The 41,959-nt window shown below is 58.0% G+C and carries 45 protein-coding genes and 3 pseudogenes; 28 read left to right on the forward strand and 20 right to left on the reverse strand.

Features of this window, described 5'->3' with window-relative positions:
• The 3 genes and pseudogenes from NKI05_RS30360 to arsC form a co-directional block, all read right to left on the reverse strand.
• A pseudogene (locus NKI05_RS30360) lies at nt 1-343 on the reverse strand (replication initiator protein A); the annotation flags it as partial.
• Entirely contained in the window at nt 343-663 is a 321-nt protein-coding gene (locus NKI05_RS30365; protein WP_352794016.1) for an ArsR/SmtB family transcription factor, read from the reverse strand. The gene NKI05_RS30365 and the pseudogene NKI05_RS30360, both read right to left, overlap by 1 nt.
• Before the next feature lie 315 nt (nt 664-978).
• Nucleotides 979-1,396 (reverse strand): annotated as a pseudogene (arsC, locus tag NKI05_RS30370) (arsenate reductase (glutaredoxin)).
• Nucleotides 1,397-1,838: 442 nt separating this feature from the next.
• Here arsC and NKI05_RS30375 point away from each other — a divergent pair.
• Nucleotides 1,839-2,273, forward strand: coding sequence for a hypothetical protein (locus NKI05_RS30375; RefSeq protein ID WP_352793986.1), 435 nt, complete (start codon nt 1,839-1,841; stop codon nt 2,271-2,273).
• Between the two features lie 242 nt (nt 2,274-2,515).
• On the opposite strand, the gene NKI05_RS30380 is transcribed toward NKI05_RS30375, so the two are convergent.
• From NKI05_RS30380 to NKI05_RS30390, 3 genes are read right to left on the reverse strand one after another with little or no spacing between them, the layout of a single operon-like run.
• Nucleotides 2,516-3,838: an HlyD family type I secretion periplasmic adaptor subunit gene (locus NKI05_RS30380; RefSeq protein ID WP_023723907.1), complete on the reverse strand. Its 1,323-nt coding sequence runs from the start codon at nt 3,836-3,838 to the stop codon at nt 2,516-2,518.
• Nucleotides 3,835-5,523, reverse strand: coding sequence for an ATP-binding cassette domain-containing protein (locus tag NKI05_RS30385; protein ID WP_352794018.1), 1,689 nt, complete (start codon nt 5,521-5,523; stop codon nt 3,835-3,837). Before NKI05_RS30385 ends, NKI05_RS30380 begins: the two co-directional genes overlap by 4 nt.
• A 14-nt stretch (nt 5,524-5,537) precedes the next feature.
• Nucleotides 5,538-7,127, reverse strand: coding sequence for a hypothetical protein (locus NKI05_RS30390; protein WP_352793988.1), 1,590 nt, complete (start codon nt 7,125-7,127; stop codon nt 5,538-5,540).
• Between the two features lie 243 nt (nt 7,128-7,370).
• On the opposite strand from NKI05_RS30390, the gene NKI05_RS30395 reads away from it, so the two are divergent.
• From NKI05_RS30395 to NKI05_RS30430, 8 genes are all read left to right on the forward strand, one after another.
• Nucleotides 7,371-9,548: an ATP-grasp domain-containing protein gene (locus NKI05_RS30395; protein WP_352793990.1), complete on the forward strand. Its 2,178-nt coding sequence runs from the start codon at nt 7,371-7,373 to the stop codon at nt 9,546-9,548.
• A 16-nt stretch (nt 9,549-9,564) separates the two neighbouring features.
• Entirely contained in the window at nt 9,565-10,017 is a 453-nt protein-coding gene (locus tag NKI05_RS30400) for a hypothetical protein (protein ID WP_352793992.1), read from the forward strand.
• Between the two features lie 73 nt (nt 10,018-10,090).
• Complete coding sequence (locus tag NKI05_RS30405; protein ID WP_352793994.1) at nt 10,091-11,188, forward strand: cupin-like domain-containing protein; 1,098 nt, start codon at nt 10,091-10,093, stop codon at nt 11,186-11,188.
• Between the two features lie 496 nt (nt 11,189-11,684).
• Complete coding sequence (locus NKI05_RS30410) at nt 11,685-11,948, forward strand: hypothetical protein (protein WP_352793996.1); 264 nt, start codon at nt 11,685-11,687, stop codon at nt 11,946-11,948.
• Between the two features lie 79 nt (nt 11,949-12,027).
• Nucleotides 12,028-14,334 carry a CapA family protein gene (locus tag NKI05_RS30415; protein WP_352793998.1) on the forward strand — a complete coding sequence of 769 codons (2,307 nt, stop codon included), beginning with the start codon at nt 12,028-12,030 and terminating at the stop codon, nt 14,332-14,334.
• Between the two features lie 192 nt (nt 14,335-14,526).
• Nucleotides 14,527-15,408, forward strand: coding sequence for an alpha/beta hydrolase (locus NKI05_RS30420; RefSeq protein WP_352794000.1), 882 nt, complete (start codon nt 14,527-14,529; stop codon nt 15,406-15,408).
• Between the two features lie 182 nt (nt 15,409-15,590).
• Complete coding sequence (locus NKI05_RS30425; protein WP_023694800.1) at nt 15,591-16,796, forward strand: TadE/TadG family type IV pilus assembly protein; 1,206 nt, start codon at nt 15,591-15,593, stop codon at nt 16,794-16,796.
• A gap of 352 nt (nt 16,797-17,148) precedes the next feature.
• Entirely contained in the window at nt 17,149-18,267 is a 1,119-nt protein-coding gene (locus NKI05_RS30430; protein WP_155929856.1) for a phosphatase PAP2 family protein, read from the forward strand.
• A 172-nt stretch (nt 18,268-18,439) separates the two neighbouring features.
• Here the strand turns inward: NKI05_RS30430 and NKI05_RS30435 are convergent, their stop codons facing one another.
• The 6 genes from NKI05_RS30435 to NKI05_RS30460 are packed head-to-tail and all read right to left on the reverse strand — an operon-like array spanning nt 18,440 to nt 23,990.
• The gene (locus NKI05_RS30435; RefSeq protein ID WP_023694797.1) at nt 18,440-19,510 is read right to left on the reverse strand and encodes a phosphatase PAP2 family protein; all 1,071 of its coding nucleotides are present in this window, start codon (nt 19,508-19,510) and stop codon (nt 18,440-18,442) included.
• Nucleotides 19,511-19,535: 25 nt separating this feature from the next.
• Nucleotides 19,536-20,075, reverse strand: coding sequence for a prepilin peptidase (locus NKI05_RS30440; protein ID WP_023723918.1), 540 nt, complete (start codon nt 20,073-20,075; stop codon nt 19,536-19,538).
• A gap of 1 nt (nt 20,076) precedes the next feature.
• A complete protein-coding gene (locus NKI05_RS30445) occupies nt 20,077-20,616 on the reverse strand; it encodes a tetratricopeptide repeat protein (protein WP_031210771.1) in 540 nt (179 codons plus the stop codon).
• A gap of 51 nt (nt 20,617-20,667) precedes the next feature.
• A complete protein-coding gene (locus NKI05_RS30450; RefSeq protein WP_023701634.1) occupies nt 20,668-21,618 on the reverse strand; it encodes a type II secretion system F family protein in 951 nt (316 codons plus the stop codon).
• An 18-nt stretch (nt 21,619-21,636) separates the two neighbouring features.
• A complete protein-coding gene (locus NKI05_RS30455; RefSeq protein ID WP_023694794.1) occupies nt 21,637-22,608 on the reverse strand; it encodes a type II secretion system F family protein in 972 nt (323 codons plus the stop codon).
• A complete protein-coding gene (locus tag NKI05_RS30460) occupies nt 22,608-23,990 on the reverse strand; it encodes a TadA family conjugal transfer-associated ATPase (protein WP_023694793.1) in 1,383 nt (460 codons plus the stop codon). The genes NKI05_RS30455 and NKI05_RS30460 overlap by 1 nt, the downstream gene beginning before the upstream one ends.
• A 540-nt stretch (nt 23,991-24,530) precedes the next feature.
• On the opposite strand from NKI05_RS30460, the gene NKI05_RS30465 reads away from it, so the two are divergent.
• From NKI05_RS30465 to NKI05_RS30510, 10 genes are all read left to right on the forward strand, one after another.
• Nucleotides 24,531-24,743, forward strand: coding sequence for a Flp family type IVb pilin (locus tag NKI05_RS30465; RefSeq protein WP_023694792.1), 213 nt, complete (start codon nt 24,531-24,533; stop codon nt 24,741-24,743).
• Nucleotides 24,744-24,839: 96 nt separating this feature from the next.
• Nucleotides 24,840-25,874, forward strand: a complete 1,035-nt coding sequence (cpaB, locus tag NKI05_RS30470) for a Flp pilus assembly protein CpaB (protein WP_023694791.1) — start codon at nt 24,840-24,842, stop codon at nt 25,872-25,874.
• 49 nt (nt 25,875-25,923) lie between these two features.
• Nucleotides 25,924-27,369 (forward strand): type II and III secretion system protein family protein, encoded by a 1,446-nt coding sequence (locus NKI05_RS30475; RefSeq protein ID WP_023701635.1) that lies wholly within the window; start codon nt 25,924-25,926, stop codon nt 27,367-27,369.
• A 4-nt stretch (nt 27,370-27,373) separates the two neighbouring features.
• Nucleotides 27,374-27,655, forward strand: coding sequence for a hypothetical protein (locus NKI05_RS30480; RefSeq protein ID WP_023694789.1), 282 nt, complete (start codon nt 27,374-27,376; stop codon nt 27,653-27,655).
• A 70-nt stretch (nt 27,656-27,725) separates the two neighbouring features.
• Nucleotides 27,726-29,204: a TadE/TadG family type IV pilus assembly protein gene (locus NKI05_RS30485; protein ID WP_023701637.1), complete on the forward strand. Its 1,479-nt coding sequence runs from the start codon at nt 27,726-27,728 to the stop codon at nt 29,202-29,204.
• Between the two features lie 4 nt (nt 29,205-29,208).
• A complete protein-coding gene (locus tag NKI05_RS30490; protein ID WP_023694787.1) occupies nt 29,209-29,706 on the forward strand; it encodes a TadE/TadG family type IV pilus assembly protein in 498 nt (165 codons plus the stop codon).
• Nucleotides 29,700-30,335, forward strand: coding sequence for a TadE/TadG family type IV pilus assembly protein (locus NKI05_RS30495; RefSeq protein WP_023694786.1), 636 nt, complete (start codon nt 29,700-29,702; stop codon nt 30,333-30,335). The genes NKI05_RS30490 and NKI05_RS30495 overlap by 7 nt, the downstream gene beginning before the upstream one ends.
• Entirely contained in the window at nt 30,332-31,495 is a 1,164-nt protein-coding gene (locus tag NKI05_RS30500) for a CpaE/TadZ family protein (protein WP_023694785.1), read from the forward strand. Before NKI05_RS30495 ends, NKI05_RS30500 begins: the two co-directional genes overlap by 4 nt.
• Entirely contained in the window at nt 31,479-32,078 is a 600-nt protein-coding gene (locus NKI05_RS30505) for a L,D-transpeptidase (protein WP_023701639.1), read from the forward strand. Before NKI05_RS30500 ends, NKI05_RS30505 begins: the two co-directional genes overlap by 17 nt.
• Entirely contained in the window at nt 32,075-32,668 is a 594-nt protein-coding gene (locus NKI05_RS30510; RefSeq protein ID WP_023694783.1) for a hypothetical protein, read from the forward strand. Before NKI05_RS30505 ends, NKI05_RS30510 begins: the two co-directional genes overlap by 4 nt.
• Nucleotides 32,669-32,689: 21 nt before the next feature.
• Here NKI05_RS30510 and NKI05_RS30515 read toward each other — a convergent pair whose 3' ends face one another.
• Nucleotides 32,690-33,229: a hypothetical protein gene (locus tag NKI05_RS30515; RefSeq protein ID WP_023694782.1), complete on the reverse strand. Its 540-nt coding sequence runs from the start codon at nt 33,227-33,229 to the stop codon at nt 32,690-32,692.
• 229 nt (nt 33,230-33,458) lie between these two features.
• Here NKI05_RS30515 and NKI05_RS30520 point away from each other — a divergent pair.
• Nucleotides 33,459-34,404, forward strand: a protein-coding gene (locus tag NKI05_RS30520; protein WP_156939184.1) for an IS630 family transposase whose coding sequence is annotated in 2 segments (ribosomal slippage) — nt 33,459-33,794 and nt 33,796-34,404 — 945 coding nt in all. Because the reading frame shifts where the segments join, the coding sequence is not laid out codon by codon here.
• Between the two features lie 485 nt (nt 34,405-34,889).
• Here NKI05_RS30520 and NKI05_RS30525 read toward each other — a convergent pair.
• Nucleotides 34,890-35,101, reverse strand: a pseudogene (locus NKI05_RS30525) (transposase); the annotation flags it as partial.
• Between the two features lie 714 nt (nt 35,102-35,815).
• On the opposite strand from NKI05_RS30525, the gene NKI05_RS30530 reads away from it, so the two are divergent.
• Entirely contained in the window at nt 35,816-35,980 is a 165-nt protein-coding gene (locus NKI05_RS30530) for a hypothetical protein (RefSeq protein ID WP_023694778.1), read from the forward strand.
• Here the strand turns inward: NKI05_RS30530 and NKI05_RS30535 are convergent.
• Genes NKI05_RS30535 through NKI05_RS30545 form a run of 3 tightly spaced genes read right to left on the reverse strand, consistent with a single transcriptional unit; the run spans nt 35,972 to nt 36,507 of the window.
• The gene (locus NKI05_RS30535; protein WP_352794008.1) at nt 35,972-36,211 is read right to left on the reverse strand and encodes a hypothetical protein; all 240 of its coding nucleotides are present in this window, start codon (nt 36,209-36,211) and stop codon (nt 35,972-35,974) included. The genes NKI05_RS30530 and NKI05_RS30535 overlap by 9 nt on opposite strands.
• On the reverse strand, nt 36,187-36,348 hold the full coding sequence (locus NKI05_RS30540) for a hypothetical protein (protein WP_352794010.1): 162 nt from the start codon (nt 36,346-36,348) through the stop codon (nt 36,187-36,189). Before NKI05_RS30540 ends, NKI05_RS30535 begins: the two co-directional genes overlap by 25 nt.
• Nucleotides 36,349-36,363: 15 nt before the next feature.
• Nucleotides 36,364-36,507 (reverse strand): hypothetical protein, encoded by a 144-nt coding sequence (locus tag NKI05_RS30545; RefSeq protein ID WP_023694776.1) that lies wholly within the window; start codon nt 36,505-36,507, stop codon nt 36,364-36,366.
• A 50-nt stretch (nt 36,508-36,557) separates the two neighbouring features.
• Between NKI05_RS30545 and NKI05_RS32300 the strand changes: the two genes are divergently transcribed.
• The 6 genes from NKI05_RS32300 (at nt 36,558) to NKI05_RS30565 (ending at nt 39,165) form a co-directional block, all read left to right on the forward strand.
• Nucleotides 36,558-36,653: a DUF6894 family protein gene (locus tag NKI05_RS32300; protein ID WP_023673382.1), complete on the forward strand. Its 96-nt coding sequence runs from the start codon at nt 36,558-36,560 to the stop codon at nt 36,651-36,653.
• Nucleotides 36,654-37,329: 676 nt separating this feature from the next.
• Nucleotides 37,330-37,533, forward strand: coding sequence for a CsbD family protein (locus NKI05_RS30550; RefSeq protein ID WP_023673385.1), 204 nt, complete (start codon nt 37,330-37,332; stop codon nt 37,531-37,533).
• A gap of 389 nt (nt 37,534-37,922) precedes the next feature.
• Nucleotides 37,923-38,213 carry a helix-turn-helix domain-containing protein gene (locus tag NKI05_RS30555; protein ID WP_352794012.1) on the forward strand — a complete coding sequence of 97 codons (291 nt, stop codon included), beginning with the start codon at nt 37,923-37,925 and terminating at the stop codon, nt 38,211-38,213.
• Nucleotides 38,214-38,302: 89 nt separating this feature from the next.
• The gene (locus NKI05_RS32305) at nt 38,303-38,470 is read left to right on the forward strand and encodes a Y4oE-related protein (RefSeq protein WP_502898777.1); all 168 of its coding nucleotides are present in this window, start codon (nt 38,303-38,305) and stop codon (nt 38,468-38,470) included.
• 225 nt (nt 38,471-38,695) lie between these two features.
• On the forward strand, nt 38,696-38,890 hold the full coding sequence (locus tag NKI05_RS30560; RefSeq protein ID WP_023691307.1) for a hypothetical protein: 195 nt from the start codon (nt 38,696-38,698) through the stop codon (nt 38,888-38,890).
• Between the two features lie 47 nt (nt 38,891-38,937).
• On the forward strand, nt 38,938-39,165 hold the full coding sequence (locus tag NKI05_RS30565) for a KTSC domain-containing protein (protein ID WP_352581558.1): 228 nt from the start codon (nt 38,938-38,940) through the stop codon (nt 39,163-39,165).
• A gap of 121 nt (nt 39,166-39,286) precedes the next feature.
• On the opposite strand, the gene NKI05_RS30570 is transcribed toward NKI05_RS30565, so the two are convergent.
• The 3 genes from NKI05_RS30570 to NKI05_RS30580 all read right to left on the reverse strand — a co-directional run bounded on the left by NKI05_RS30570 (nt 39,287) and on the right by NKI05_RS30580 (nt 41,440).
• Complete coding sequence (locus NKI05_RS30570) at nt 39,287-39,655, reverse strand: hypothetical protein (protein ID WP_156951542.1); 369 nt, start codon at nt 39,653-39,655, stop codon at nt 39,287-39,289.
• A gap of 155 nt (nt 39,656-39,810) precedes the next feature.
• A complete protein-coding gene (locus tag NKI05_RS30575; protein ID WP_023691303.1) occupies nt 39,811-40,116 on the reverse strand; it encodes a hypothetical protein in 306 nt (101 codons plus the stop codon).
• Between the two features lie 457 nt (nt 40,117-40,573).
• Complete coding sequence (locus NKI05_RS30580) at nt 40,574-41,440, reverse strand: ATP-dependent DNA ligase (protein ID WP_023816917.1); 867 nt, start codon at nt 41,438-41,440, stop codon at nt 40,574-40,576.
• 125 nt (nt 41,441-41,565) lie between these two features.
• Between NKI05_RS30580 and NKI05_RS30585 the strand changes: the two genes are divergently transcribed.
• A complete protein-coding gene (locus NKI05_RS30585; protein ID WP_023691304.1) occupies nt 41,566-41,754 on the forward strand; it encodes a DUF3606 domain-containing protein in 189 nt (62 codons plus the stop codon).
• Nucleotides 41,755-41,959: the final 205 nt, after the last annotated feature.

Genomic DNA, 41,959 nt, shown 5'->3' on the forward strand with positions numbered 1-41,959 from the left:
CTTGCGCGCGCGCTTCAAAGTTAGAATCTGGGTTAGAGTCTAAGTTAAGGGCGCGATTTCGGCTTTGCTTTCCCAGGGTTAGGCGCCGTTTCGGTTCCTGATAGCACGAGCCTGCGGTTCCCGATGGCACGATAGGTCCGGTTCCCGATAGCACGAGGCCGTCCACAGGCCTTCCACAGGAGCCGATCCGCTCGAAGGCAAGCAGAACCCGGCCGCCAATCTCCACTTCCAGCGCAAGGGTGTAGCCGGGCAGCGGCTGGCGGCGGATGATGTCGCGCAGCTCGAAGGCAAAGCGCTTGTAGGGCGACAGGCTGCCGGATTTCTGGTGAAGGTGCAAAAAAATCAGGCGACAACTTTGGTGGTCGAGGGCGCACATTTTGCGTCGGCACAGCACTCGTCAGCCAAATAGCCGATCAACGCATTCATGCCGGGATAGTTGGCGCGGCAGATCAGCGTCGTCGCCTGACGCTCCTGGGTGACAAGTCCCGTATCGACCAGCCGTTTAAGGTGATGCGACAGCGTTGAAGACGGGATCTCGAGTCTCTCCTGGATACTGCCGACCGGCAGTGCTTCGTCCCCTGCCCTGACCAATATGCGATAGAGCTGGAGCCGCGTCGGATTTCCGAGACTTTCGAGCTGGGATGCAGCTTGTTCGAGTTTCATGGAAATAGGAATAACCGTGGCAGCTCGCAGATCCCGCAGTTCCTGGACCTTCGGATGATCGGCAGATGTCGAATCGGGGAGTGGCAGGCCCGAGGGATTGAAGATACGCACCTCGGCACCCAAACGGCGCAGGATATACGGGCAGCCTCCTCCGGAGCGAGCCGGGAATAGGACCGTTCGCGCAAAGATCCGTAGAGCATCAGCACGCGCGGTTTGTGAATGGAGCGGGGCGCGTCCAGCAGAGCCTGCATTTCGATCGGCCGAGACTGCTCGTCGTCGACGTTCGGCAACGTGTCATCGGCCGCGTGGTTCTTTTCAGCCAATGCGCTTACCCTTGTTGTCGACCACGACTTCGCCATCCTCTTTCACGAACGGCCCGATATCGGGATTAGGCAGGATGTCGAGAACCGCTTCCGAGGGCCGGCCTGGAACCACGCCAAGAGGTGTGACCACGATCGGCCGGTTGATCAGGATCGGATGCGCCAGCATGAAATCAAGGATTTCGTCGTCGGTCCGCTTGGGATTGACCAGATCAAGTTCGGCATAGGGCGTGCCTTTCTCGCGCAGCAAATCGCGTGGTTTCCGTGGCGGCGATCAACCCAATGAGCTTTTCTCGTGATGGCGGGGTTCTCAAATACTCGATGACTTCCGGTGTCTCGCCGGATTGCCGGATCATGGCGAGCGTGTTGCGCGAAGTGCCGCAATCGGGATTGTGATAGATGGTGACGGTCATTTTGCTGCTTTCATTGATGTGACTGGTTCGGGCTCGGCGAGCAGCCATCCGGCCAAGCCATGGCGACGCTTGCTCCGCAATTCGGCAACGATAAACCCCGGCACGCGACTCAGCCCGATCGGTGACGACCTCGACCGCGGCTGCTGGGTCAACGGGCCCAAATGGCTTGGCTAATCGGCAGAGGCGATAGCGGCATGGGTTTGCATGACGGGGTTCTTCTTGGAACCGCGGTCTACGGCCTCTGCATTTGGCCGACATTCTTGCGAGCCTGCCAGACGTTGCTCTTTTGAAGCGCTTGCGCGCAGCCGCCGATTGGCTCGGCGACATTGCCGGCGCCTTGCTCCAAAAGGCTTGCGCCAAAAGCGCCGCGCCGACGGGGCGCCGGCTGCGCGTCGATGGCAGTTCGATCTCGCGCCCTGGCAGTGCCGGCACGGACTGGCGGGTGCATGCCACCTACGAACCGGCGCTCGCACGCTTCACGCATCTGGAGATCAGCGACGTGCGCGGGGGTGAAAGCTTCTTGCGTGTTCCGCTACGCCAAGGCGACATTGTTGTTGGCGATCGCGCCTACGCCCGCGCTCCATCCCTTGAAAAGGTGGTGGCGGCGGGTGCCGACTTCATCGTGCGCACGGGCTGGACCAGTGTTCGGCTGACCACGCCCGACGGGCAACGGGTCGACTGGAACGCCATCTATGAGCCCATGCAGCCTGGTGAGGTTTGCGAGATCAACGTGCTCGTGGAGCATTCGGGTCGCAAGGGACGAGGCAAGCGCCCTTGCCGACAAGGCTCATCGTCAAGCGCAAGGATGAGAAGGCCACGCAAAAGGCCCACAGGCTGCATAGTCTCCTGCGTTCTGAAATCCTCAACGCCATGCTGATGGTGATGCGGCCGGGAAAAATCCTCACCCGCGTCACTGAAATCATTCGTCACGTCTGCGATCCACCAAGACGGCGCAAAAGCCAATCCGCCGCTGCAAGAAGCGCCGTCTTGGTGTAAAGTTAGCGCTTATGGGCTCTTCTCTCACCCCAGCAGGTGCACGCTATCTTTTGAGATGTGGAGGCGCTGAGCTTGCGCACCGCTCACAATCCACCCCAACGACGGCTGCCCCGATAGCCAATCCTATTGTTCGCGCAGAGCCCGACCCATGGCAGCGTAGACCGGAGCGCTAAGATATTCCCATGCTGACCTCGCTCCAGTCTCGATCATCACTTGTGTGTTCATTCCGGCTTGCAATGCCACGGGCGTTGCCTTCAGGGACTGAGGTGTCAGAACGATGCGAGCTGCATAAAATGCCTTGCCAGTGCGCGGATCGACCAGCCGGTCTGCTGAAAGGGTGCGGACATCACCGTTCATGGGCTGCTGATACCGCCTGCCCACCGCGCTGAGCCAGATGGTCGCGTGCAGCCCCACTTTCACCTGGTCGACGTCGAGCGGGTCCACGTTGGCAATCACGACGAAGTTGTCGTCGACGGGCACGATATCCATCAGAGGATCGCCTGCTGCTATCACCCCGCCAATGGTGTGAATCTTGAGCCCCACTATGGTGCCTCCGATGGGAGCGCGGATCTCGGTTCTTGTCATCACGTCATCGGCGGCGGCTATTCGTTGAGCGGATTCATATATCTTGGCACGCACCACCCCAAGCTCAGCGACAATGTCGGCCGCCGTGGATGCGTTAAGTTCAGCAACCTTGAACTTCGTCTCCTCCATTTTTTGCCTGGCAACGCCAATTGACGCGATATAGCCGCTCAGGTCGCCTCCCACATCCGCCTTTTCAGTCTCCAAATCTGTCAGGCGCGTCCTTACCACCAGCTTCTTTTGATAAAGGGCACGAACATCGCCTAGTTGCTCCTCGATCAACTCCAGTTTCCGTGTGGCCGCAGCCACCTGCCCTTCATAGCCCTCTATCTCCTTATGCAGGCTTCCGGTCGTTTGCTGCAGCAAGGAAAGTCTCTCACGAAGCAAGGTCTGACGTGTTCGAAAGATACTCTCCTGGCCGGAAACAGCCTCGGCCGCCATTTTACCGGGCTCCTTTAACTCTGGCGGAATCTCGATTGAGTCCTTGCCGTCTCTCTCGGCGATCAACCGTGCCTCGGTAGCTTTCGCCTCGTACCATTGCGCCTTGATCTCGTTCGCAGCGGCCGTAGAAGCAGTGCTCTGCAGTCGTACCAGGACCTGACTTGCCGATACGCGATCGCCCTCCTGAACCAATATCTCGGATACAATCCCACCTTCGAGATGCTGCACTGTCTTTACGTTTGAGGCTACCTCCACCAACCCGTTGGCCACAATGGCGCCCTGGATTGGAGCCGCAACAAGCCACATGCCGGTCAGGGTCGAAAAAATTGCGATTATCGCGAAACCGAGAACAATGAAGTTCTTACCAAAGGGCGCAGGATCGTCTCCGGGTTGTTTGGCGCCAACGGCGAGCGGGACTGTCACTTTACACTCCGCAACTCAGTTTTCACGGAACGAACCGCGCGCTCCGTGGGATCGGAGAGCTCAGGCGTTCGGCCGCCCAGGATCAGCGTCCGGTCGATCAATCCGACAAGACGGTTGGTTTGTCCCGACATGGTAATGACTACCGAGCATCCCGATCCCTTCATGACTTTCACCGCTGCTTCAAGCGCCCTTCTCGACGAACTGTCAAAATTGGCGAATGGCTCGTCCAGAACGATAAGTCTCGGAGCGCGAAACAGCGCCCTTGCAAGCGCAATCCGTTTCCGTTCGCTGCCAGACAGCCCGATCGTGTCGTCAAGCACTGTGTCATAGCCTTGGTCCAGGCGAATAATAACATGGTGGATTCCTGCTATTTTTGCAGCAGAAACCACATCATCGATGGAGCTTTGTTGAAACCGGGCAATATTCTGGGCGACGGTTCCCTCGAACAGTTCGACCTGCTGTGGCAAATAGCCAATGGCCTCGGCTCTAACATGATCCGGAAGCCGAGTGACGTTCATGTCTCCCAGGCGAACCTGTCCGGTTCGTGGCTTGAGCAAGCCTATCAGGAGGCGGGAGAGCGTTGTCTTGCCGGTAGCTGCGCGCCCGATGACCAATAGCAACTCGCCTGGCGCCAGCGACAGCGACAGTTTCCTGAATACGTCTTCTCGCGATCCCGCGTGCCTGAACGCTACTTCATCAAGAATTAGTGTGCCGCGCGAAGTTCCAGGCAGCAAGGACGGGTCCCCGTCCGACGGCCTGGCCAGGTCCGCCTTGATTTTGGCGTATCCTTCGCGCGCCTCGCGGAGGCCTCTGAGTTCCCCAACCGCCTTGCCAACCATCCTGTAAGCGAAGTTGACTATGAGTCGGGCTGCAAATATCCCCCCTAGCGACGCCTGGTCGTTCAGGAACAGCCATATGCCGGAGGCCAGCAGAATAATGTAGAGGCTACGATTTAGCACCCGGATCGCGGCATCCAGGCTGGATCCCCAAGCATTAAGCCGGTCTCTTTGCAGGAAGCCGTCCGCCCGGCTCCTACCCCAGCGCCCGGCGATTGCGTCCGCCATTGCAAAGGCACTAACAACGTCCTTGTGCCGCTCCGCCGAAACCAACACCTCTTTTGCCTGCTTGGCGGCATCGCGTTCCGCTTGACGGGGTTCGCGTGTGAACTTTTCCTTCAACAGGCTCATACCAACCAGCAAAACGGTAGCTGCCAGCGCGATCAGCCAGAGAACCGGATGGATGAAGTACACACACAACAGGAAAATCGGTGCCCAAACGACATCCAGCCAGGCAGATAGCCCGCGTTCAACAAAGCTGGAGACCTTTTCGATGCTGGCCAGAAGCGGCGGATTGGCTACGCCTGACGTCAATCCGGCTTTCACGGAATGGCTGGTCAACTGATGCTCGATCCAGACACTCCAGCGCGAGAGCATGCGACGGCGAATGGTTTCCAGTGCGACGCCGGCTACCAGGGCGAGCAAGGCAGCCAGGGTCAGGATGACAAGGGTTTCAACGCTGCGGCTCGAGATGACCCGGTCGAATATCTGTATGAGATAGAGCGGGCCGGCAAAGCGCAAAACATTGATAAACACGCTGAATACCACCAGAGCCGCAAGGCCGGGTATCGACTTTCTCCACATTTCGCTGAGGGGGCCGCTATACCGACGCCTGCCTCGTGTGTTCATCGGGACACCGTCTTTCACGCGCGTCCAAGGGGAGCGTGCTGATCAGAATGCTCATTGAAGAGGCCAGAGAAATTCATGATCACCGCATCAATGTCATCATGAGCATCCAACGGCGGCGCCTCAAGTGCGTTTTGCAGAGGTCTATCGTGATGATCGGCCGCCTCAAACATTGACCAGGTTTCGTTCAGCAGGTAGGACATCCGAGCAGCCGGGAGCGGAGCGCAGCCGAGGGCCTGCACGATGCCGCCGAGCGACGACTTGAGGGCACCGCGGCTTTTTGCCAGCACTGCTGCCTCTACTATTTCCGCGGGCGCCTGCACCGACATGAATGTGGGGATAGAACCCTGGGAACCCTGGGAAGGCCGCTCAGGCAGAGTGACCAAGATGCTTCCGAATGGACTGGGCCACGTCGCCAGGCTGCCATTGGCATTTACTTCTCCCAGTTCGGCTACAATCAACTCGCGCGCGACCTTTGCCAAGAAATCAATCCGGAGTTGGTGAGAATGGGCTCGATCCACGCCGAGCGGCATGGCTGCCTCCGACGATGCCGCAATGCGCCGCAGGTACGGGTTGTTGCTCTGTCCGTTGGACAGTTTTTCCGCAGCGCGGGCCCTAAACACAGGACCGAGCGCGCCATCCTGGAGATCCCACGGGGAATAGCAATGCAGCCCGGTAGCTTCCTCAGCCTCTCTCACCCCAAGCGGTGATCGGCCAAGTCTGCCGCTGATGGCCAGCACCTTGTGGCCGGCAGCGCGCAACGTATCCACTCCACACTTTGCACCCATCGCGTCGTAGGACGCGAATATTGTGCCAAGAGCCATGCTGCGAAATGATTCCGCCAGAATTAACTCGGACGTTTCCTTCTGCTGCAGCCCGTCGGCAATCTCGATGACAGCAACGTCGCATCCATTTTCGGCTGCATGGTTCAGCAGGCGGAAAGCGCCCTTTTCGATCATTTCCACTGAGGCAAGATAAGTGGTTGCAAACCCGGCGTCGGTGAAATCAAGAACGATGTCAGCGCCCGCATCGCGCACAATCCAGGTGTCGCCACCGGACCCAGTTCCGGTAATCTTCAGCGCGGCAACCTTAAGCCCTGCTCTTTTGAAACCTCTTACCAACGACGTCGCCGTCAATGTCTTTCCCGCGTTCATGGATGTTCCCAGCGACAGGACAATCGGCAGAGAGGGGCGAAGGTCGTCGGAGCTGACCTTGTAATCCCAAACATTCAATCGGCGACCGAACTTGTCCCCGATCAGTCCGAGAGGGGTGATCTTCGTTGGCGCGATCATGCGATCATGTCTGGAAAGCTCACACGCGGCGATGCCCCCCCCCGCCACTAGGTCACATGGTCCGAGATCAGGGCCAATAACAGCTTCGAACTGGTCCGGTGCGTATCTGTTTCCATAGCAAATGATTATCTCATCGCCCGGAAACATGATCGCCTTTCTCCCGTTGATCAGCTCCAATCTGCTGTGATTGCCGAGTTTGTCCACACGAGCCAGGACAAGATCGCCTGCGACCGGCTGCAAGGAACCTGTGATCAACGTGCGCATATGCGAGGCCGCGACCCGGCGAGTCGCGAACGAACGCTTGGCTTTCTTCATGCGCCCGCGCTGAATTCTACAAACAGACATGATACCCACCCCAACACTACTTCAATTACGCAGTTCCAGTCTTTTTATTTAAAACTTAATTTGAGATTTATTTTCCTCTGGCTTCAACCTCCCTTTATTTTTTTGTTGCCTTAACCATTAGCTAACCATAATATAACTGAGGGTTGCGCGCAAGCGATGGAGGCAGGAACCTTTCGTAGAGCAGACGGAAGGTTAATTCGGGGGGCAAAATGTATGGCTATAGTATGCCCAGTTGGGGAATTAGAGCCGTTTGAGATCACCGGGTTCAAGACGCTATCCGGCCTCAACGTGTATAACGCGAATACAGTCGTTAAATTGACGCTGAATTTAGGGCAACTGGCTACTGCCCGCGTGTCCGGTTTTTCTTCCGGGGCTTGCTCAGTGCTTGCCGGACTGTTTCCGGAGTGCGAGCAGGATGCTTTGGTGCCCTCGTATCTAGCTGATGCGATCCTGGTCGCCGACCTCGAGCTTCGCCGCGCGATGAATTTTTATACGTTTCCAACTGTGGCCACGTTGGTGAGCGATCCGTCCGAGATCAATTCAGTGATCGTCTGGGAGTCGGACGACCCGCAAATGTCGCGAGCGGCCGCGGCGGCTGTCGTTGATGCGGTCAGCGAGGCAACGCGAGATGGGAATGCCACATCGAAGTATTGCCTCGCACGGGAATTGAACCTGGAAAGAGCAAAGAAACGGCGACTTTCAAATTCGACCGCAGTGCTGGTTGCGGCCGCCAAGAGGAACCGCATCCCGTTCGAGTTTGTTGCGCGCAACCACCTTCGTCTCGGCCAAGGCAAGAACCAAAAGCAGCTCTTCTCAACGATATCCGGTTCGACATCGTTTGCGTCGGCGAAAGTGGCGCTGGACAAGAGGCTGGGCAACAGGCTTTTGGCGCAGGCCGGCTTGCCCGTACCGCGCCAGCTTACGGTTCGCAGCAAATCCGAGGCGGTCGCTGCCGCCAAGCAGCTGGGCAAATCTGTGGTGGTGAAACCCGCCCAAGGCAATCAGGGGCGCGGAGTTTCAGTCAAGCTGCGGGGACGCCGCGCTGTTGAAGCCGCGTTCGACATAGCGTGCCAGGTGGCTCAGTCTGACCGGTATGGCGTGCTGGTAGAAGAGTTCATCGCCGGCCCGGAGTATCGAGCGACGATTGTTGATTTTCGTGTCGTGGCGGCAGTCCTATGTTGCCCGCCGCAGGTTACCGGCGACGGCGAAAAAACGCTGCGTCATTTGATCGATGATTTGAATCGGGAACCCGACAGGGACGGCAGGCGTCTGTCGCCTCTCGAAATCGACGACGACCTGCTTAGACACCTGTCATTGCACCATCTTACGATGGAGACTATCCCGATTGCCGGGCAGCAGGTGGTTCTGCGACCAAACGGTCACCTCGCACGCGGAGGCATACCGGTTGACGTTACAAACTCCGTCCATCCGGACAATCATAAGCTATGTGAACGTATCGCCAGGGTCATTGGGCTCAGTATTGCCGGGTTGGATCTGATCATGCCCGACATTGCGCAATCTCACAAAGATGTCGGGTGCACTGTCATCGAGGTGAACGCTAGACCAGGGATTGAGTTTCATCTTTGGCCGCGGGCCGGCACGGCAAGGGATGTGAGCGAGATAATCCTGGCCAATATGTACGACGATCCGGCTTCATCGGAAGTTGCCACGGTGCTCGTCCTTGGCGACCGGCATACCAGCATGGTGGCAAAAGCAATCCAGCACCGGTTCATGGCAGAGGGGCGGAGCATCGGCCTCTTGTCGAAGAAAGGCGCCTACATCAACACCGCACCACAAGAATTCAGCCAGCGAGCAACACCGCAAATGCTGGCCAGGGATCCTTTATTGGAAGCGCTGGTTTATGCCGCTTCTCCAGCAAGAATCTCGGAGAACGGTCTTGGTCTGGGCGCTTGCCACGCCGTGTCGGTGACGGCGACGGACGTCGAGAATTGCGAGCTTCTCAAAAACCTGGCCAAAGCAGTTTTGAACGCCGGCAACCGTGGCTATTTTATAGTCGACAATGAGGATTTAGTATCCCGCCAGGCGTTGTCGGCGCTGCCTGTTGAAAGATTGATTCTGACAAGTGCCGAGACTGAGCTTGGCCCTGATTTGCGGCGACATCTACAACGCGGTGGATTGGCTCTATCGATGCGGTGGAGCACCGACGGGTCCGGAGCCAAGATGACGCTTGCATCGGGATCTGGCGAGCTGGTTGCGGAACCTGCCACGTTTGCGTCGCGACCGCCGCAGCTCAAGGCTGCCATGCATGCAATGGCAATTTCGTATCTGGCAAAACGGGATGCATGGTTTGATGAGGTGGAGTCGCCACCTTCGAATCGACCTTACGCAAATGGAGTTCACCAGCATGCAGGAGTTTCTCTGCTGAGGTAACAAGGGAGTAGCGTTCATGGATACTGTTTCAGCAACTGCGACATCAAATGTTTCCCAAGGCGACGCGGCAGCACTCGTTGCCTTGGCCTTGCAACGCACCAAGAACAAGGCGGGGGAGCCTAGAACCCGTGCAAGGATGTCTTACAAGACATTCAGGCGCTTGACCGGGCGTCGTATAGGGGGGGCAAAATTTGTGCGGGAGTTCACTGCGGAGATGGTGAACCTGGGCTGGCTGATGGTCCGCATGCCGTCGGCGTATGGCTTCGTGCGCGCAGCGTCGCTAGACAAATGGCCGCTCACAAAATCGAATGCGGTCGCGCAGGAACTCAAGCTGATTAATGAGGGGGCAGTGGCTGAGGCGTTGGACATTGCTCGGCAGGAACTGGGTGAACCCGGTCACGTGGGCAAGTTGACAAACGCTTATGCCGCGCCAATTCCGCGGAAAAAACCAGGCGCAATGGACAAATAGATCGATCTCGGCGGCCTTGACCACCAGAAGGCTTCTGTCGACGCAAACGGTCATCTCAACCAGGATGGAGACCATGGCAAACAAACAGACACTCCCTGAAGAAGTTCGCGAACTCCCTAAACTTAGCATGAAACCGATCGAGGAGATTGACAGCATGCAAATCTCCACCGCACTCGGGAAAAATCGGCCGTTTGTTGTACGAGGCTGGGTTAAAGCCTCCGACGGTTGGGGCTTGGATGACCCCAAATGGGCGCGGCATACCGGCCAGGTTACGCTAGTTCCAGGGGACGACACCACGGTGTCCGCTGCATCCTATGTCTTACGCAAGAGCGGGATGACTCGCGAAATGACCTTTCAAGAGTTGTTCGAGCGGATCCTAGGCCAGGGGAAATGGCAACCACTGATGGACCCCAACGAGCGCTACTACATGTTTGGTGGAAAAGTTCCCAGCAGTCTTCTGGAAGCATTGCCTTGGCCAAGCGATCTGGAGTTCATTGGCTCGTCTCCCTATGTTGCTTCCGAAGGGGTTACCGCCAAGGCACACTATGATCATTGGTATGCGTTCCTCGTGCAGCTACACGGGACAAAAGCGGTCAAAATGTTTCCCCCTTGGGACTATAGTTTCATCTATCCGGAGCATGAAAAGACGACCGACAATCCCAGGCGAGCGCTTGTGGATTTGAATAATCCCGATTTTAACCAGTTCCCCTTGCTGAAGCAACTGCATGGAGAGATTGCCGTACTGAATGCAGGTGACCTTCTGTATATGCCAGTCGATTGGTGGCATGAGGTTGAAACTGCGGGATTCTCCGTCAGCATCAACCGGCGTTTGAGACGGAGTGCGCTGGACTGGGCCGGCGCTCTGCTTATATTTGGATATTCGGTCCTGCAGGGCGCATACCGTCACGGGATCGAACCGATCCCTAGCAAAGAAATTAAGGGCCTGGCCACGCATGCCTATGATGAGTGGAAGAGCGACACCGGCAAAACGCAATACGATCAATGGTGCGGATACCTTGCCAAGTTGGGGCGGGACCAATCGAAATCGTTGCGGATCCCCGAAGATTTCGGCGTCCTCATGGCGCAGTGGTTGCAGACTGAGCAAGAGCCAACGAACGCAGAGTTTAACGGGCTCTCGCATCCCACGGCTGGACTTCCTGTTCGGCAGTGACCTGCATTCCGGCTTTCGGACCATTGGGAGCTGGAAATTTCCACTGAGTTGAAAGTTTTCGGGAGCGCAGATCGCGACAGGCTGATGAGGGACGGCGGTTGCGGAGCATCGTTGGTTCACCGGACCTGAGCTCGGCCATGACCTTCGCTGCCCTCGAGCAGTGGGCGAGGCAGAGCGGGCCGCTCGACGTCTACTATCCGCTTGTGCTATCCGCTTGGTGGCCTCGCCACCTTCGGATCGACCTCACAGGAATGGAGTTCACCGCAGGGAGGAGCTTCTCTACTGAGGTAAAAGGGAGTAGCGTTTATAGATATGTTTTTCCAACTGCCATCCACACCGACTGTTTCGCGAGTTGATGCCGCGAACTCGTGGATTTGGCCTTGCAACGCAGCAAGAGCAAGGCGGGAGCCTCGAACGAGGATGTCATACAAGAGATTCGGGCGCTTGACCGGGGACGCTTCGGTGCTGGGAGGTTCCGAGAGAATTCACCACGGAAATGATGAACCTGGGTTGGCTGATGATCCATATGCCGTCAGGTTACGGTTTCGTACGCGCAGCCTCCCTGGACAAATGGCCGCTCACGAAATCGAACGTGGTCGCGAAGGAACTCAAGCTGATCGGTGAGGGATCGCTCGCGCAAGTGCTGGACAATGCACGGCGGGAGCTTGGCGAGGCGACCGACCCAAGCAGCGGGCGCCCTCAATGGGGCGACCCGGAAGAAGAGTGGTCCGATAGGCACGAATTGACGGAAAAGCGGTAGCGAATATCCTCAGGGCAGCGGTTACTGCTTTGCGTACGGGTATGACGGCGAAAGCAGTAACCTCTACAGGGGAGTAAATATGGCGACTGGCTCTGTTTACGTCTGGGAGCCATGTGACTCCGACTTTACCGGCGGCCGCGTTCATCTGGCCAAGGTCGAATTGCCATATCTCTCGCAGCGCGCCGGAAGGCGCGGCCTGCGTGGGCGGTACGTGGACGTAATCAGCCATCCAGGCATGGAAGAGGATTGGCCGACAGGCCAGATGGGCGAAGTGTCGCCCGACGAAGACGGCAATTTTTCTTTCCAGCCGTCTGGCGGTGGCGTTTGCGGTCGGCTGGAAAGCCGCGAGGCCGGCGCGGGCTTTGGCCAAGTCAACGTCTACTACCACATCTCCATGATGAGCCAGCGCATCAACGATGTGCTTCGCTCACTTGGAGTGGGCCCCCTGCCGAAAGTCAGGGCGATCGTCAATGCACGTCGGCCGAAGCAAAGGCCGGGCAGTTCTGAAGAGACCGGCAGGTGGGTGCCGGTCAAAGGGGTCAGATATCGTTACCCGGCAAGAATGGAAAATCTCGATGATTTTTCAATTCCCCTCTGCGGAGAGTTGCTTTTTGGACCGGGGCATGGGGTCACCGCGGAAGGGTGGCTGCCGCGAATATCAGGCGGCGCCTATCTCTGCGACCCATCCCACGACGCCGGCATGATATACCAGGCATTCGGGCTTCACGTCGTGCGTCATACCGCTGACGTGCAGGCCGACAGGTTGCGTACACCGCGTGCCGCGTTCAGCAGACCGGGCGCCCTGGAATATGCCGTGAGCACTTACCTGGCGGCCTCCATGCTGTCGACCCCGCACGTGTGGTGCTGGCACGCTCGTCACGATGCCGAGTTTGTGCCTGCGGGCAGCCTTGCGAATGACGCTCGCATTGACGATGACGAAGTGCAGCCGCAGGAGGCGCTGGTCGCACAAGCCGTTGCGGGGGCGATATGGGATCTGCACAAGGCATTTCTCGGGCACGAATTTGCCTGCATAGAATTGGTTGTTGGTGCCCTTTTGGAGCTTGGGCGACTTTCCGACAGCCTATTCGACCCTTCCCGCGTCAGAACGATCGCGATCAGATCATCACCACGCAGCTTTGCCTCGTGTCTGCTTCACGCGGACCGCGTGAGGTCCGGCGGCCTTTATGAGAGGCTGATCCGGGAAATCTTCGAGAAGCGCGGGATAGCCTTTAGCTCGCCTGTGACCAACATGCTGAGTGCACCTTCGGTTCTGCCTCTCTCCTCTCGTCTCAATGGGTCTGACGAGGTTCAGCGCCATGTTGCCAAAATTCGCGAAAGGTTTGCGGAGGTCATAATTCCGGATGATGGGGATCTCATCGACCCGAACCAGCTTGAACTGACGCTCTCTTCATCCACCCGCACCCATTACCATTTGGCGGCGATCGGAGATGTAATGACGGGGATGCGGATGCGGCATCGCATCCGCAGGTTCGGCCCGGACTATTGCTTCGCCTGGGTCCGCCCGATCCTCAGCCGCTGCGCTCTGATTACAGGAAACCTCGAAGGGCCGTTCTCCTCGGGTTCCGAGAAGGAAGAAACCACGCGCAACCACTCTTACAAGGTCGATCCCAAGTCTGCCTCAGTCCTGCGCCGCGCCGGCTTTGCTGCGATGACTGTCGCAAACAACCACATACAGGATTGTGGTCGAGATGGTGTGATTGAGACCCTTGACACCCTGGAACAACACCATATCAGGCCGTACGGTGGCGGAAGAAACCAGAGCGTGGCGCACGATCCCGCGATCTTTGACGGCACAGATATCCGTGTCGGACTTCTCGGCTATTACTGGAATCGTCGAACGGCGGCGCATGGCGATCTCCCGGGCTCAGCACAAGATCTACCGGAACTGGTCGAGCGTGACCTTGCAAGGCTGCGGCCGCTGGTCGATCGGATCGCCGTGATGGTACATTGGGGCGTACCATACCAGCGCCAACCTTCCGAGGAAGATCGCATGAAAGCACAGCTTTTCATCGATATGGGCGCAGACGCGGTTATCGGCCATCATCCACATATCCTCCAGCCGGTCGAGATTTATAAAGATCGCCCGATACTGTACAGTGTCGGCAATTTCGCCTTCGGATCGGGAAACAGCAAGGGCGAGTCTATCTTGCCGTGCTTCCACTTTGGCGCGAGCCAGATAGATTTAGATATATACCCAGTTTATGTTCAAAACAGAGATCCGCGCCTCGACTACCAGCCAAAAATAATGGGAGGGGCGGCCGGCCGAGCGACGATCGATCGGCTGCTCGATTTGTCGCCTGGACTGGGCGGTGCAATAGCCGATGTCCAGGACAGATGCCTCAAATTGTCTATCCCGTCGCGCTGAGATGATCGGACCGCCCTCGTTGGAGCCGAGTCGTCTCTCTCCAACCAGTCATAGCGAGTCGGGAAAGCCGTCCTTCGATAAGCACCAAGTCCCTATGACTGAAACGAAGTCTTTACCGGCCGGGCGGTTTTAATTTGTTTAGAAGTCTCTAATGAAATATGGCATCATGCTAATCGTCATAAGGAGGGGCAGGTGCGATTTCTGATCCGTCTGTTGGCTGCGGCGGTAATGGCCTGCAGCCTGATTTACTCAGGCCCGGTGCTTGCCTGGAAGGTGGGCAAGGGTACGACCACAGCAACCATCAACGGGACGAAGCTGACCGTCTATACCTATCACCCCAAGAGCTGCAGCAATCCCTCGATCCTGTTCGTCTTTCATGGGGTGAGCCGAACGGCCTCTTCCTACAGGGACTATGCGCAGCCTCTCGCCGATCGAAATTGCCTCATCGTCATGGCGCCGCTTTTTGACCTGGAAAGATTCCCAGGCTGGAGCTATCAGCGGGGCGGCATAGTAAACAGCGGCGCTATTCAGCCGCGGGATCGATGGACTGTCTGGTACGTGAAGGGCCTGGTGAACTGGGCGAGGTCGCGAGAAGGACTGCCGAACGCGCAGTATTACCTTTTCGGGCACTCCGCCGGCGGCCAGTTCACGTCTCGTGTTGCCGCATTCGCCCTAGCCGATGCGAAAAGATTGGTGGTTGCCAATCCGTCCTCATATGTTTTGCCCTCGCTGGCGGAAGCCGTGGCCTATGGGCTCGGCTGCGTCTCCTCGGGATGCGTCTATACGCCGGATCAAGCCGCCCAGGAGATGAAAGCGTATCTGGCCTTGCCGCTGACGATCTATCTTGGAGAGGACGATACAGGCGATGCCGAGCTGAACGAAGGTGCGGCCGCCATGCGCCAAGGGGCGACGCGGTTGGAACGGGGGCAGTACACATACGAGTTGGCGCAAGCTGTCGCTACCGCCAACGGGTGGCCCTTTAACTGGCGTCTTGTGATCTTGCCGGGCGTCGGGCATTCGGCAAGTGATATGTTGGGTTCGGATCAGGCAGCGAGCGCATTCGGACTCAAATAGCGGGATCTGCGGTCCTGTAGCTCGGCAAGATGTAGATACCTCGATGAGCGAGATAGCCTAGCGCGAGTCGCTTGGCCAAAGTTTGCGCAGCCTGCAGCGGAATGCAATTTAGTTAGGACATTCTAATTTAGTAAAGTTTAAACGCGATTCGATCTAGGCTGCTTCTCTGCGAGGGCATCTCAATGCGAAAGCTGAAGGACCTGCTGCTCGATAGGAGCGGAAACTTTGCCGTGGCAGCGGCGTTGGTGGCGCTACCGCTATGCTTGGTCTTGGGCGTGGCCATTGACCTTACCAGTGCCGTCACCTGGAAGTCCAGACTGCAAGAGTTGGCCGATTCAGCGGCTCTGGCAGCTATAGAGAGCGACGGTGGAGACGAGGAAGCCGTCGCGGCCGCCAAGAACATTGCGCTTGGCAACGGCTCTTTTGCGGTCGGCGGGGTGGTTGAAGTCGACATCACAACGCCCACTCCCGTGTCCCGGGAGGCAGCAGTTGAAATCACCGCCTCAATGCCGACGGACTTTATGAACCTTGCCGGCATTCGGGCGATCAGCCTTCACGTCACGGCAAAGGCACGAAAGGCGCCCCCGGAATACTGCATCTATGCTCTCGATCCAGAGTCAACCGGAGCGCTGAGTGTGACCGGGTTGGGAAAGGTGTCGGTGCCAAATTGTGGCATTCAGGTAAATTCTTCCAGCCCCGAAGCACTGAGACACGTTGGGGCCGGCAAAATCGCCGCGACAAAAATCTCGGTAGTCGGCAATTACCAAGGCGGCGGATACAGTGTTTCCCCGAAGACGAACCAGCCCTTCCTCGCCGACCCACTTGTCACCACACCAGAACCGGTTCCCCCGACCGGTTGCGATTACAGCAACCAGGCGCTCTCGGATGTCACCATTCCGGCCGGGCGGGTGTTCTGCGGAAGCATCGACTTCGGTGGAAAAATTGTGCTTTCCCCAGGCGTTCACTACTTTCACAATGCGATAGTCGGCATCAGCAACAATGCGAAAATAACAGGCAAGGAAGTCACCATATTCGTCGATTCCAAGTCCAGCATCATACAGGCAGTTGGTAACGGCGCCATGGAACTTTCCGCTCCTACAAGCGGCGTTTATACCGGCATTGCCATCTTCGGATCGCGTACCGCCTTGCCATTGTTGCCGACTATATCGCTCGCAATAAATAAGAATTACTGGGTAAATGGTACAATATACTCGCCAATGCACCACCTTAAAATGAAAGGGACCAATGACAAGAAGTTGGCTACCGGCCTGGGATGGATTGTTGCTTGGCAATTCTCTTACAATGGAGATTCGAGCGTCAACCTGGATGGCTACAGCGGCACCCCACCAAAGGGTCTCGGAGACGCAGCAATCGCGTTGCTGCAATAGATGGAGACGGTACCCGCTTCGTGGCTTCGAAGGTGCCCTTCCCCTGAGTTAGCGAACTCTCAAACGCAGTCCTTAACGGGATGCGACCACGCTTCTAAAGTCACCGTCGCGGGGTGACCGTCGTTTTCACCGATCTACGCGCCTTTACAGCATTCGCCGAGACTGCGAACCCGAGCGAGGTGCAGCAGGCTGGCGATGGTATTTGCAAAGACCTCTAGCCTCGCTGCTCTAGACGGCCATCGGTCTCTCCTTTCTGGCCATCGTAGTAGTTGCTTCTTAACCAAGTCGAGCGCATCCTCTCTCCCAGCTTGAGGAGCGATTTCCGCGTGAGCTTTTTGAGAATGCTTCTGATTTGCGCGATTGCGAGCGCCGGTGCCGGCGGGTTCGTCACCGTCGTCCAATACTTGATGTTTACCCCACCGGCTCCGGTCGCGGCCGACGCTCCGGTCCTTCTGAAGAAAAACCCGCCAAAGAAGCGAATATGGCGGCGAGCGCTGACCTAACTTCCGCACCGAGGATAGGGCTATCGGCAAAACTGGCGATCTTCGGCCTTTGCTACGCCGGCGTCGCGGCTGGCCTTTTCCCTGAAACCTACCTCGCGGCACTGGGAACGCAGCGGCTGCTGATCCTCTATTTCCTGCTGCCCTTCATCATCCTGCTCGGGATCGGCATCGCGGCACCATTCAGCGACCGACGAGCCCCGGCAACTTGGTTCCTCGCGAAAATCAGCTCCCGCTGGCGCAGCGCGACCCCCACCCTTGGTATCTTCATTCTCTGCCTGGCCGCCTTCACCACCTACAAGTATGAGCTTGCGCAGATGGTGCCGTTCTTCGCCGATCGGCAGCTTGCCGAAATCGATGCGGCCTTGCATTTCGGGCATGTCTGGAGTTGGGCGCGCTCGGTTCCCTTGCCAGGTGTTGTCGATCAAATCCTCTATGTCCTCTACGCCCAATTATGGTTCGTGGCCGTCGCCTTCGTGGTCGTCTCAGCCGCATGGATGGACGACGCCGCCAAGCGCCAGCGATACTTCTTGTCGCTCTCTGCGACTGCGGTCATCCTCGGCATCTTTGTGCGGATAATAGGATCATCCGCAGGGCCAATTTTCTACGACCGGCTGTTTGACCCGGACCTGTTTGACGATCTCACCGCCTCGCTTCGAAGCAGCAATGCAGGCCCGGCCATCCTGCGCATAAGCGACTATCTCTATTCGTCCTACACCAGCCGCCAGGCCTCGATCGGGACCGGCATATCCGCCATGCCAAGCTTCCATGTCGCCGTGGTTACGCTTAACGCGCTGCTGCTTAGCAGCATCAACCGGACGGCCGGCATCTTCGCCTGGCTTTACGTCGCAGCGATCATGTTCGGCTCGGTCTATTTCGGTTGGCACTATGCCATTGACGGCTATGTCTCGATCATCCTGGTGTGGCTGATCTGGCGTGCCACAGGAAAGCTTACAGGCGCAAAGCAATAACAGATTACATTTCGACGGAGCCACCGTTCGAGCGGCAGGCGCTGTTTCACGCAATACCAAGTCTCAATGTAGCCATGGCGCCCCTCAACACGCTATTGTTGGCGATTTGTAGGTGAGAAGGTGATCTCATTGGAATAGGAGCTAGCCGTGTACAATCGCGGTACAAGCAAGCTCAGTTTATTTCGACCCGACGATCTTTCATACCGATTTGAAGACAAGGCTGGGCGTTCGACAGTCGTCTTGAAATTGCCCAGATGATTGGCGTCATCAGCATGGAAGCGTATCCATCGACCGCATAGTGCCAGGCCAAGTGCACCGAGCCCAGCTGGATTGCGGCCAGAAACGCAATGCTGGCCCAGCGGAGCAAACGCCCGAAACGCCAGAGATAAATCGCGTTCAGGGTCGCGACAGCCACGTGCAACGACGGAAAGGCTGAAATGCCGCTGCCCACGCGTGGACCATCAAACCCGGCATCGACCAGCAGATAATTTTGCGTAACCAGCGCCGAGACGGTATAGGTCAAATTGGTCGACTGAAGGTAGTCCATCAGGGGAGAAAAGGTACCATCGCCGTAAAAGGGCATAAAGAATGCCGGCCCAACTGAAGCGAAGGCTGCCGCCAAAACGTTACCTATCAACACCCAGGTAAGGACAAACGCGACCAGAAACTGGGAACGCAGCCGTCCATTCCTCGCTGAAAAAGCGACGCAAAACAAAACGATGAAAACCTCGGCAAACCAGAGATTGTAAAGAACGTTCAGCGAAAAGGTGACAGGGCCAAAGCCAAGCATAGGATGAAAAAACCTCCATGCATCGACCCCGCCATGAATTGCCCTGTCGATCGCCACCAGGGACGTGTCGGCGTAGAATGGTTGGATCCTGCTGAGTCCCCCCTTGATGCTGGTGAACATCGAGAAAAAGAGCGGGATGACGAGCGCAACGGGCAGTCCGAATGCAATTCGATCCGGCAGGTTGTTGGCCAGCATGAGATCCTTCATGGCACGTAACGGTTGCTCCGGCCGTTGAATAGTCAACCGAACCAGGACTACAGCGAGAAGGATCAGGGTTACGGCTGCCCCAAAAAATAAGAAATTCTTATTATATATTTTCAAGTTTATGACGATGTTCCAATGCGCCGCAGCAATAAGCGCCAGTAGAATATAGGCGAATACCGTCACGAAAAATGGCTGATTAGCGCGCCACGCCTCCGAAGTGGTACGGATCGCCAGCCGCGCTATCGACATGGAAGAAAATCTCCGGAACCAAGCGCTAGTTAAGCTGCCGCAGTATCCCAGAACTGCCCACCAGCGCCAGAGTGGCATAGATTTGGAACGCTATCGTGCAGATCGCAGCAGCTGAAATCGGCACGCCAAAAGGCACGACGCCCTTGCGGTCCAAGTGCTGTATATAGACCCGAAACGCGCCTGCCGGCAGCATGAAAGGGTTTTTCATGATGGCCACGGTGGCGACGGCGAAAACCAATAGAAGCACCGAGAACAGGGCGAGACCGTTTCCACCGGTCAGAAACGGAACGACCGCCATCAGCTTGACGTCGCCGGCTCCGACCTTGCGCAAAATCCAGAACGGAAAGAGCGCGACGAACAGCACAAATCCGGCGATTGCGCTCAATCCCATATCCCACCACGATCCGCTTGCTATGGAAACAAGCTGAAGCGATCCCAGCCCGAGACACAAGAGCAGCAGCACATCACGGTTGGATATCTTCTGGGCCGAGAAGTCTATCCAGGCGACCCATGCCAGCAGAGGGATCACAAGCGCCTTTATGGACAGCGACGCGCCAAACAACATCCTACCGCTCGATGTTCTGCACGCTGGACGATAGCAGCTTCAGATTGTTGACCACGGTCGGATCATTGGGCGCCAGTTCATAGGCCTTGAGGAAATTGCTGCGCGCGTCCTGCAGCTTGCCGCGCAACAGATAGGAATAGCCGACATTATTGTAATATTCGGGCGTCGCACCCAACAGCTTGAAGGCCCGGCCATAGGCCCGATCGGCAAGGTCGAAGCGATGGATCCGGTCGCAGGAGGCGGCCAGTCCCATCCAGGCGCCGCCATCATTGGGGGCAAGCTGCGTCGCCTTGAAGAACAGTGCGCCGGCATTGCCGTAATTTTCTGCACGAAACTGGTTCTTGGCCTCCGCGACGGCTTGGTCCGAGGCGTAGTATTCAACATCGCCGACCGTCTTCAACCCGTCGAACGCATCGCCAAAGGACGTTACGTCGCCTTTCGACGGCTCGTTGGTTCGAACGACGCCGTCCGCTCCGTTCGTCTGGCAGCCGGCGAGTGCCGCCATGAACAGGCAGGCCACGATTGCAATTGGCCTATTCATACAATCTCCCCGAGTCCCCCGACCGATATTAAGAACAGAGCATATACGCACCTAGAAGAAAATGCCCTTCATGCGAATGATCACCGGCAGCATGATTACCATCATCACCACCGGAAAGATGCACAGGCCGAGTGGGATCATCATTTTGACAGGCAAGGCGTTGGCGCGCTCTTCAGCCTGCAGAATCCTCTGGCTGCGCATCTCCGCGCTGTAGACACGCAGGGCGTCAGTCAGGCTGGTGCCCAGTTCTTCGGACTGCCGGAACAGCACGGCCAGCGCCCGCGCCTCGTCAAGGCCAATGCGGTCAGCCAGTTCGCGAAGCCCTTCCCGAAGTGGCTTGCCGGCGCGCAGTTGCAGATTCATGATCGTCAGCTGAATCCCCAGCCATTTGTGCGTGGCCGCAAGTTCCTGGCTTACCCGTTCGACCGCGGCCTCGAGGCTCATACCGGCGTCGGCGCAAGTGATCATCATATCCATGAAATCGGGGAAGGCGCGACGATAGATCTGTTTCTGTGAATTCTCGAACCGGTCCAGCATGATGCTGGGAATGACGATGCAGCCTAACCCAAACAAGGCCGAGCCCCCGAAAGTTAGGAATCCGGGCAGTCGTGGCGGCAGCACCCACGACAGCAGGGCATACATGGCCAGAAACCCTATACAAACCGCGCCGAGGCGACAAATCGTGTAGACGACAGGTGCACCCGCTCGATAAAATCCAGCGCGGAAGAGTTTCGCCTCCAGAGCATTGGGCTCGCTGCGTTCTTTTTCGATCGACTTGAAGTAAGCGTCGACCGGCTTCTGCGCCGCGATCTTGGCCAGGCGGTCCCGTCCCAGGATCGATCGCGGATCGACCGAGCCTTCGCCCAAAAGGCTGTCCGCGACCAGCTTTCGCGTTTGCAGTGCCGGCAGGAAGACCAGCGCCGCAAACAGGAACAGCGCCACCGCGGACGCGAAGACTGCGATGGATACAAAAAAGGTCAGGTCGTCGGTGTTCGAAAACAGATTTATGACTCGCTCCTGTCAGAAATCGAAATTGACCATTCGGTACATGATAAAGTCTCCCAACAGGGCCCAGCTTCCACAGATGACGAATGCAGGCGTAATGAGAGGACTGCTCCAGACTTTGCCGTAGTAGCCGGGCGCGATCAGCCAGAGCGCCCCAAACATGACGAGCGGAAACAAGGAAATGATCCAGGCCGAGGCCCGGCCTTCGGCTGACAAGGCCCTGATCTTCAACCGCAGTTTCTGGCGTTCCCGCAGCACGGTCGAGAGATTTGCCAGGATTTCGGTAAGATTCCCGCCGGTCCTCGCCTGAATAGAAAGCGACACCGATAGCAGATTGAGTCCCTCGAAGCCGACCCGTTGCGTTAACTTTCGCACGGCCTGCTCCATGCTGAGTCCGAAAGTAATCTCGTCGGCGACGATGCCGAATTCCGTGCCAAGCGGATCAGGTATCTCGCGGGCGACGAGGCCTATCGCAACTGAGGCAGGATGCCCTGCGCGCAATGAACGAACGATCATGTCCAGTGCATCGGGCAATTGCTTGGCGAACTTCTTGATCCGTCTGTTACGTGCCCGGCGCAAAACAAGAACAGGCAAGGCAAAGCCCACCACGAGAAAGATGATGAAGGCCGCCGACGCCGATACGTGAAGGAAAAGCCAGAGGAGCAAAGCCAGCGCCAGGCCGGCCAGAAAAAACGAGGCTGCAAAGGTCATCGGGTTTCCGGTAATGCCGGACTGGGTATAAAGCCTGTTCAGCGAGACAAAGCCGAAGATGAAATCTCCTGAATCAGTCAGGCCGCGTTCTCGCAGCAACCCTTGCAAGGTTTTTTCCGCGGGCGCTTCATCAGCGAGACGACGGAGCCGGTGGTTCACCGCCACGAGTCGGGAGCGGCGACCGGCCAGAGAAAGGTAAAGGGCTTCGCCGGCAAGGATCACCGAGGCTGCCGCAAGCATGTAGATAAAATAAAGCAGCGCCTGTCCACTAAGCATCAGAGGGCGACCTGCGGGTTGAAGGCATCCTTGCCGAAATGGAGCCCCAGCGTTGCGGCCTCTGGCGCGAAGCGCGGGCGGACACCGGTGGCGCGAAAATCCCCTATGATCATTCCATCCGCAGCTACATCGCGCCTCACGAAGTGATAGATTTCCTGCAGTTGGACGACATTGCCTTCCATCCCGGTAATCTCGGAAATCGACGTTACGCGCCTGCCGCCATCGGCGAGCCGCTGCGTCTGCACGATGATGTCGATGGCCGAAGCGATTTGTGCCCGGATGGATTCGTGCGTCATCGGCATGCCGGCCATGCCGACCATCTGCTCCAGACGAGAAATAGCGTCGCGAGGCGTGTTGGCATGGATAGTGGTCATCGACCCCTCATGGCCGGTGTTCATGGCCTGCAGCATGTCAAAGGCCTCCTCGCCGCGAACCTCGCCGACGATGATGCGGTCCGGCCGCATGCGAAGCGCGTTCTTCAGCAGTTCGCGTTGACGAACCTCGCCTCTGCCCTCGACATTCGGTGGCCGCGTCTCCAGACGGCCGACATGCGGCTGCTGCAGTTGCAGTTCCGCCGCGTCCTCGATGGTGATCAGGCGCTCTCTGGCCGGGATGTAGCTTGAGAGCGCGTTGAGCAAGGTCGTCTTGCCGCTGCCGGTGCCGCCCGAGACCAGGATTGACTTGCGGGCCTGGACGGCGATCCGCAGCAGCTCGATCATTGGCGGGCGTATCGAATTGAACGCCATCAGGCGCTCAAGCGAATAGGGATTCTTGGAGAATTTGCGGATCGACACCAGCGGACCATCTACAGAAATCGGCCGCACCGCGATGTTGACGCGCGAGCCGTCTGCCAGGCGAGCGTCGACCATCGGCGCCGATTCGTCGACGCGCCGGCCTATAGCCGAGACGATCTTGTTGATCACACGCAACAGATGCGCCTCGTCGCGGAAACGGATTGCCGTCTCTTCGATCACGCCGCGCCGCTCGATGAACACACGGTCGTGCGTGTTGATAAGGATATCGCTGACGGAATCGTCCTTGAGCAGTGGTTCGATCGGCCCGAGGCCTAGCATCTCATCAGCGGTGTCGCTGGTTAGCTGGTCGAGCTCGCGGGCGTTTAGCGGCACGGCACGAGTGCGAACGAACTCGCGAACGATCGGGCGAATCTCGTTGAGGATCTGGTCCTTGGAGGCTGTTTCAAGAGCGGAAAGATTGAACCTGTCAATCAGATGTCGATGCAGCTCGACCTTGAGCGTCAGAAAATCGTCGCCATGCGGTTCGACTTCAGCCGACGGGGCTGGTGCCGACACGCTTGCTGGCACCGGCGCTAGCTGCTGCAGCGCCTTCGGCTCACTCGGTCCCTTGATAAACCGCCCCAGCATAATGCCTTATACCCCTAGAGCCCAGATGAGCCGAAACTAAACGTTAACCAAGCGGCGCACAAGCGTCAGGGCACCTCACGTGAGGCCAATACTTTCAACATAGTTAAGGAGTCCGGCAGAAAAATATCGATTTATTTCCGGCACTCGCGCTGCCAAACACGAGTGACGCACTAAGCTTTCACGTTACCGGCGCCCCTTGGGTGACCTGACACGGGGCATCCTCTTCACAAATGCTACAACGCCTTAGATATAAAGGAATATGCCATCTGGCTAAAGTACGTATGCCTTGATTAGCTCAGAGGGGCAATTGTGAACGAATGGTTAAGAACGCTTGAAAAATTAGACGAATCAAGCTCTTGCTAGAAATTGAGGTCACGCCGAATTTGCAAATTGATGTATTAGAAGGTTAAAGGACCGTTAATCCCGTTTGACTCTCCAATTTCTCGGGACCTAGGATTGAGGTGACGGGGGATGCTTGGGTATGGAGTTCATCCTTGGCTCTGTCTCGTCGGGTTGAAACCTCCAGAGGGAGAAATTGACATGAAAAAGCTCATGACAATGACCCGGCAGTTCCGCGACGACGAAAACGGCGCTGCTATGGTCGAATATTCTATTCTGATTGGCATTATCGCAGTGGCCTCTATCGGCTTCATCATCGGCATCGGCGGGTGGGTTACGGGCCGCTTCACCGGCCTTTGCAGCGCCATGGACGCCTCCGGTACCGGATCTTGCGCCAGCGGTGCCGGTTCTTGATCGATTGATCGGCATCAGGCCCGGGTTGTCCAGACCCGGGCCTGAATTCAGTCGTGGCGGGCGAATTCCCGCTCTATTGGCTGGGGGTTTGGGGTTATGCGCGCCAACACACTTATCATGATAGTTCTCGCCGGCGTCTTCGGGGTGCTGGCGGTCGTGCTGATCAACATCTGGCTCGCTGGCCAGCGTAGTGCTTTGGCTCAATCAAACGGCAAAGGCAATACGATCGTTGTCGCGGCACTGCCGCTGAAGTTCGGCGACACATTGAGCGCCGACAAGTTGCATGAGATCGCTTGGCCCGCGGGCGCAGTCCCGGCTGGAGCGTTCAAGACCACCAAGGAAGCCTTGGCCGGCAGTGGCGCAAGGCAGGCGCTGCAAGCGATCAGCACCAATGAGCCGATCCTCGGCAGCAAGATCACCGGTCCAGGCCAGCGCGCCACACTTTCGGCGGTGCTGGGTGAAGGCATGAAGGCCGTATCCATCCGCGTCAACGACGTGCTTGGCGTTGCCGGCTTCGTCTTCCCGGGCGACCGGGTTGATGTGCTGCTGACGCGCTCGGTGCGCGGCGATGACGGTGCGGACAAGAGTTTTGTCGACGTTCTGCTGCAGAGCATGAAAGTGCTCGCCGTCGACCAGGTCGCTGACGTGAGCAAGGACAACCCGACGGTTGTGAAGTCGGTGACGCTTGAAGCCACCACAAAGGACGCGCAGAAACTGACGCTGGCCGCCGGTGCGGGGCAGTTGTCTCTTGCACTGCGCCAGGCTGCCGCCAATAAGGGCGAGACAACCGAACGAGTCACGCTTTCCGACCTGAATGGCGAGACGCCGGACGATGTCGCAAAGAGGCAGGCCGAACTGGACAAGCAGGCCGCAGCCGACGCAGCCGCAGCCGAACGCCAGCGCGCAGCTGACAAGATCGCCGGATTGGAAAAGGCCGTGGACAGGGTGGGAAGCCAGCTCGACGAGTTGAGCAAGGTCAAGCCGGTGCCGGCCGTGGTGACGGCACCCGCATCAAAAGAAGTCGTCAAGGAAGTTATCAAGTATTTGGAGCCGGAACCGCCGAAGAATGTTACAGTGGGCGTCTTTCGCGGCGTGAAGCTTGAATCCTATGACGTGCCGCGACAACCATAAGGGATGCGGCGAAGCGGGGCAGCCGGCGGCAGCAGTTTGGGAGATGGGGATGCAGGGGTTTTGGATGAGGGTAGCGGCGGCCGCACTGTCCTGTTTGGCTGCGCTGCTGACGTCTAGCCTCGGGACTGAGGCAGCCGACCGTTTCATCGACGTATCGAACCCGAGCGTCCATCGCATCTTCCTGCCGACGTCACAGTCTGTGACGCTACAGGTGAGCGCCAATCTCGGCGATATCGTTGTCGGCGACGAGAAGATCGCCGATGCGCAGCCCATGACCGACCGAACGCTTTATGTCATCGGCAAGAGCGCCGGCACCACCACAGTCAATCTCTTCTCTCCGGAAAAGCGCTCGCTCGGCGTCATCCAGATCGAAGTCGGCGTCGACGTCAGCGACATGGCGCAGGCGATCCGCCAGGTGGCGCCCAGGGCGCGCATCGAAATCGGTTCGATCAACGGCAAGGTGAGGCTTGGCGGTCACGTCAAGGACGGCGCCACGCTGGCGTCGATCCTGGAAGTGGTACAGCAGTATGGCCCCGACGCCATCATAAATTCCGTCATCGTCGACGACAGCCAGCAGGTCAATCTCGAGGTGCGCGTGCTTGAGGCCAAGCGCAACGCCGGCCGCGATCTCGGCGTTTCAATCAGGAGCACGAATGGCAGTGGCACAACCCGTACAGGGACAGGCATTGCCGCCGCCGACAAAGATAACGTAGTGCTTGGCCCGGGCGATCTGCTCAGTGGCCTACTGTCGACCAGCAATCCCTTCGCGGCACTGATTACCCGTGTCATTGACAGCAACATCAAGGTCGACCTGATCATTGAAGCGCTTGAGGCCAAGGGCGTCGTGCGCACGCTGGCAGAACCAAATCTCACCACTCTGTCGGGTGAGCCAGCCAGCTTCAACGCCGGCGGCGAAGTGCCTATCCGTGTCGTGGGCAATGATGGCCAGATAACCATCACGTATAAGCAATTTGGCGTCAATCTGCTGTTCACGCCGGTCGTACTCGACGACGGCAAGATCCATATGAAGCTGGCGCCGGAAGTGAGTGACCTCACCGGTTTCACCACCGCCGGCGACCCGATCTTCACCAACCGCAAGCTAGAAACCGTCGTCGAACTCCGCGACGGCCAGAGCTTCGCGGTCGGCGGGCTCCTGTCCAGCAAGACCACCAAGTTGCAGAACCAGGTGCCGTGGCTGGGCCAGGTGCCGGTCATCGGTGCGCTGTTCCGCAATTCGAGCAACCAGAAGGAAGAGACCGAACTGGTGGTTATCGTCACGCCGCACATCGTCCGGCCGGTGAAGCCTGGCGAGCAGCTGGCGACCCCGTTCGACAAGACACGGCCGGCCAATGACCCGGAGTTCTTCATCCTTGGTCAGCTCGAGGTGAACAAGGACATGATCCGAAAATATGAAACGGGCGACGGCGTCACCGGCCCCTATGGCCACATGCTGGACTTCAAATCGAAGGACAAGATGCTCTATGTCAAGAAATAGCGCCTTGATCCTCTTTCTGTGCGCCGGCGCCCTATCGGGCTGCGCCGCGGACTATCTGAACCACTACGACACGGTGACGCTCGCCGCCGGCGACACGCAAAAATTCAATTCGCTGGCGCAGACGGTGGATCCGTTCAATCCGAACGCGAAGAACACACATATCGAAGGCGACGGCGCCCGGGCAGCCGCTGTTGCACAGGGCTACAAATTTCCACCGCCACCACCGCCACCGCCTGCGATAACGGTCAATGTCGGCGGGTCGGGTGTGACCAACGGAGCGAATTGAACAGAAGGATGCGGTTGCATTGCGCCGGGCGAGCGAGGGGCCCGGTGCAAAGGAAGCAGAGAGTAAGGTCATGTTGGGGACCATTAGGGCGTTCTGGAATGATCAACGCGGCATAGCGATGATCCTTGTCGCAATCATGCTGCCTGTGCTGGTTGGGCTCGCATTGCTGGCTATCGACATGAGCCGCGCCACTGGGCTGCACAATGATCTTCAAAAAGGTGTGGACGCGCTTGCGCTTGCAGCAGCGGCGGAACTCGACGGCAATTCGGATGCGATCACCCGGGCCAACCGGGCGGTAGCCAATCTTCTCGCCAACACAACGAAGTTTTCGACCGCAGGCGACCACACGCTTGCTCTGTCTGACGTCACGGTAAAGTATTTGACCGGGATTCCCGCCAGTGACAGCACAACGCTAACCGCCGACGGCGTCGACTCCAACGGGGTGACCTGGGCCAGCACGGACCCCAAGGCTGTGAGATTTGCCGAGGTGACGATCAACGCCTCCGGTCTGGCGGACGGCGCGGGCGCTTTCGAAACCATCTTCCCAGCCAGCGTCGTCGGCAGCAACAACAGGATGGACTTACAACCGCAGGCGGTTGCCGGGTTCACCAACGCATTGTGTCAGTTCACGCCGATGTTCATCTGCAATCCTTATGCGTCGCTTGGCGCCCTGCAGACGGCGCTGTCTGGAACAAAGAAGCCGATGATATGGCTCAAGGAGCAGACCGGCGGCAATAACGCTCAATATGGGCCTGGCAATTACGGGTTTCTGTCTTCGCCTGAGGGGGACAAGTCGGCGCAAGCACTGACGGAAATGTTCGCGGTGACCAGCCCGCCCGCCTGCTACGATCAGAACGGGGTCAAGACCCGCCCAGGCAACGTTACTCCGGTAAACGACGGAATCAACACGCGTTTCGACATTTATCCCAATGGCAACAGTGGCAAGCTGGTCCCCTCAAGCGCGCCGCCCTCACCGAATGTTCGCAAGGGTATGGTAACGAAGAAAACTGGCAACAATTGCACCTATGAGGCCCCCAACAGCGGACAGGAAAGCAATTATAAAAAGCTCCCCAAGGACAATTGCTTCACCTCTGGGAGCTGTACACAAGCGGGCGTGCTCGGTGACGGTTCCTGGGATTTCAACACTTCCGCAAACAGCTACTGGCCGGTCAACCACGGCAATGCCAGCACATCCAGCGTGTTGGCTGCATGCGGCGCCAGCCCCAGCCGGTACTGCGTATATAAGTATGAGATCGACAATCCAACTTTGAAGAGCGGCCAGGAGAAGACACCGCCGCAGTGCAACACAACCACGCAAACCGCCGACCGTCGGCTAATCTATGTTGCAATCATCGACTGCGTGGCCAACCAGGTCAAGGGCGGCAATCAAACGCTGCCAGTGCAGGCCTTCTCCAGCGTGTTCATCACCGAACCGGCCGGTGGTCCGCCTAACGCCGACATCTACGGCGAGATCCAGGATATCAGCACTACCGTCGGCCAAGGCACGCTGAAGAAACTTCAGCGCAACGAAGCGCAGCTTTACCGGTAGAACCATGCTGGTCGCGCTCAGGAAAATCATTCGACATTTCAAGGGCGACGAGGATGGCGTCGCCCTGGTGGAGGTGGCGATGGTCACACCATTTGTGTTGCTGTTGGCCGCTGGCGTGTTCGAATTCTCCAACATGCTGAACACACGCATGCTCCTTGACGCCGGCGTAAAGGATGCGGCCCGCTATATGGCGCGCTGCAGCAGCGACTGGGATACTTGTTCGGGGTATGCAAAAAACCTTGCAGTGAATGGAGCCATATCTGGCGGCAGCGCAAGGGTGACGGGATGGACCACAGGCGAAGTCACCATAAGCAAGTCATTATCTACTCCAGCGATTGATTCCGGCACCGGCACTGAGCTCTACCTCAGCAGCACCGCCAACGTCGATGTGGTGCAGGTCAGCACATCATATCCGTATGCGGGTGTAGGGTTCTGGTCTTATCTCGGTTTCGGCCAGATCAGCCTATCGGTATTCCATCAGGAGCGTGTTCTAGGATGGTGATGCTGCGGCGCAAATTCTGGGCAAGCGAGTCCGGCGCGACGATGGTCGAGATGGCCATCGCCATGCCGCTGCTGCTGACGCTGCTGCTCGGCTTCGTCGACTTCGGCTATGCCTTCTACCAATGGAACGCCGCGAACAAGGCAGTGCAGGCCGGAGCACGGCTGGCGCAAATTTCCGGTCCGGTCGCCAGCGGGCTTTCACTCGAGGCAAAAACGCCAAGCGACTCGCTGGACGTCGGCAAAGCGGTCCCCGCCAACACGTATAATTACATCTGCACGGCTAGTGCCGCGGGAGTTGCCTCCTGCACCTGCGGAACGGGCGCTACATGCCAGGACCTCACGGCAAGTCAGGCTGCCTTTGACTTCATTTACACTGGCAGCGGCAGCCGGTCTGGAATGCACACGTTCTTGCCGATGCTTCCAAAATCCGAGGTGAGGATACAATACCAGGCCTCAGGCCTCGGATATTGGACGCGTCCGAACGGACCGGTGCCGACCATTACGGTCAGCATTGTAAATCATCAATTCCAGTTCTTCTTCCTGGGCGGACTACTCGGATTCGGAAACCTCACCATGCCCTCCATGCTGAGCACGGTCACGGGCGAAGACATGAAGAGCAGCTATCCATGAATGCCATCAACACCAAGGTCACACCGACCAAGCGAAAGCAGGTGGCGCTGTTCTCGTCGGATCCGAATTTCAAGCGCGATGTGGCGACGCGGCTCGACGCGCTGGCGATCTACGACGTCAGGGTTTCCGAGACGAGCGATTTCCTCAGGGGTCCTCCCGCGGATACGCGCCCAGGCATCGTCATTCTCGACCTCGGCAATGGCGAAATGCTCGGCAGGCCGGGCATCGTCGAAGCACGCGCCCTTTGGGCGACCGTGCCGCTGATCGCGGTCTCCGACGAGCTGTCGTCGGAGCAGACGCGCGTGCTGGTGCGCATGAACGCTTCGGACTGGCTGCACAAGCCGCTCGACGGCAAGGAACTGCTCAACGCAGTGACTTTCCACGACACCGGCAACCAAGGGACGAAAAGCCGTATCGTCACCTTCATCAGCGCCAGCGGCGGCGCCGGCGCGACCACGCTTGCATTGTCGGCGGCCGAATTCCTGGCGTCGAAATCGAAGGAACGCGGGGCTTCCACCTGCCTGGTCGACCTCGATTTCCAGAGCGCCAATTGCGGCGCCTATCTGAACCAGTTCAACCAGTTCGATCTTGGCGGGATCATCGGCCAGCCGGAGAGGCTCGACGTCGAGCTGATGGATGTCATCAAGCTCTCGCGCCCGTCTGGGCTGACGCTCTATTCCTTCGAGAGGCCGCAATTGCCTTTCGAACCGCAGGGCAGTGATTTTGTCTTCCGGCTGCTGGACCTCGTCGCCTACCGGTTCGACGACATCGTCATCGACCTGCCGAACATCGAGACGCCTTGGCACAATTCCGTGCTGTCGACGAGCGATGAGATATTCATCGTCTTCGAACTCAACGTCGCCTCGCTGCGGCAAGGCAAACGGCTCTACAAGAAGATCCGTGAGTTGCGTGGCAATGCTGTCAGCATCACGCTGGTCGCCAACAAGCACAAGCGCAAATGGTTCGGCAACCACTTTTCGCGCAGCGAACTCGAAAAGATCTTCAAGGCGCCCCACATCAAGTCGGTCACGCTGGACAATGCGCTTCTGTCCGATGCCTTGAACCGTGCTATCCTGCCTGCCGAGGTGGATGGGCGTGCGCGCTTCAACAAGGACCTCAAGCGGATGTTCAAAGAGCGGCTCGATGACGCTGCCAAATAGGGGGCGGCCAAGTAGGTATCGGATTGGCCCGGGATTGGCGTGCGTCATGAGCATTGCGCTGATGATGCTGGTCCAGGATTTCGCCAGCGCACGATCGGCACTTTCGGATCGGCCGCCGCTGCCGGCAATGGGACCCAGCCTGCGCAAGACTGTTGCCTTCGAGACGACAGAACAGCCCGGAACAATCGTTATCCGCAAGGGCGAGAAAGCGCTTTATCTGGTGATCCGACAAGGCCAGGCGCTTCGCTATCAGATCAGCGTCGGACGGGACGGCTTTGGCTGGACCGGGGTCGTCAAGGTGGGGGCGAAGACCGAATGGCCGGAATGGCGGCCACCCCGCGAAATGCGCGCCCGCCAGCCGAACCTGCCGCAAATGGTGCCTGCAGGTCCCTACAACCCACTCGGCGCCAGGGCGCTCTATCTCTCTCGGGACGGGCGTGACACGCTCTATCGGATACACGGAACCAACGATCCCAAGGGTGTTGGCTTCGATGGAACATCGGGGTGTTTTCGCCTTACCAACACCGATGTGATCGATCTCTTCAGGCGCGTCGCGATCGGCGCAAAGGTGGTGGTTCAATGACGATGATCAGCGAACCGGATATGCCGGCAATCGAGATTGGGACAGCAGCCCGCATTGGAGAGCAGGCTGTCGTTGGGAAACCGCGCGACAAAAGCATTATCGGCGCGGTCATCATCGGCACGTCCCTGCTCACTTTGGTGAATATGATAGCCGCGGTTTATCTCTACCGCGGCATCAGCGATATGCGCTTTCTGGAAGGGCGCCTGGAACAACTCGGGACGTTCGAACAACGAATCGGCAGCCAGTTGGATACGGTCAACAACGGTTTTCAGAGCCGATTTGAAAAACTGGACAGTCAGCTGCAGAGCAGCTTTGGTGAAATCAACCGGAGCATAGCCCGGCTGGAACAAAACCAGCCTATTGTCCATGACGAAATCACGTCGAGCGCAGCGGAACCTTCCGTCGACACGACCAGCAGCATGGCGGAGGCGCCTGCTGTTCTCGATGGTGAAGACGCGACCGAGCCCAGCGTCGTCGATACACCGCGTCCGCCCAAAAGGCGGATTGCAGCTGCAGCGCCTGCCCCAAGCTCCAACTACCAGCGAATTGAGCAGGCCGACGGCAAGGTTTACTACCGGAAGATCAACTAACGCCGGAAAAATGGGGCTGCCTTAGAGATCTCGCTGCAGAGCAACAAGCCTCGCGGCCAGCGCTCCGGATCGCTCTCGAGCTTCCCTGAGAAAGACAACATGACAGTAGGCGCATGCTGTCAGACCCAGGACCAGCACAAGGCTGTTCTTCAAGGTGAAATCGACCATTAGCGAGAAGGGAAGCCCCCCGGGTACCGTGAATGAGGCGATCGTGCTCGCTGTTTCGGAATGGCTGGTGACAGCGATCATCAACCCGGCGAAAAGCAGGGCGACGTGATTGGCAAGAAAGAAGAAGGCAGCTGACTTTCTTGTGCGGCACGCCGTCCAGCAAACGATCGACGCGGCAGCCAGGATGGAGGCATCAACGACCATCGACCCTCCCAGACAGACATCGACCTGTTGCCAAAACATCGTCGACAGCGGCCTTAGTTCAAGCCAAACCCGCCACATTGTGGGGCTGGCCGGATATGCTCCCAGCAAGAATGTCGCCATGCGCTCCCCTGCAAGGATCAGCAGGATCAGCGATGGGAAGGCAAAGAGCATTATCGACTTGCGCTTCATGTCACCCTCAACAATCTTGCCTTCAAGATAGATTGCAGAGATTACGCGAGGCTTAACGGAGCGGTGGTGATTCTGTGGTGGCGCGGCCAGTCGGGCATGGCAGCCTGCAAGAGCCATTCGCGTATGGCGCAGCCATTAGAGCGGTTCACGACTTGATGGAATCGAAGGGGATCCCCGCTTTGTCGATTTTGTGATTCAAGATGCTGGCTGGAGTGGAGGCCAGCATCTGATGACTCGACCCCTTTCCAATGATCTTCGCGAGCGGGTTGTGGCGGCGGTTTTGAGTGGTGAAAGCCGCCGGTCTGCCGCCAAACGGTTCGGTATTTCGGTTTCGGCCGCGGTGAAGCTGTTGCAGCGCCATGGGACTACCGGCCCGGTGGCACCGGGCAAGATGGGTGGGCATCGCAAGAGGGTGCTGGAGCCGCACCGTGCCTTCATCGAGGCGCGTATACGTGGGACGCCACATCTGACGCTGCACGGTCTGAAGGATGAGTTGGCCGGTCGCGGGGTCAAGGTCTCGCACAGGGCAGTGTGGCTGTTCCTGCGCCGCGAGGGGCTGAGCTTCAAAAAAAACGCTGTTCGCCCTTGAGCAGGCGCGCACTGATATTGCCCGCAGGCGCCAGCGATGGCGATCTTGGCAGACCGGCCTTGATCCGCAGTGCCTGGTCTTCATCGATGAGACGTGGATCAAGACCAACATGGCTCCGCTGCGAGGCTGGGGGCCGAAGGGCAAGCGGCTGCGCGGCTTGGCCCCGCACGGCCACTGGCGCACACTGACCTTCCTTGGCGCGCTGCGCTGCGATCGGCTCGCGCCTTGCGTCTTCGATGGGCCAATCAACGGCCAATGCTTCCGGGCCTATGTCGAGCAGCAGCTCATCACCGTGCTGAAGCCCGGCGACATCGTCCTCATGGACAACCTGGGAAGCCATAAGTCGGCCGCCATCAGGCAGATGATCAAGGCTGCCGGCGCAAGGCTCTGGTACCTGCCACCTTACTCTCCCGATCTCAATCCAATTGAGCAGGCCTTTGCCAAGATCAAACATTGGATGCGCCAGGCTCAAAAGCGCACCGTCGAGGACACATGGCGTCACATCGGCCACCTCGTCGAAACCATCGAGGCAGCCGAATGCAGGAACTACTTCGAAAACGCCGGATATGCTTCCGTCAAAACGTGAAGGGCTCTAGTTGTTTTGGCTGAGGACGAGCGTAACCACCTTAGGCTCGGCTCGCTGCAGACATCGTTCCGGAATATTGGGCCACATCGCCTTGGCGCATCGCTGATCTTCGCCTCGGGCCGTCGCAAGCGTGAGTTCTGCGTTACCGGCTTCGTCTGCGGTCGACAGGAATACCTGCGTGGCGAGCGCAGTCGCCATAGATACTTGGACGAGGATAAGGGCGTAGGCAAATCGTCTGATCATCTGCTCGCAACGTTCAATCCGCGAAGTGGTTCCAACGTCGCGACCCGCCGATGTAAACCCGATCACGATTCTCGAGCCTGCGCCCTGCCCGTCCTCAGCTTTCCTAAGGACAACCCTTCGTCATCTCCTAGCTCCACCTCCTGAGGCAAGATCTCACCCATAGATCCTATCCAAAACCGTTCACTTCCAGACCAAGGCAAGGTTTGCCTCAACGGCCGATATGAAGCGGTGGGTTCAACCGGTCATCGCAACACGTTCCGTAGGCTATCGGCCGGCGTTTCGAAGTCCAGGGTTTTTCGGGGGCGCTGATTGAGACGCAGAGCGATGGCGTCGAGCTGGTCCTGCGAGGCTTGGGAAAGTTGGTTGCCCTGGGGAAATACTGCCTGAGCAGGCCGTTGGTGTTTTCGTTGCTGCCGCGTTGCCAGGGATTGCGCGGATCGCAGCAGTAGAGTTCGGCCTGGAGGATGATACCACCCCCGAACAGGCGTCATCGATCATACAGAAAGATGACGCACGACAGTCGCCAGTGATCGGGACCGACGAGACCGCGAAACAGATAGTCGCTCTGCTTCAGCGCGTCTCTCGCTGATTTCGTCAAGTTGCTCGCTTCGGGGGAGCTTCCAATCCTAGACTAGAAGACTGATCGCCAGCGAAAGCGACGGCATCTGCTTCATATTCGAATGCTCGGGAATACGTTTCACCGTTCCTCCCTATGATGCGAACGACCCACTCGCCCAACGAATGGCGGATCTCTAGGAAGAGGGAAGACGAAGACGGCGGTCGGTACGTGACGCTGTCCAATGCCCTCGGGAGGCCTGTCCCGCCAAAATCGGCTCCATCATCGGAGGAATGAACTTCACGCATGCACTGACTCCCGAGACCGCGAGTCAATTAGCGCGTGCTTAATTAGTTCCGGAGCGTTTTAACGAATCGTTGACCGCGCTGTCCCATTATAGGACGGCGCGGTCAAATCCCAACCTTGGCTGCGCAGGCGGCTTCGGCATTGAGTTCCACCCCGAACTGTCGGAGCCGCCACCCACATTCCACAATTTACCAGCAATGGTTGAATCAACCGTTACTGCACGTGCTTTCAATGGCGCTTCCCTGATCGTTAGACTTTGACGGAACAAACAGGGGATTCACAGGTTCGGCGTTCCGGACTCGACCGATGGAAGCGATCTTCGATGACATCGCCAACGCCCTCAGAGCGCCCCGCCAGGACGTGTGGCGCCCTGTCCGCGCCTTCGCCATCGATATGGCAGGCAAGCTGTTCATGGGCCTCGCTATCGGCCTAGGTGTTGGCTTTGGAATGGGTGCTGGCTGGTTAGCGTAGATCTGCCCCGGCGATGCGCTGCGTGAATGCCCGCTCGACTCCAACAACAGCCTCATCGTTCGTTTCGACTGTTCCGCACGCGCCGCCGTCATCGCAGGTCCAGAACCAAGTGCCTGCGGCTGGGCCGTGCATCATCTTCAGGATGCGGCCGACCTTTTCCTGCTGGAAAGCTGCGGCGAAATCGAAGGGCGCCGTCTGCCCTCCTATCACGGTCGCGACCAGGCCAGCCACACGCGAGCACCCCGGCCGAGCACGAAATTGAACGCCTCATCCTGCTTCTCGAACGTCTGAAGAATTGCACTGCCGTCGACGACCTGAAAGCCTCGTTGATAGGCGAAGCGGACGGTAAGGCGATCAGCTGCTGGCATGGCTCCGAATATCCTTCAATCTTCCTCGCGGAAATCCTGCAGCGATGCATGACGCAGGTCATCCTCGCCGCGCAGGTGCTTCACGCGTCCAATGAGGCCCGGCTTGACCCATTGCGTCGCCGGCCGCTTCATAATGCCCTTGTGCGCCGTGGCCGTCACCCGGATTCGGGATCGAGGAAACCTTTTCCAAGCTTCGCTGTCAGGGTTCCATGGCCCGCTTCTTCTTCGATCTAACCGACAACGGAACCCCTTACCCGGACACCGAAGGCACCGAGCTTGCAAGTCTGGACGCGGCTGAAGATTAGGCGGCAAGGGCGCTGTTTGAAATCGCAAAAGAACAAATGGGCGGCACATTCCGCCAAGTCGCCTTCCGAGTTCATGACGGCACCAGCATTTCGCTGTTTGAGGTGAAAGTCACGTGCGAGGTGACGCGGGCTGGAGATTCCGATGCCAGACTGTTGGAAGCCTGACGACTCATACCTCGAAAGCGCTCGCCGGAACCAACGCCGGACGGTCGGCGAACTCAACTCCCTACTTACGACCATAGACGAGACACGCCGCGTCCTGGCTGCGTCACGGAAGCTCTTGGAACAGATGGCCGAACGCGAAGACCCCCCGCTGCCAGGTTGAGGCGGCTTCTATGGGAATCCGCTCATCTTGACGCCAGAGCAGCGCTGGCAGGTTCATCAACCGGCTACCCTCAGAAGCAGTGCGACACCGACCCCATAAGGGATGAACACAGCCGCCAATGCGACCCAGATGCCCGGATCGGCGAGACGTGCATTTCCTTGCGAAGTTGTTCCACACGACCCAACGGCAAAAGGCCGGCTGTGTTCCCAAAACTGAAAAGGCCGGCGCACATAAGCGGTCGACGGGCATTCGGTTCCATTGCTAGATCACCAGCAAGCGCGCTTACCTGCAGCGGAACCTGACGGCCACTACGACCGTTATTTGAAAGGACAACGAAAGGAGATCGCCATCATGGACTGGAACCGCGTCGAAGGAAATTGGAAGCAATTCAAAGGTAAGGTCAAGGAGCAGTGGGGCAAGCTCACTGATGATGATCTTGACCGCATAGCCGGCAACCGCGATCAGCTCGAAGGTACGATCCAGGAACGCTACGGCATTGAGAAGGATCGCGTGCGGCGAGACGTTGACGACTGGTATGGTCGACAAGACTCGTAGGATAGGACAGTTGAACCTAGCTAAAACAAAGGCGCAGTCCACAAACCGCGCCCTTTTAGTGTTCCCGTGCGACGTTCGGCTCGACCTTGAACAATCGATTTTTGGGAACGTGTCGGCTTCCAGTTGCGTTGATCTTCGCAATGGAGGTCGTAGCAATGTCCATCCACAAAGAAGACTATCGAACGAACAAGGCTGACTACCTGATAGCGAAAAGGCCAGATCTGGTTCAGCGGACGAAGCCGAAAAAGAAGATATTGCGGAGTGACGATCAACGTTCCGCAGAGGTATTAGACGACCCCTCTGCGTTATCCGAGAGGCCAACCTCAGGCCGTTGGAAATCGTAGAAAGTCAAGAGGAACATTTTAGCGATATTGAATGTTCGACTGTCTATGAGCAGCCGTACCGTGCTCTCAGCAGACCAACCCAGAGCAGCACGAGCCCTACTGAACTGGTCGCGTGTGCGACTTGCCGCAAAGGCAGATCTTAGCGAAATGGCCATCAGCGATCTTGAGAACGGATTCAGGAAATCGCGTCCCCACAACATCGCGGCGATCCGCAAGGCGTTTGAAGACGCCGGAATCGTCTTCACCGTCGAAGGCACTCCATCGCTAGCCCGCTCAGAAGGTGATAGCGGCCTCGCCACCGACAATAGACAGTGGCGCCGGCGGCAGAGAAAATAATAAGGCGAAAAGCCTACTCAGGAGCGTCTTAGGCTCGGAACTCATACCGGAAGGCTCGCAATGCGGAGCCTGATTTACGGCTTTGAAGATTGCCGATCTCGTCGACCAAGGTCAGGCCGCAATCTGCGATCGAACTCTATGGGATGGAAGCACCGACCGCCGTGGCGCACTGCGCTTTGGAGGCACATTTCGACGGCCGACCAAATGACTTCCGCTTTTGGTGCGATGTCTTTCACCAACTGAGAAGACCAAACTGACGGAACTTTTGCCGCGGAATCGTGTTCGTTCGAGCATGACCAGAATAGCAGACCTTGGCCCACGCATCCCCGGCAAACCACATTCGCCGGCAGACGGACAAGACCCGTTTCGACCTATGGCCCGATATGCGACCAGCAGGTTGACCGCCGCGACTTCCGTCAAGTGATGTGGCACGAGCAACCAGATCACGAGCCGCTTGAATTGGACGCTTGGGAGCGCGCGAAATGCCGAAATACCATGTCGAGGAAATCGCCGGCGAGACCGTGACGGCCACCCACATCGTCAACGCGACAACGCCGATCAGGGCGGCTCGGGAAGCGACCGAGCGCGACGTCACGCTGCGCACCAGCGAGCCCATCTGGATCAGGGTTGCCGACGAAAAGCGCGGCCACATATTCGAGTACAGCTTCAGCCTGTAGTTGGCGATCCAACTCGGCTCGGCCAGCTGAGTTTTGGATGGCATACCATGCCCTCAACCTCGATACGCAAGTTCGACTATGACTCGAACACCAGGGTTCTCTCGGTTTGGTTTGTAGCGAGCGGGAAGCATTACGAGTTCTTGGACGTACCTGCTGAGGCCGTTGCTGCGTTCAAAGCTGCCTTTGCCAAGGGCGTCTATTTTAACAGCCACATCCGCAATCGTCATGCATTCCGGCTCGCGCCAGGGAGGGCAGCAGGCTCGTCGGGCGGTTGACACAATTTTCTAATCCAAAGCGGCCCGCGCCACCTAAAAAGGAAAGCGCGGACCCGATCAGATGCAGCCGCCGGGCGGACCCGGCGACGTCGACTGGATTGCTGCCGCCGCATGAGACCCCTCAAGGCGTGGCCGGCGCCAGCTTGGCGGCTACTTGGTCGATCTTGTCGGCAAGCACGCCATTGGCCCAATCTGTCACCTCAGGGTCAACCGGCTTGTTGGCCATTTGGGCAAGGGCTGCATCGATCGATGGGACATTGGCGGCGGCGTCAGCGGCGGCGGCCTGAGCATCGGCCGCGGCCTGAGTGGCGTCATCGAATGCTGTCTGTGCTGCATCGAGGTCGGCCTGCGTAGGGACATCTTCGGGCGGGGTATTCGGGTCAGCCGCTTTCGCATTCAGCGCGTCGAGCGCCGCTTTGGCGTCGGTAACCGCCTGATTAGCGGCATCGAGCGCCGATTGAGCGTTCTTGGCTATTGCCGACTGTGTCACGAAAGCCTGCACGCCAGGTAATCGGGCGGAAACACTTACCCAACCGTAGGGTGGGGCCGCTATCTAAAAGCCCGCCAACCTTTCGGTGGGCGGGCCTCCACTGTCGGAACTGGAGAGTGTCATGTCGACAGCTCCGGCACTTGCGAACGGTTTGGTTAGTGGCGCCAGATCAGCAGGCAGAGCTGGCGCAGGTCACGATCATAAACGCCCCGGCTCTCGATCACGTCGATGCAGCGCTTCTTGAACCGAGTGATTTCGGCGCTCGACATAGCGTCGACAATGCGAGTCAGATCCGTATTGGTCGGATTGTCGGGGGACTCGGTTCCGACAGTGGCACCGCTCGTGCCAATGGGTGCAGTGGTTCCGTCGTCGCCAACTGCGGCGTTCGCCGGCATGGAAAGATTTGCGAGAACGGCTCCAATGGCCATGCTTCCCACCAGGATCTCAAAAATCTTTGTCATAATGCGCCTCCAAGGATGTCAGCCCCTTTTCCAAACCAAGGCCGGCGGTGTTTTAGCTCGCAACCAGCGCGACGGTGTGGTCGTTGAGTGCTTGATTGGGTATTGATCGAAAAACGGGAACGCGATCAGATAGGCGTATCGGCGGTAAGATGTGCCATGCGGAAACCTCCGCTGTCGGCATTAATTATGATCGTGACCACGACATCCTCCAAACCAGATCCGGGTGAAGGTGCTCAAAGACATAGCTCACTAGAAAGCACGAGTAGATGAATAAATGTCTAAAAACTCCATACCTATTCTTGGCAATGACAGTGACGAAGTGAATTGTGTTAGGCGTTCTTAGCCGTGTTAACCGTTGACAAGCGTGAGGCGAGTTCCTGCGGTATCGCGTTCAGCTCCGCCTTTGCGGCGTTAGGATGCGCGCCTCTCGCAAAAGCGATGACCAGTTGTGGAGCTGCTATTTGTTCTCCTCGCGGAAGTCCTGCAGCGATGCATGCCGCAGGTCATCCTCGCCGCGCAGGTGCTTCACACGGCCGATCAGCCCTGGCTTGACCCATTGCGTCGCTGGCCGCTTCATGATGCCCTTGGGCGCCGTCCCTGAGTGCTCCTGGACGCGTTTCCATAGCCTCTCGCGCATTTCCCGGTTCAAGGTGACGAACGCGCTGCCGACATAGCGCCCTGTGCCGCGCTCAGCCATCAGAGCGAAAGCCGGCTTGCCCGCTTCACGCTCGACGCCGAGCAGATCGAACTCGTCAATCGCATAGCACTTGGCCTTCAGCCAGTTGGTCGACGGACCGCTTCGGTATTTGCTGTCCTTCCGCTTCGACACCATGCCTTCAAGTCCGGCCTTGTCGAGCAAGTGAAAGATGGCCTTCGCTTCGCCCGGCAGCGGCTCACTGAATTGAATGCGCCCGCCGGGCTCGATCGTGCTGGCCAGGATCTCGCGCCGCTCCTCTAGCGCCTTATCGCGCAGATCGTGGCCGTTAAGATGAAGCAGATCAAAGGCAACAAAATACAAGTCGTGTTGCCGGCGGGTGATGGCTTTGCGCAGCGCTGCGAAGTCCGAAACGCCCTTGTCATTCAGAACGACGATCTCGCCGTCGACGATGGCGCTTTCGGCACCAAGGAGCTTGGCCTCTCTCACCATGTCGCGATATTTCGCCGTCCAGTCGTGGCCATTGCGCGTATAAATGCGCATGCCGACTTCATCGATGATCATCTGCGATCGGTAGCCGTCGAACTTGACTTCGTGGGTCCAGCCTTCACCCTCGGGAGGCTTCTCCACAAGGGTCGGCATCAACGGCTCGATGAACTTCAAACGCATGTACTGACCACCCTCCGGCGATTCAATAAGATGAAGCTAAAATAGTTCCGAAACCGGAAATCAGCCTCTTGGGTGCAACAAACAAGTCAACTCGGCGTTGCGGGATGAGCGAAGGAGGAATCGATATGGCCGACGACAAGAGCAAGCGGGATTTTCGTGATCGGGACCGTGTCTCGGCCGATGAGGATTATGAAGTTGAATATTTCGCAACAAAGACCGGCATCACAACCCAGCAGGTCAAAGAGCTGATCGCGAAGCACGGCAACCAACGCGAGACTTTAGAGCGGGTAGCCAAGGCGCTGCGGAAACAATGACCAGGCTATCTGATCTCGGCAGACCACTAATCGGGCACCGACATGAAGGCCCGCCCGCGAGCGAACTCGCGCATTTCCTCCCCTGCCCGGTTTGCGGGCAACAGATTGATATGCGCGATTTTCGCCAGGTCGCTTATCATTCCGATCCGGATCACGATCAGCCTATCGAACTAGACGCCTAGGAACAAAAGTGCCGAAATACCAC

The organism is Mesorhizobium sp. M0771, from assembly GCF_040320155.1.
Taxonomy (GTDB): Bacteria; Pseudomonadota; Alphaproteobacteria; order Rhizobiales; family Rhizobiaceae; genus Mesorhizobium.

What these genes read in the sequence shown, in the direction of transcription:
- NKI05_RS30365 (WP_352794016.1), bottom strand. Translation starts at nt 663, where the DNA reads ATGAAACTCGAACAAGCTGCATCCCAGCTCGAAAGTCTCGGAAATCCG.
- NKI05_RS30385 (WP_352794018.1), bottom strand. Translation starts at nt 5,523, where the DNA reads ATGAACACACGAGGCAGGCGTCGGTATAGCGGCCCCCTCAGCGAAATG.
- NKI05_RS30390 (WP_352793988.1), bottom strand. Translation starts at nt 7,127, where the DNA reads ATGAAGAAAGCCAAGCGTTCGTTCGCGACTCGCCGGGTCGCGGCCTCG.
- NKI05_RS30395 (WP_352793990.1), top strand. Translation starts at nt 7,371, where the DNA reads ATGGCTATAGTATGCCCAGTTGGGGAATTAGAGCCGTTTGAGATCACC.
- NKI05_RS30400 (WP_352793992.1), top strand. Translation starts at nt 9,565, where the DNA reads ATGGATACTGTTTCAGCAACTGCGACATCAAATGTTTCCCAAGGCGAC.
- NKI05_RS30405 (WP_352793994.1), top strand. Translation starts at nt 10,091, where the DNA reads ATGGCAAACAAACAGACACTCCCTGAAGAAGTTCGCGAACTCCCTAAA.
- NKI05_RS30410 (WP_352793996.1), top strand. Translation starts at nt 11,685, where the DNA reads ATGATGAACCTGGGTTGGCTGATGATCCATATGCCGTCAGGTTACGGT.
- NKI05_RS30415 (WP_352793998.1), top strand. Translation starts at nt 12,028, where the DNA reads ATGGCGACTGGCTCTGTTTACGTCTGGGAGCCATGTGACTCCGACTTT.
- NKI05_RS30425 (WP_023694800.1), top strand. Translation starts at nt 15,591, where the DNA reads ATGCGAAAGCTGAAGGACCTGCTGCTCGATAGGAGCGGAAACTTTGCC.
- NKI05_RS30435 (WP_023694797.1), bottom strand. Translation starts at nt 19,510, where the DNA reads ATGTCGATAGCGCGGCTGGCGATCCGTACCACTTCGGAGGCGTGGCGC.
- NKI05_RS30440 (WP_023723918.1), bottom strand. Translation starts at nt 20,075, where the DNA reads ATGTTGTTTGGCGCGTCGCTGTCCATAAAGGCGCTTGTGATCCCTCTG.
- NKI05_RS30445 (WP_031210771.1), bottom strand. Translation starts at nt 20,616, where the DNA reads ATGAATAGGCCAATTGCAATCGTGGCCTGCCTGTTCATGGCGGCACTC.
- NKI05_RS30455 (WP_023694794.1), bottom strand. Translation starts at nt 22,608, where the DNA reads ATGCTTAGTGGACAGGCGCTGCTTTATTTTATCTACATGCTTGCGGCA.
- NKI05_RS30460 (WP_023694793.1), bottom strand. Translation starts at nt 23,990, where the DNA reads ATGCTGGGGCGGTTTATCAAGGGACCGAGTGAGCCGAAGGCGCTGCAG.
- NKI05_RS30465 (WP_023694792.1), top strand. Translation starts at nt 24,531, where the DNA reads ATGAAAAAGCTCATGACAATGACCCGGCAGTTCCGCGACGACGAAAAC.
- cpaB (WP_023694791.1), top strand. Translation starts at nt 24,840, where the DNA reads ATGCGCGCCAACACACTTATCATGATAGTTCTCGCCGGCGTCTTCGGG.
- NKI05_RS30475 (WP_023701635.1), top strand. Translation starts at nt 25,924, where the DNA reads ATGCAGGGGTTTTGGATGAGGGTAGCGGCGGCCGCACTGTCCTGTTTG.
- NKI05_RS30485 (WP_023701637.1), top strand. Translation starts at nt 27,726, where the DNA reads ATGTTGGGGACCATTAGGGCGTTCTGGAATGATCAACGCGGCATAGCG.
- NKI05_RS30490 (WP_023694787.1), top strand. Translation starts at nt 29,209, where the DNA reads ATGCTGGTCGCGCTCAGGAAAATCATTCGACATTTCAAGGGCGACGAG.
- NKI05_RS30495 (WP_023694786.1), top strand. Translation starts at nt 29,700, where the DNA reads ATGGTGATGCTGCGGCGCAAATTCTGGGCAAGCGAGTCCGGCGCGACG.
- NKI05_RS30500 (WP_023694785.1), top strand. Translation starts at nt 30,332, where the DNA reads ATGAATGCCATCAACACCAAGGTCACACCGACCAAGCGAAAGCAGGTG.
- NKI05_RS30505 (WP_023701639.1), top strand. Translation starts at nt 31,479, where the DNA reads ATGACGCTGCCAAATAGGGGGCGGCCAAGTAGGTATCGGATTGGCCCG.
- NKI05_RS30510 (WP_023694783.1), top strand. Translation starts at nt 32,075, where the DNA reads ATGACGATGATCAGCGAACCGGATATGCCGGCAATCGAGATTGGGACA.
- NKI05_RS30515 (WP_023694782.1), bottom strand. Translation starts at nt 33,229, where the DNA reads ATGAAGCGCAAGTCGATAATGCTCTTTGCCTTCCCATCGCTGATCCTG.
- NKI05_RS30530 (WP_023694778.1), top strand. Translation starts at nt 35,816, where the DNA reads ATGGAAGCGATCTTCGATGACATCGCCAACGCCCTCAGAGCGCCCCGC.
- NKI05_RS30540 (WP_352794010.1), bottom strand. Translation starts at nt 36,348, where the DNA reads ATGCCAGCAGCTGATCGCCTTACCGTCCGCTTCGCCTATCAACGAGGC.
- NKI05_RS32300 (WP_023673382.1), top strand. Translation starts at nt 36,558, where the DNA reads ATGGCCCGCTTCTTCTTCGATCTAACCGACAACGGAACCCCTTACCCG.
- NKI05_RS30550 (WP_023673385.1), top strand. Translation starts at nt 37,330, where the DNA reads ATGGACTGGAACCGCGTCGAAGGAAATTGGAAGCAATTCAAAGGTAAG.
- NKI05_RS30555 (WP_352794012.1), top strand. Translation starts at nt 37,923, where the DNA reads ATGAGCAGCCGTACCGTGCTCTCAGCAGACCAACCCAGAGCAGCACGA.
- NKI05_RS30560 (WP_023691307.1), top strand. Translation starts at nt 38,696, where the DNA reads ATGCCGAAATACCATGTCGAGGAAATCGCCGGCGAGACCGTGACGGCC.
- NKI05_RS30565 (WP_352581558.1), top strand. Translation starts at nt 38,938, where the DNA reads ATGCCCTCAACCTCGATACGCAAGTTCGACTATGACTCGAACACCAGG.
- NKI05_RS30575 (WP_023691303.1), bottom strand. Translation starts at nt 40,116, where the DNA reads ATGACAAAGATTTTTGAGATCCTGGTGGGAAGCATGGCCATTGGAGCC.
- NKI05_RS30580 (WP_023816917.1), bottom strand. Translation starts at nt 41,440, where the DNA reads ATGCGTTTGAAGTTCATCGAGCCGTTGATGCCGACCCTTGTGGAGAAG.
- NKI05_RS30585 (WP_023691304.1), top strand. Translation starts at nt 41,566, where the DNA reads ATGGCCGACGACAAGAGCAAGCGGGATTTTCGTGATCGGGACCGTGTC.